The sequence below is a fragment of the Paucihalobacter sp. genome (assembly GCF_036825875.1).
Lineage (GTDB): Bacteria > Bacteroidota > Bacteroidia > Flavobacteriales > Flavobacteriaceae > Paucihalobacter.
In genome coordinates, this window is sequence record NZ_DAISXK010000027.1 from 1 (window position 1) to 42,253 (window position 42,253).

Genomic DNA, 42,253 nt, shown 5'->3' on the forward strand with positions numbered 1-42,253 from the left:
AAACCATATTTAATAGATTTTAAAACAGGTAATTGAATAAAAAGCCAGCACATAAAAGCACCTGCCCAAAAGTGGCGGTTCAGTTGTTAAATCAAGATTTATGCTTCAATCAAAGTTTCTGCTTGGCTGACAGTGAAGTGCTTCGAAATAGCCACCTTCGGGTAGCTACGAAACGTTGGGCAGCATTATGAACAAAGTACTTCTAATATTGATATTGTTCATTGGATTTACATTATTTGGACAGAATGTAAAGATTCAAAATGGTATAGCTTATACTACAAATAAGAATAAGTTGCAGGCTCGTCCTAACTACTATGCATGTAACAATGATAATCAAACATTTAAAATTGGAAGAGCAGAAATAAAGTTTATTGAAGAAAATATTCTTTCAATAGAAAACAAATATAATTCGGGCTTAAGTAGATTTAATTTAAGAATTGAAATTGACAATAATTTGAACATTAAAGAAAGTAGCTATTATACTTGGTATGATTATGTTGATGGTTCAGAAACCACATATGAAATAAAAAAAATAAAACTCATATTAAATAAAAATCCATTTGAAGAACATAATCTCAATGATTTTAAAGGGAAGTTTATACTAAAAATAAAAATGACTTATAAACCTGGAGAATTAATGTCCGCATACGGAACAAAATCAAAAACGGAATATTTTAAATTTAAGGGATTTTTTGAATGTCAATAATAACGCAGCCCAACACCGGTAACCATTGTACAAGACCATAATTTAACAAAACACAAATCCAAATATCCCGTTAGCTATCGGGATTAATACTATTTTACCTTTTAGATTGTTGCGATTGTTATCTTTTTTGGCGTCCTGATATCGGTGGTATTTCTCATATAAAATGTTTTTTTATTTTTATATCGTTGTTTAAATTTGAATATTATCTTAAATAACTACCATTCCAATTATAAGGAAAAACAACATTTATGAATTTCAGACATTTTCTTCTTACCACCGCAATTCTATTCAGTTTATTTATAAATGCACAAAATGATTTTCAAATCGGCGCTAAAGCTGGCGTAAATTATTCTGGGTTTAATGTTAACGGAACAAGTTCATATACTGATGCATTTGGTTTATTGGCAGGCGTGATAGCAGAATATCAACTCTCAAATACCTTTTCAATTCAGCCAGAATTAATTTTCATACAAAAAACAGGCGGTAGAGAAACACCATCAAATTTACCTGGTGGATTAATTAGAGCTGACCTCTCCTATATTGATTTACCAATTAGCGGAAAGTATTACTTTTTTAAAGGCTTTGCCGTAGAGTTTGGACCGCAGTTAGATATCTTAATCAATGATAAAACAACCATTGCCTTTAATAATGACAATTCAGAACCAAATCCAGCCAACATAGAAACCAATGCAATTCAGCTGTCAATAAATTTAGGATTTAGCTATAAAATTGCTCAAAAATATTTAGTGCAGTTTCGTTACTCACATGGTATAACACATATATATAAAGATTTGGACGCAACAAATTCAGTATTTGCCTTGTCTGTTGGTTATTTCTTCTTAAATAAATAAAAATTCAAAATCAATACCTTAATGATGACTCACACAGTCATGTATATAATTATAAACAAGCATATCAAACCAAAATCACACATGAAAAAACTACACTTACTACTGGTAATTTTAATAGGCATCAATCTCAACAACTGTTCATCGGACGACAACGACAATAATTCGCAAGACCCAATTGTAGGTGTTTGGAATGAGGTTAGGGTTGTTGATATTGTAGATAGCGGGACTTTTATTGAGGTGTCCGACGCTTGTGAAGTGCAAAACAGTCAGACCTTTAATTCCAACCAATCTTACGCTTTTAAATTGTACGATAATGAATTTGGAGATTGTGTTTATTTACTGGAAAGCATTCAAGGAAACTGGAGTAGAAATGGCGATTTTTATGATATCAATTATACCTATCGCGATGTCACTACTGGAAACGAATTTGACAGTAATGAATTTGTTGAATACGACCAAAGAGAAATTCTGATTGAAAATGATACTTTAAAAATTAAATACACTTTTAACAGCCCTTACAATCTCACCATTATAGAATATACGAAATAGGAAACAGTTTGTGAAATTTTACTGAATGGGTGGCAAGTTTCCCAACCATAGTTTTACTCTGATGGTTTGGGGCAAAGATTTACATAAGTATGATACACCATTACAAGACCTCAGTAACCAACTGATAGCCAATACTGCCAAGGTTAACCTCTATAAAAGCCGTGTGCAAATTACCATCCGAAAACCGCGATATATTGAAATATTGGAGTTGTAAATAGTGAGAGTCAAGGTTATAAACTTGGCGGAACCAGTATCAATACTATTAAAGGTGTAAAAAACTCTAAATAAACTTAATAATCAACATTTCTACCTTCATTAATCTGTAAAAGATGTAACTGATTTACAACATAACGTAACACTTCACACTTTAAAAATTTACATCTTTCATTCTGTTAAAAAATACAGTTACCTTGAAATTAGAATTTGTATGAATAATTTAAAAAGTTGTATTGATGCTTGCCTGATGTGTGTGGCCACATGCGAAAAATGTGCTTCAGATTGTATTAAAGATGGCAACACTGCCTGTGCTTTACTATGCCGTGACTGTGCCGATATTTGTGCTTTAACAGCCAGATTTGATGCCAGAGATTCGGAATTTAGCCGGGAACTGCATCGCTTATGTGCTATAATTTGCAAGGCTTGCGCCGAAGAATGCGACAAGCATACCGACCATCGCTATAGCTGTAAAGCTTGTGCTGACGCTTGTAAAAACTGCGCGGCCATATGTGAAGAACTATCATAGTTGAAAACCATATGAACTAATATATATAGTCCTTTTCATGAACCATTACACTCAACATATAATATTGACAATCGTCTTCAAAACAATGCATTAATAACACATAAATACAACAGAATGAAAAAGGAAAGCTATGACACGGTTAGCGAGGCCATACTTGAGCTTAAAAAGCTAGGCTATACGCTTGATTTCTCACAATTAAACAACAGTCTTAGAATGGTTACACAATTGGCCACCATAGTACTCACTCCCGATGATTATAAAATTGACCAGTTCTACAGATTTGAAGGCAATACCGATCCTGCCGATGCAATGATTCTTTATGCTATTTCATCAAGAAAAAGTCCTTTGAAAGGACTGGTGGTAAATGGTTATGGTATGTATGAGGATAAAATCACATCGGATATTGTAAATCAATTAAATGCACATCCAAGACCATAAATATGGATATTATTGACAATATCATCAATTACCTAAAAGACGAAAACAAACAGAAAGCTGAACCATCTCCAGGAGATACCTGCCCAAATTGTTGGGGACACCAGCAGTATGATGGTAAGATCAGACAATTACTTAAAGACCGTCAAATAGACATCAATAATCACAAGGACAGTTATATGGTGATTCAGGCGTTTTTAAAAGAAAATATTGATGGTTTTAAGTTAAAAGAAGGTGATGTTCAGGAGTGTCCGACTTGCGTTAGAAAAAATAGTAAGGCTCTAAAAAACGATTAAAAAAAGTGCATATTTAATCTTACGGTAATCTTTCAAATAGTATATCTCAAAAAATTGAGTAACTCAAAAATTTATCAAAGCTGCCAGAAATATCTTACAGTTCTAAAAAAAAATCCGTGTCAATTATTTACATTTGGATTAAAATAACAATACTGTGATTCTTCAAATTTTACTGGTAATAGTCGGATTTACCGCCCTGATTTTTAGCGCTAACTGGATGGTTAACGGCGCTTCGGCTTTGGCTAAAAAATACAAGGTTTCCGATTTGGCCATTGGTTTAACCATAGTTGCCTTTGGTACTTCAGCTCCCGAGTTGGTGGTGAATGTGATTAGTTCGTATAATGGTCATTCCGATTTGGTGCTGGGCAATGTGATTGGCAGTAATAACTTCAACTTATTTATCATACTAGGAATCGCGGGTTTGATCATGCCTATTGCAGTGCAATCATCTACAGCTAAAATGGAAATACCTATCTCGCTTTTAGTGGCTGTTTTATTGTTGTTTTTAATCAACGATTTCAGCTTTAACGAACCAAGCAGTTTGAGCAGAATTGATGGTTTGATATTATTCATCCTATTCTTTGTGTTTTTGTACTACGTTTTTACTCAAATGAAAAATGATCCTGTGATTGAAGTAACTAGTATACAAAAATCGACAGCTAGCATTTGGGGACTGATTGTTTTAGGTTTATCGGGTTTAATAATCGGTGGCCAATTAGTGGTGAGCAATAGTGTAGCCATTGCCGACAGTTTAGGCGTAAGTAAAAAAATAATAGGTTTAACTATTGTAGCGGCAGGAACATCTTTACCAGAATTGGTGACCTCGGTTGTAGCTGCCATGAAGAAAAACAGTGATATCGCCATTGGAAATGTTATTGGTTCTAATATATTTAATATTCTGCTCATCTTGTCAATCAGTAGTTTTATTAATCCTATCACCTACAATTCTAACTTTAATATAGATATCTACATTTTAATTGGCGGGACTATTTTTCTTCTGTTGGCTATGCTCACCGGTCGCAGAAAAAAATTGGATCGCTGGGAAGCTGCTATTTTATTGGGATTTTACGCATTTTATACGGTTTATTTGGTGATGAAAGAACTTTAAGAATTGAGTTTGAAACAACAACTCATTTGACTTTAAAACGGAAATAATTTTGTAAGTGTAGTTATGACATGTGAAAGTATTATTGAAATACCTTGTTAAGAATTAGAATTCTTTTAACTTTGATTTAAGTGGGAATAAGTCAATTAAAACTGAATTGTATATGGAGAAAAGAAACAGAATAATTGTGCTCATTGACTTTTCTGAACATACAGAAAACTTAGTTGATTTTGCTTTTAGAGCTTCCGATATTATCAATGCAAAGGTTGTTTTTCTTCACCAAATTTTAGGATTTGTTCCTTCTTTAGCAGCAAATAATGAAAAGGATAAATTTCACGAAGTTGAAATAAATGAGGCTAGAGAAAAATTAACATCTTTGGCCCAAGAAAGAGTTCATGGAAGCCCATCTATGATTGTGAGTCCTAAACCAGTTAGAACTTTGATTATGGAAATGCAATCTAGTAATTACCTCGATTGGGTAATAGGTGGACTTAAAGAAAGCAGTTTGATTAAGCGTATTTTATTTGGCAGTACACTGGTAACCTTAATAAACAATTCAGCTTTGTTAACTGTGGCCGTGCCAATCCGCCATTTGGTTGAAATTCCTAAGAAGCTGATTATCGCTGTTACCCATAAGTATGAATTAAATAAGCCTCAACTAGAAATTTTGCTGTCAGCTTTTAAAAATCAAATTAAGGCCGTAGAATTTTTAACCATTTTACAAGAAGATGATAATGATGACTTGGCAAATAAGTACTTGTTTGATTTACAACAGCGCTATGCGGCCTACAACACTAGTATTTTGATATTGAAGGGTGCTGATAAAAACATGGCGTTAAAACATCACCTTGAGCAAAACAAACAATACTTTCTGGTTCTTCAAGAAGGCGGCAGATCTTTTCTAGACGAATTGTTTAGAAAATACTTGATAAACGACATTATTCATGCAGGAAATATTCCTTTAATAGTACTATCAAAATGAATGAATTATCACAAATTGCCGAACATCCGTTTTATGAATTTGCCATTATTTTAGCTTTGGCTGCTATTTTTGGAATTGTCGGAAAGTCTTTAAAACAGCCACTTATAGTGATGTTTATTGCCCTAGGGGTTGTGATGGGACCTGCGGTTCTTGATATTGTTAAATCGTTAGACAATATTCGTTTACTTGCTGAAATTGGTATTTCTGTTCTTTTATTTATTGTAGGTCTAAAACTTGATTTAAGAATCATAAAATCAGTTGGCAAAATTGCGCTTCTAACTGGACTGGGTCAAGTATTATTTACGTCATTTTTCGGCTACTTTATTGGGCTTGCGCTAGGCTTTTCAAATTTGCACAGTTTCTATATTGCTGTAGCCTTAACTTTTTCGAGTACTATCATTATTGTAAAACTGCTATCCGATAAAAAAGAAATTGATTCGCTTCACGGTCAAATTGCCATAGGTTTTTTAATTGTACAAGATATTGTGGTGATCATCATGATGATTATTCTTTCAGCGATTCAAAAAGGTGGCGAAACATCTCTTACGGACGATATTGTAAGAACCTTAGTTGCTGGTGCCGGTTTAATTGGGTTTACATTTATCGCGATGAAATGGATACTTCCCAAGTTAACCAAGTATCTTGCAAAAACTCAGGAATTACTGATACTATTTTCAGTGGCATGGGCAGTTGCATTAGCCGCAACTGGCGAGGTTATCGGATTTAGTGGCGAGGTTGGTGCTTTTCTTGCAGGCATGAGTCTTGCTTCATCCGATTTTAAAGAAACTATTAGCAGCCGATTGGTAAGTTTAAGAGACTTTTTGTTACTGTTTTTCTTTGTTAGCTTGGGCGCTGACCTAGATTTATCGGCCATTAGTGGCCAAATAACGCCTGCTTTATATTTTTCGTTCTTTGTTCTTATCGGAAACCCAATTATTGTGTTAATTATCATGGGTAGTATGGGTTACCGAAAAAGGACCTCATTTTTAGCAGGACTTACCGTTGCCCAAATTAGCGAATTCTCACTTATTTTTGCCGGTCTCGGTTTAGCCGTAGGGCATATAAATAAAGATGTAGTTGGACTTATTACATTGGTAGGATTGATTACAATCGGTCTTTCTACTTACCTAATTTTATATTCGCATCAAATTTTCAATTTTCTATCACCTGCACTAAGCATTTTTGAAAGGAAAAAAGTTTTTACTGAAGACGACCATACAAGTTTGGTATCAAAAAAATATGATGTTCTTATATTCGGTTTGGGAAGATTTGGAAATAGACTTGCAGAAATGTTAGATGAACATACGGAAATTAGCTATCTTGGTATTGACTTTGACCCTCGTATCATAAATAATTGGCGTAAAAAAAACAGAGCAATTCTCTATGGGGATATTGATGATCCCGAATTATTAGAGTACGTACCTTATCACGAATCGGACATTATCATATGCACAATTCCAGACCTAGAACTAACCAAACAATTGTATAAGGATTTACAGCTAAACAACTACACTGGCAAAGTGTTTTTAACTGCCTTAACCCAAAACGACTACGAGGAACTGTCTGAAATGGGTATTGATAATTTATTACTTCCACATGCGATGGCCGCATCTCATTTTTTTGAAGTTTATATGACGGATTTAAAAATATCTTATCCATCAAACTGAAACTGTAAATAATAAAACTTGTCTTTTATTATTACTGATTTAATAGTACCCAGAATACAATTGAACCATATTTAAGCTGGTAATTTATTGGGCTTTTATTTGTAAATAGATCTTTCACAAAACTAGTATTCAATAATTTTTGCTGTTCGTTACTTGACAAATATTTAAAGCTTTGAAATATTCTTTTAAGTTTTAATTATATTTGATTGTGATATAAAGGATTTCTGAATAATTTAAAAACAATTATCCTATTGACCAACAGGTTGTTTCTTAAATTCAGAATATAGGTTGTCTTTTCAGAAGACTGGAAGCTTGGGATTTTTTTAGTTATTATTTTGCAGAATCACATCTAACCTAATCATAATGAAACATGCAAAACTCACCGACAAAAGAGATCACTTCTTTTTTCCTGCCTTAGCTATTTTAATTAGTGCCACAGGCTTCGCTGGTTTCTCTTTTACCTATTTCGGACCAATTATAGAGGGCTCGTATCCACCGGCTGGAACAGTACTTCACTTGCATGGCTGGTCCTTTTTTCTATGGTATTTATTGTTTCCTATTCAGGCCATACTAATTGCAAAAAGAAGGCAAATCCTTCATATGACACTGGGAAAACTGAGTGTTATTTTAGTCCTTATAATGACTTTAACTGGCATTCTGGTGCTTACCATTCGCGTTGAAGAATCTATGCGCCAAAGTGGACCAGAAATTTGGTTGCTTTATGGCCCGTTGATACTTTCTAATCTGGTACTTTTTGTAGCCTTTTACGCAGCTAGTATTTATATGGCTCTCAAAAATAGACTTCAAGCACATAAACGATTTATTATTGTCGCTAGCGCCATTGGCCTCGGCGCTGGATTGTTTCGTTTTATCTTTTTTATGAGCGGCTTTAATCCCTGGTCCTTGCCAATGGGTGTGCTTGGCTGCAGTGTGTTTATTATTATTGGTATTCTATACGATTTTGTAACGCAAAAATACCTTCATCCCGCTTATTGGATTGGCCTTATTGCAATGCTTATTGTAGAAATATCTTTATTACCACAAGTTAATGCCGCCTTGGTAGCTTGGATTAATGAAGGTTTGGCTGCCCTTGGCGAGCACTTAATGGTTTTTTATTAACCGGAATCAACAATGGAGCTTAAGAATAAACGATTGCAATACTTCTTCTAATAAAAACCATCTACAAAACAGCAATAATAATTTCTTTTTGCAAACATAGGAGTCATTAACTGCCATAATTCTTAATTCCTTTTAACGGCTTCAAAACAAAACTTATGTAAATCAAACACAAAATTTCGTAATACTTGAGTCGTTAAATGTTTTCATCTTTATTGGCATATAAGACACTTCTCTGTTCATAAGCATACAATGAAGAATTTAAAACATAAATATAGCACTTGCGTGACAGATTCAAAACTTTGTAAACAATGTGATATAGAATACATAAAAAATCATAATCAAGCTTGTGTTTTGTTATGCTTTAGTTGCGCCAACTGTGGTGCAACAGAAGTGAAATCAGAGACCAAAGATTTTATCTACATAAAAGCGCTTCACCCTTTATGGGCTGAAATATAAAAAGTAGTCGGAGAATCTATAGGCTAATCATTATTTTAAATAGATCAAGTCGATAATTTTTAATGAAAAAATATATGTGAATACTATAAGTCATTCTTGAGATTACATAATGCTAGGTTCATTAAAATTATCCAACTTTACTAGGTTGAAAACCAGCATTAATTTTAAATGGAGACAGAATGAAAAATTCACCTAGCTGTATTGAAGCGTGTTTGATGTGTTTAGTAGCTTGCGAGCGTTGCAACATAGAAAGTATTAAGTATGGTCATCAGAAATGTGCAAGACTCTGTCGGGATTGCGCAGATATATGTGCTTTATGTGCAAAATTTGACGCAAGATTCTCAGAATATGGATGGAAACTTCATGAATTGTGTTCTGAAATTTGCATCGCCTGTTCTTTAGAGTGTGCAAAGCACGCATCCACTAATGAGCGTTATCAAGCTTGTGCAGAGGCTTGCGAATTATGCGCTGCCATATGTTATGAGCTTTCATAGATAAACAAAATTCATTTTAAACTAAAAAATGTCATTATGAAAATTAAATCATTTAATGAAGGTCTTAAATTTGATTCAAAGCAAGTTCAAACAAAAGTTATCATAGAAACGCCATTCTCAAAAGAAATTGGAATACTTTTGAAAGCAGGACAACTTATGAAAGAACACAAAGCACCCTATCCGATATTAATTCACCTTTTAGACGGCACTATCGAATTAGGAGTTCAAGGTAAAGTTATGTTGATGAATACAGGTGATATCATTACTCTCGAAGAAGGAATTCTTCACGATTTGGTGGCACAAACCGATAGTAGTATTCGCCTTACCTTGTCAAAACTTGATTCCGTTGATAGACTAAAGGAAGTTGTGGAGCGCGAAGACTAATTTTTGATGAAATTAATTGAAAATCGAAACGATATTAGCATCCTAGTTAATGCCTTTTATTCAAAAATCAGGCATGATGACTTATTGGGGCCTATTTTTAACAGCCATATTAAAGATGATCAATGGCCGGAACACCTCAGTACCCTAACCGATTTTTGGGAGACCAATTTATTTGGTGTCGCTAGATTTAAAGGCAGTCCAACACAAAAACACCTGAATGTTGATAAAAACCTCAATTATACCATAGACCAAAATCATTTTGGCAGATGGATACAACTTTGGTTTGAAACCATCGACGAGCTATACGAAGGCGACATTGCAAATAAGGCAAAATATGCCGCTCGAAAGATGTCTACCGGACAATATTTGGCTATTTGGAGTCGGCGTCCAGAAAACTCAAGTAAAAAATAAGCATGCCAATACACAAATGAGGACATAATTCCAATGTCTTTTTTGCCATAAATGAAATGTGATTTATTTTAACAAGTCGCAAAGTTTTTGTTTATTGTAGGTACGTATTTAAACAAAAACTAAGGAGCCTACATTATGAGTAAAGAAAAAAGTCCATTCCAAAAAATTATAGACGATAGACATTACATTATTGGGTGTTACGAGGAGATGCTTACCCGAATTGGCGAAACTAAGCTGATTCCTATTATACATTACAATTTAAATGATTATTCTGAAATAGAAGCTAATACAATTTCAATTGATAAAGTAATACAAGCCTTAAGTATTTACTTTCAATTAATGACTTTGGTTGAAGAAAATGGTGCCACCCAATACCGGAGAAAAATGGAGAATCAAGAAGATATTACTTCCATTCGCGGCTCTTGGGCAGAGGCATTTAAAAATTGGAAAGAAGAAGGCATTTCAGAAGATGCTATGCTCAATGCCATTTCACAAACTTGCGTAATTCCAGTACTAACTGCACACCCAACCGAAGCCAAAAGAGTTACAGTAATTGAAATTCATCGGGAATTATATTTGCTTTTAGTAGAGCGCGAAATACTGTCTCTTAGCAAATTGGAACTAAATGCGCTTAGAGAAAAAATCATCAATCTTTTAGAACGCTGGTGGCGAACTGGTGAAATTTACTTAGAAAAACCAAGTATTAGAGACGAAAGAGCCAATACCCTTTACTATTTAAGCAAAGTATTCCCAACGGTTTTAGAAAAAAGTGATCAACAATTAAAAGGCTCCTGGATTGAAATGGGTTTAAATCCAGACAAAGTTAAAAATCCGGATTTTTTCCCAAAGATAAATTTTGGTAGTTGGGTTGGTGGCGACCGAGACGGTCATCCTTTTGTGACCCCAAGTATCACAAAAGAGACATTATTGCTCCACAGAGAAAATGCATTGTCACTTATCAAATCGCAATTACTAATTTTAGCCAAGAAACTTTCGGTATCGGCCATCAGTAATCCCGTTGCGTTTTTATTGTCCGAAGCCATTGAAAAAAAATCAAAAGCAATGGGATCAGCCGGTAAGAAAGCGGTTTTAAGAAATCCATACGAACCTTGGCGACAATATGTGAGTCTGGTTTTAGTACAATTGGAGCACACAATTTCAGAAAAAAACACAGACACCAACACACATTACAGATCCAGTAAAGCACTGGCCGATGACCTTAAATTACTGAGGAACATACTTGTTGATAATGGCTTAAAAGGCTTATCAGAGGATTTACTGTTCCAAATTGAACGCACAGTACATTGTTTTGGATTTCATTTGGCAAAATTAGATATCAGACAAAACAGTGCTTTTCACGACAAAGCCATATCACAAATACTAAAAGCTAATGGAGAGAAAGATTTTGATTTCGAAAACTGGAACGAAGAAAAACGTGTAACTTATTTAAATAAAATTTTAGAAGGCCATACACTTATAACAGACATCACAGTTTCTTACGGCGATGAAGCCGACAATGTGTTAGATTGTTTAAGAGTAGTTCGTAATCACATCAATCTTTACGGATCGGATGGGATTGGATCGTTTATTGTGAGCATGACCAGAAACCTCAGCGATTTACTAGTCGTGTATTTTTTAATGCGCGAAACGCAGTTGTTAAATACCAATATTAAGGTGGTGCCATTGTTAGAAACCATAGACGATTTGCACAATGGTCCTGAAATATTAGAAAAGTTTCTTAAACATTCTATAACCAAACAACGTTCATCGCTGGTTTTAAATAAACAGGAAGTTATGCTAGGCTATAGCGACAGCAACAAAGATGGTGGCACAATTGCTAGCAAATGGAATTTATATAAAGCAGAAAAAGAACTCTCCGCAATCGGCAGAAAACACCACACAGAAGTTTACTTTTTTCACGGTGCTGGCGGCACAATAAGCAGAGGTGGCGGTAAGTACCACCGATTTTTAGAGAGTATGCCTTTGCATACCGTCAATAACACCATAAAAATAACCGTTCAAGGTGAAACCATTGCCCAGCTTTTTGGCAATCCGCTAACTGCAACTTACAACCTCAATGCCTTAACTTCGGGCGTTGCCAAGCAAACTATAAATAGCCAAATCAGCAAAAACGATGTAAGCTATCCTTTAGAAACCATGGAGTTTTTATCTCAAAAATCATTTGAGCATTATCGAGATCTAATTCAAACACCTGGATTTATCGACTTTTATGGCAAAGCAACCTGCATTGATGTTTTAGAAAAAAGCAAAATCGGATCGAGACCTGCGCGAAGAACAGGAACTAGAACCTTAAACGACTTGAGAGCAATTCCTTGGGTTTTTAGTTGGAATTTATCCAGAATATCCATCACAGGTTGGTATGGACTTGGTGCCGCACTAAAGCAATTGAAAACAGAAAAACCTGAAGCTTTTAATGCTTTAAAACACTGTATTGAGGACTGGAATTTCTTTAAGTTTTTAATGATACAGACTGAAACTAATTTAATATTATCTAATGTTGAGATGATGCAGCTTTATGCCGAGCTTGACGACCATAAAGAAGAACGTAAAATATTCATGCAGAAGATTTTAACCGATTATCAGGATGGCTTTAACATGATTGAAGAACTTTTTGAGGTGCCTGCCACTGTTAGAAGAGACGGACAATACGATAACTTAGAATGGAGAAATCGCAAATTAGTAATGCTACATAAACTACATATTAAATACCTGAAACTTTGGCGTAGCATAGATGACGAAAATAGCATAGAAAAAGAAAAAATCCTTACCAAATTACTTAGTATTATCAATTCAATTTCGAGTGGTTTGAAAAACACAGGTTAAAATAAAGACGAATTTTAAAATATCTATACGATTAAATTGAACTAATTAGACAACTGATTTATAATAATTTAATCTTTTAAAGACATAACGCCAACCTATATGACGCAAAAAACTTCATCACAAGACGATTCTAATTCTACAAGTGACTTAATACCTAAAGTAACAGGCATTGGCGGTATCTTCTTTTTTTCCGACAATCCAGAAAAAACGAAGGAATGGTACGCCCAAAATTTAGGACTAGAAGTGAACCAATGGGGATCGAGTTTTGAGTTTAGAAACGCCAACCAACCAGAAGAAATTAACTACCTTCAATGGAGTCCGTTTCAGCGTGAAAGCGACTATTTTGCACCTTCTAAAAAAGAATTCATGATTAATTACCGCGTTCAAAATATAGAAGGTTTAGTTAAAAAATTAAAAGACAGTGGTGTCACTATTTTAGATGACATTGAAACTTTTGACTATGGTAAGTTTGTACATATTATGGATGTAGAAGGTAACAAGATAGAATTATGGGAACCTGTTGACAGCGTTTTTACGGCTATGGATATGAAAACTACGAAGTAGATTAAAAAAACCGATATTTTTAAACCTTAAGTTTTCTTAACCTCATCCAATAAAACTTTTTCTTTTTCCATTGGTTCATCAATTGGCAAAGTGAAATAAAACGAAGAACCATTGCCTTCCACACTTTCTACCCAAATGTGTCCGCCATTTCGTTCAAGAAAACTTTTCACTAGTATGAGTCCAATACCAGCACCTTTACTTTCTTCTACCGATTTAGAAAGCGTTATAATTTCGGGTGTAAAAAGTTTATCTTGTATTTCTTTTGTCATGCCTTTGCCAGTATCTTTAATTTCAACAACAATCATATTTTTAGATTTTTTAGCAGATATTGTAATCTTGCCTCCATCATATGAATTTTTAATAGCATTCGACACTATATTTTGCAAAATAGAAATCAACATTTTTCCATCGGCATATACACTGCTATCTTCTTCAATGTTATTATGAAAACTAACGGCATTTATCGAGGCTGTTTCCTTTAAAGATTCGAAAACTTTTTTCACATAATCAATTAGATCAATTTTGGCAGGAACAAAGGCTTCAGCGGCGTATTTTATTCTTGCCCATTCTACCAAATAATCAAGCATATTTAATTCGTTAATAGAGGCCTGATGCAATTCTTCTAACAGCTCTATAACAAATTCGGGTTCTAAAGTGTAGTAATTTAATTTTAAATATTCGGCGCCTTGAATGATGCCCGACAAGGGACTTCTCAAATCGTGTGATAAAATAGCAAGTACCGTCTCCTTATGCTTGTTTAGATCTTCTAGTTCCTTAGCATATTTTTTTATGGCATCCTCCGAAGCCTTTCTGGCAGTGATATCACGTAATATCTTTACAAAACCCATTACTTCATCTTCCTTATTATTTAAAGGAAACACCAATCCATCAGCATAAAAAGTGGTGCTATCTTTGCACAAATGCCATCTAATATCTGTTGATTTTCCGTCGCTTAGAGCCTTTTCAATTTCTATCTTGGGAATACCATTTTTTTTATCCTCTTTGGTGAATATAATTTCAAAGGGCTTCCCAATAATTTCTTCTTTGGTGTACTGGAAAATATTTTCGGCACCAGAATTCCAGCTGTTAATCTTTAATTCTTTGTCAACCGTTAGTATGCAGTAGTCTTTTAAACTATCGATAATTTGGCCGCAGATTTCAGCATCGGGTAAGTATTGTTCTTGAATAAAGCTATTGATGTCTTGTTGATTTATCATGTTCATTGATTCTAAAAGTTGAAAGTAGATTTGTAGACAAAACGAATGTATCCATTTCATTTTAAATTTCGTTGTACAATCTAATCAAATTGTTATACAATTCACATATAACTCTTTTATTTCAATCATGTTAGCTGCGTTAATGTGTAAAAATAACGCCTTTTATGTACTCGAATAATGCATAGATTTAGACCAGTAGCCGCTTTAACACAATGCGATATTTGGCACTGTATTTAAATGCACGATTAAAAACCTATTGTATTGTAGTTCAGTCATCAACCACCTCAATAAATTAGCAGAAGCTACAATCAAACGTAACCCAAAACCATTATTCTATTGTCTATAATACAGTAAAATTGCTGTTGAGATTATATGCATTCGATTCGATTTAACTCGTTTTTTTCAATTGAATGTACCTAAATGTTTAATATGTGAATTCTATAATGTCTTTCTAAGATGATGTAAATCTATCTGTTATAGTTTTTTGACCTTTACAGAATAATAATTAGTGAAAAAAATCACAGTTAAAATAAACCTTAAGATGAAAGACAATCAAACTCAAAATCACAATCGAAATGCTGAAAATAATGCCACAGATCGCAGCATATTAACTGGCATGTTTAGTGACCGTGAAAGCACAGAAAATGCTTACAACACACTACAAGAAAGAGGGTACAAAAAGGATGACATTAATTTAGTAATGTCTGACCAAACCCGTAAGAAATACTTTTCTGGTGATGATGCCATGGAAACCGAAATAGGCACTCAAGCAGCCGAAGGTGCAGGTAAAGGTTCGGCCATCGGCGGTTCAGTTGGTGCAGTTGCAGGCGTTATAGCAGCCATAGGTACTAGTTTGGCAATACCAGGTTTGGGCATTATAATAGCTGGTCCTATAGCAGCAGGCTTAGCAGGTGCAGGTGCAGGTGCCATTACAGGTGGTGTTATTGGTGCATTGGTAGGTTCTGGAATTCCAGAAGCCCGCGCTAAGTTATATGAATCTGGCATTGAAGAAGGACAAATTGTTTTAGGTGTTCGTCCTCGTAACGATGAAGACGCAGAATACCTTGAAAATAATTGGAGAAGCAACAAAGGTCAAGAAATTCAATACTAAAATTTCTTGTATTTATTAAAAACGGGATGACTTTAAAAATCATTCCGTTTAATCGCATAATAAACAACAAATAAACTTAAAAAAACGAAAATGAAAACATTCACACATTTAAAAGAAACAATGATTCAGATAGTAATGGTTACGTTAATGCTATCGATAATATCATGCGGGCCTACGCAAAATCGAGATAATACAGACGTATATAACCAAGGAAACAATCAAGGTAGTAGTGATCGAGTTGACAATACTGGAATGGACAACACCGGAATTGACACCAACAGAATGGGTAGCACCGGAACAGACAACACTGGAATTGATAATATTAGAATTGGTAACGATCGCACTGAAAACACCAGACTAGGTAATGACAGAATGAACGCACAACAGCAATCGGAAGATGCTCAATTTATAATGAGCGCCTCGGAAACAAACCTAAAGCAAATTCAATTGGCTCAATTAGCACAGCAAAATGGTAAAACGTCAGAAGTTAGAGAATTAGGAAAAATGATGGAAGAAGCGCATACAAAATCTCAAAAGGATTTAACGGCACTTGCAGAGCGCAAAAACATACGTGTTACTTCCTCATTAGAAGGAAGTGCTAATGATGAGTACAACGAGTTATTAAACGAATCAATAGATGATTTTGACAAGGCTTACACCGATATGATGATTAGTGCACACGAAAATATAATTAGCGCATTTGAAAAAGCATCAAATGATAGCTCCGATAAGGATATTAAAAATTGGGCTACGACATCATTGCCAGGTTTGCGCAAGCATCTTGATCATTCACTTGAGTCTCGAAAGAAATCTACTAATATGATGTATTTAGAAAAAAATTAAGAAAACATCGATTAATTTAGAAAAAGAACAGCGGTTTGGGTAGATTTCAAACTAGCAAATTTGCTTCTCCAAACTTCTTTTTGTATCTTATAACATACCCAACGGGTGTCAAGTTATAAATATTTTTTTTGGCGTTCGGTTGCAGAAGAATAAATTCTGCAACCGAATGCCTATAAATATTTACCCAAAAGGAATAAAACTTCGCAATCTTGATTTAGTTTAAAATCAAGCTTCTTAAAAATTAAAACATGACAATCTTACAAAAACTAGAAATGTTAGCATCAGAAAAAAACACGCCTTGTGTTACTATTTCGCTTAACACACATAGAACGCATCCTGATAATGCACAAGATGAAGTTCAATTAAAAAATCTTTTAAGTGAAGCCGAAGAAAGAGTGGTAATAGAATTCGGTAAAAGACCAGTATCAGGATTACTAGAGCGACTTTCTGAAATTGAAGATGACATAGACCTTAATTATAATTTAGACAGTTTACATATCTATCTGTCAAATGACACAAAAGAGTTGATAAAATCAGCTTGGCTAGTAAAAAATCCAGGAGTGCATATTTCAAATACATTTAATCTTATTTCTCTAATTAAAAATTACAACAGAAGCGAGGAATATTATATCCTTTTATTATCACAAAGCGGCGTACAACTTTACAATACTATCAACGATATTATTTTAAATGAAGTTAAAAATGAGGATTTCCCATTTTCTGATAACAGACATTATAACACGCATGCCGATAGAGGTAGCGACTCAAAACATCTTGACGATTTAGTGAGAGAATTTTTGAATAAGGTAGACAAGGCTGTGGTGAAAATACACAACGAAACTGGCTTAAAATGTATTGTTATTTGTACCGAGGACAACTTCAGTCGTTTAATGCAAGTTGCAGATAAACCTTCTATTTACTTAGGCCATTCCGCTATTGACTATAATAAAATTGAAGAACATAATATTGTAAAACAGAGTTGGAAATTAGTTCAGGATTTGCAATATAACAAAAGAACAGAGGCTGTTGAAGAAATGAAAGCAGCTATTTCACAAAACGCAGTTTTAACCGATTTACAAGAAATATATCAGGCTGCAATTGATGGACGCGGTGACTTGTTAGTAGTTCACCAAGATTATTCACAAGCCGTTAATATGACCAGCGATAGAACATTTGAACTGACCGATGATGTAACGAAAGCAAACGTAATAGACGACATTACCAGCAAAATTGCCTGGGCAGTATTATCTAAAAATGGAAGCGTATTTTTTACTGCTCAAGAAGAAATACAAGAGCTAGGAGATATTGTGTTAAAAACAAGATACTAATACCAGTTGCTAAGGTGCTGATTAATAGTATCAAGTTTAGCAGTGGCGGAATCCGAAAAGCCAAACGAGTAGGAACAGATTATTGAAACCTATACAATGAAAAAAATTATAATTACAGCCGTTTTGGCATTGTTCTTTTCCTTTTTAAATGCACAGGAGAGAAATGTAAAAGTAGATTTTGAATCAGGATCCTTTTACAACAACCCAAAGATTCCGTATGACGAACCATTTGTTATAACAGGAGAAACTGGTAGTGATATAGAATTCGTCAAAATAAATATTTTTGATGAAGGAAAAAGCGATATTCTGCATTCTTTTGTTTGGAATAGAATTGAAAACAATAATTCAGAAACTTTTAATATTGTAGTTCCCGCTATTCTTAAATCCAATTCAAATTATGATTTCGAAATTATTACCTACAAACTGCTATCACAAACTCAAAAGGAAATGTTGCTTAAGAATGTCGAAGACCGGGTTCGGTTTTTATTAAATAACAACCTTTATTTTGACGGTAAAAATGTAAAAGTTAATAAGCCGAAAGATGTTTACAAAAAACTCGAAACACTCATAAATGAGTCCTTTAAACATCACGAATCTAAAAATTTAATTCCATTACAAGCACCTTCTTCACTTATATTAGAAGAGTTAAAAGTACAAAGCGATTTCAGATTCAGCAGGTTTTTTAAACGATCAACTCGTGTAGAAAGAGATGAAATAGCGAACGAAATGATTGCTGAAAAGGTTGAACATTTAGTCAATTTAATTAGCTCAGAGCTTAAGCCTTTTACTAACACCCAGTTGGTGCAACACCACCGTCAGGCGAACATTAATAATATTGAAACCGATAAACAACCCTTTACACTACCTGTTAACATTGGTATGTATGCATGGGATAAATCGGTTAGCATAGACAACATATCCGAAAACAACATCAATTTCACCCTTGGTGCTGGATTGACGATACCTTTCAGTAATAAAACTAGCTTGGCCTCAAGAAGTAATATGATTGATTCTTTTGGTTTTTCTATCGGTGTGCTTTTCGAACCCGTTGTTGATAGCAGCGGAACCGAATTTGTAACTCCGGGGGTTAATCTTCCAGTTTATACGGGACTTGGATTTCGAATATTTAAAGTATTACGTTTCAACGCAGGCGTCATTGTTTTGGGTGAAAAAGGAAATCAAGACTTCAGTAAACTTTCAGTCATACCAACAGCCGGATTGGCTTTAGAACTTAACTTATGGATGGGAATAAAAAAATAAGAAACATTTTATTTGCAGGACTGATGGCACTTGCTTTAACTGCCTGCATGGTACAATCTCATAGTTATGGAGGTTTATACGTAGAAACTGAAAATTCGGTTAGTGACACAATAAGGGCTGACAAAAAGATAGTTGATTTTGAATCAAAAACTGACTCTCTTAAAAAGATGATGCGCAAATCATCGGATAGTTTATATCAAAAAAGAGTTGAAAAATCGCTCAGTTCTATTTCCGATTCCCTTCAGCAGTTACGTTTTCAAATAACTGAGATTCAAAATAAACAGTCCACCATGGCTGATAGTAGTTATGTATGGAGTGAACAGCAAAAATTTCAACCAAAAGACAGTGTTCAAAAAGTGGAAAGTTTTAAAACACCAGCTCAAATAAAAACAGACAGCTTAAACACACAACAAATACAACGCAAGAAACTTGAAACAATAGATAGTGTAAAACATGACACTTTAAAAAACAGAAAAGAAACGCAGACAGTAAAAAAGACAGATAACCAATCAGTTATCAAGAGCAATCAAATTATAGAAGATAGATACGATAGTATTAATGCTCCAAAAACTCAAAATAGAATGGTTACAAAATCTTCAAACCAGAATTTAGATACCACAAAATTAGATACCACAGATAATGCAACCGAAGGGCAAAAACTAAATCAAGAAGATGCTCTTCGGGCCAATAATAATAACACACATATGTTACAAACCAAAAACGATACAATTGTTCCAATTCGCAGCCAAATGAATGAATTGCGAAATACTGATACCATAAAAACAGATACAATTTTTGTAGCCAGAGAAACCGCAAAATCAACCCTTGCAGAAAATCAACACACCGATTATCGGAACCAACAACAGTTAAGGGCTAAGGACGATCAAATTCAGAGCTTACAAAATCAGTTGAACGCGCAGCAAAATTCAAATACCAGAAGGCCACGACGATCATTTATTTTCAGAGATAGAACGCATCGTCAACCCTATAATAATCAACAATCCGATCAATTAAGCATGCAATTAATTAAGGAACAAAACGATACTATTCAATATCTTAGAAGTCAATTACGAAGTCTTCAATTAGAACCTCAGAAAAGAGATTCTCTCGACTTGAAACAACAAGGCATGAATGTGACACCTTCAAGTTTGGGTATTGACCAACAGCAAACCGCAAATCCAGTAAGGGAATTACAAGACACCTTAAAAATATTCAATGCCCGATTGTTGAGTTTAGAAAATGTTACTTTACAAGCAAAAGACACCTCAGCCCGTACAAAGCAAAATCAAAGAAATACTGCATTTAATAAGAAAATAGACACTACACTTTTAGTCGCATATTATGGCAAAGGAGATATAAATCCTCTTGACGAGGTCAGTATTTTCAACCAAATAAAAGACTCGACTCGCAATAAAAAAATACGGAATATAATGCTTTCGGGATATACTGATAGTTCGGGAAATGCAAGAATAAATAAAGAAATCACCAATAAGCGACTCAACTACTTATCAGAAAATATTACGCCATGGATTTCAAAAGAGAAAATATTCTTTCAAAATTTCGGAGATGTTTTTTCTTCGGATCAAATGATAACCGATGAACGCCGAATAGAAATTAGAATACTCACAGAGTGAAGTCCTTAAAAATAGATTGCAAGCATGTTTGCTGCTATTTAGCAAATTTTAGTGAAGTTTTAGCCTTAGAAAAAAGGTTTTTCAAATTAATATAACCGTATATTTAAGAAAATTAATCGTGACTTTAGACCCAACAGAAGATAAAGAATTAGACGACATCAAAAAAGATGAAAAAGTTAAAAGGGCTTTAAATGAAAATTCAATTGTTGCACAAAAAGAAAATTCAGATACGTTTAAAGAGGAAGCGCCTTTATTAGGTATAACCGCTATTATTTTTTTAAGTTGTGTTGTTGTTTACTTTCTTTTAAGGTGGAACCGCATTCCTATTCCTATCGATTACATTCCCATAGTACAAAAACTTGTACTGGCGATAATGTTCATTTCCATAGTACTGATGGCCAGTAGGCTTACTAAAAAAATATTTGACCGCAAAATAGATAATAAAACCTCCGTATTCAACTTTAACCGTGTTGCCGATTTGTTTGCTGGTCTGCTGATACTTGCCATTATACTATCGCTTCTGTTTGCGAATTGGTATGCTGCTATGGTTTCATTCGGAATTGTATCGCTGATTCTTGGGTTTGCCTTACAAAATTTAATCACAAGTTTTTTTGGATGGCTTTACATTCTTATTCGAAAACCTTACGAAGTTGGTGAACGCATTAAAATTGGCAATGTCTTTGGCGATGTAATCAATGTAAGTTACCTAGATACAACTTTATGGGAATTTAATGGCGATTATTTAACCTCCGATCATCCTAGCGGACGTATTATTCGATTTGCCAATTCAAAAGTGTTTAGTGAATATGTCTACAATTATTCGTGGCCGCTGTTTCCGTTTATTTGGAATGAGCTTAGTTTCTTTATCTCTTACGACAGTGACTTTAAATTTACAAGTGATATGGTTAAACGCATTGTTAAAATCAAAATCGGTGAGGCTTTGGTTAGAAGAGTAAAGCGCTTTAAAAAAATTCTGGCAGACACACCTGTAGATGAGCTAGATGTAAATGAATATCCTTCCGTTATTTTAAAATCACACAACAATACCTGGGTAGAAGTAGTTGTGCGATATTTGGTAGATCCTAAAAATTCAGGTCGAATAAAAAAAGAACTCTTTGAAGGTGTTATGGAAGAACTTAAAAAAAATCCATCAAAAGTTAGATTTCCTAACACTAATAGACCTGTTTAAGTTATCTACAAAATTAACTAATGGTCTTTTAAACACATTTATTTAAAACGAATACGGATTCTAATTAACGACATTTTTATTACCGCCATCATGTTAAATTCCTTGCCCAAATCATATCGATATAATTCTTATAGTCCGATTAATTTTATTCAAAAGTCATCAAAACAGTTTACATAATCTAAGACTGTATTTTATCTTATCAATATGTAAAGTATGATATTATTCATGATGATTGTGTAAGGATTTGATTGATTATCAACTGTATTTTTGTATTTCAACATAAACTCAACAGAAATATATTCTCACATGTTACCCACGCAATAGTAATAAATACTTTAATATGTCTAAAGGCAATGAAGCTAAAGGTTCATGGAACGAAGGCAAAAGACCAGAAATGGGCGAAGAATGGCTGTACATCAATAATCCACTTGAACATGTGCAAAAGACTAATGGCTTAGTAGATGAAAAAGCCAAAGGTACTGAGCGAACAGAACAATCGGTACAAAAAGACAATAAGTCATTAAGTGCCGAGCGTAAGTCAAAAGTAGATAAAGCAACAGAGCCTAAAAATGGGGTCATGAGTTGGTCTGTTTACGAGGATAGCCTTGAAGCAAAATCAAAACAACATAAAAACAATTAATAATAATTTCTTAATCTATAAAACTATAAAAAAATGGAAAATGACAAAACAGTTGATGTATTAAACTCACTCATCACGATTAATAATGATAGAATTGAGGGCTATGAAACCGCTTCTGAAGCTACTGAAGAACAGGATTTAAAAACCTTATTTGCAAGATTTATTTCGACAAGTCAGAAATGCAAACAAGAATTAGTAGGTGAAGTTCGAAAATTAGGTGGTGAAGTAGCCGAAGGCACTAAAACTTCAGGAAAATTCTTTCGTGCTTGGATGGATGTTAAAGCTGCGCTAACTGGTAGAGACCGAAAAGCGATTTTAAACTCATGCAAGTATGGAGAAGACCAAGCTCAGGAAACCTATGAAGACGCCCTAGAAAATGATTTAGACCATTTAAACGCCTCACATCGCACGATGATTAGTGGCCAAAAATCGCTATTGAATGCCGATCACAATCATGTAAAAGATTTGCGTGACGCTTTGGTGGATGCATAAGAGGTTTTGATTAGGCTTCAAAGTCAAATCAAATAAGTTTAAAATAATTTATTAATTATTAAAAATAAAAACAATGAAAGATCAAAAATCAGGTTCAACAACTGCGTCACAAAACGGAAAACAGTCAAAAGATAAATCAAAAAATGTCTCCATGGAATCATCTCAACTTATGGAATTATTTGAAGACCAATTAAAAGACATTTATTGGGCTGAAAAGGCATTAACTAAGGCAATTCCTAAGATGATTAAAAACGCATCATCCTCTAAGTTAGAAAAAGCCTTAACTGAACACTTGGAAGAAACCAAGGAGCAAATAGAACGCTTAGAAAAAGTTTTTAAAAGTATTGATATAAAACCTGCTGCTAAAAAGTGTGATGCTATGGAAGGTTTGATTAAAGAAGCAGAAGGCATCATGGAAGAATGTGAAGAAGGTCCGATGTCCGATGCTGGTATTATCTTAGCCGCTCAAAAAGTAGAACATTACGAAATTGCTTCGTACGGGACACTGCGACAATTTGCGGAAAAATTGGGTTTAAATGAAGTAGAAAAACTTCTTGAAAAAACACTTAAGGAAGAAAAAGCAGCAGATCAAAAACTGTCAAAATTGGCAGAACATAAAATTAATGTTAAAGCAACTAAAGAAAAGGCCTAATTTATTAAACGATGAATAAAATTTTCAAAGGATTAATTGCTGGTTATACTGCAAAAAAATTAGGCGGCGGTTGTTTGGGAACTATTGTAGTTTTCTTAATCGTATGGTGGCTATTAGGATTATTTTGATACACTTTTAAGCGAGAAATATTTAGAAGCTATCTCATCATCATGAGGTAGCTTTTTTTTAGCTGAATCTAGCACTGGCTGCATAAAAATAGTTTGTGTCCAACTTCAATATTTTGAAAATCAATCAATAATGTTTGCTATTATTTCTTAAACCAACCTTTAATGGTTTCAATCCATTTGAAACTATCGGATTTAGTGTTAGTATCACTAGAAATATCGTCGCTAATGAGCATTGCAATAGGTTTTAAATCATCAAATTCTTCGCACACCACCTTGAGAATAGCGGCAAATGGAAGAAACAACACCATACCCGCGACACCCCATACAGATGCCCCTATTAATAAACTCAGAATTGCAGCTAAGGCATTAACATTTAAACTACTACCTACTATTTTTGGATTTAAGAAATTACTTTCAATAATTTGAATTGCCCAAAATAAAATGATGACAGCTATGGGGATCCACAACGAATCTGAAGTCATAAAAGCATAAAGCACCGGAATAATGGCACCTATAGTGGTACCAACAAACGGAATAATGGATAAAACTGCTGCTAAAAATCCAAAGAAAAATGGACTGTCAATTCCAATAATTAACAGACCTAAACTATTGGCACATCCTAAAATTAAAATTAACAAAAACATACCGGAAAGATATTGTTTACCAACACTCTGAATATTTTTGAGCATTCTGAAAATTTTAATTTTATTCTTGTCATCGCCAAATGCAACAATTGCTTTTGTTAATCCTACTCGATAAATTAAAAATAAAAATGTAAAAATAATAGTCGAAATTAAACCAGTAAGAAATGAAGCTGTGCCACTAAAAGTATTTTGTATTAAAGTTCCTGAAGATTCTTTCAGGTAATCTTTACCTTCTTCTACTAATTCGTCTCTTTGTAATTCATCTACAAAATTCACATTGCGATTAACAAACACCACAGCATCTGATAATGTATTCATTATTTTTCCTGTAAAATCCTGAAATTTGTGAGAGAGGCTCATTATTTCAGTAGAAAACAAAGTGATACTTCCGCCTATTAAGGCAAATAATACGAGCAAGGTAATAAAGGCAGAAAACAGTTTATTTAATCCCCATTTTTCTAAACGTTTAACTACTGGATACAATATAAACGAAAGTAATAGCGCGAGACTTAAAGGTATAAGTACTGTTTTGGCAACTACCATAACAGCAAATAAACCAAATATGAATGCCAATACGAAAAATAAATTTTGGAAAGACAATTTCATAAGCTTCTTAATATAACGTTATTTGTTAAAAAAATACAATTCGTATTTCGTTAGTGACTTTTAAATATAATGAAAAGACTCTTCTGTTGCAGATTTTTCTTGGGAAGTTACTAGATTACCTTTGTTTTCTATTTAACTGATTTAGGCTAATACTAAGTTTTACAGTAAATTCTAATGTTTACACACATTGTAAATCGAACAACGATTGTAAGGACCATTTAAAATACAAAGCTCAAAATTGAAACTTTAGCTTTGGAAGCTGTTGTGAAATTAAAAAATAAAAAATGTCGTTATAAAGAAGTACGATAATAAATATGAGCGTCCGTTTGCAATTGTATTATTACAAGGAATTTACCAACCTTTTTTGATCAGAATTGTATCTTACTAATAATTGTGATTTACTTTAAAAAAACTAATCATTCTTTTACAATTGGTATCCCAATAATAGGCCATTTGAGGTTTGACTTTGATAATAGAAATATTTGGATCATTCTTGCCATCTGCAAACCAATTTTGGGCTACTGGTTCCCATAACTCTTCGGCTTTTTCTTGATCGATTATTATTTCGGCTTGACCATTAACTATAAAAAAACTATTACTATCAGAATGCGAAAAAATTAATTGAACATGATTACCCTTTTTGATAGCACTATTTTTTTCGCTATCTACATCACTCAAAAACCAAATATTCCCTTGATCGCATACGTGCAATGCCTGCATTGGGCTGCAACTGGAGCCATCGTCAGCTTTTAGGTCTATACAAAATAGACAGATTTTGTTGTTCTCAACTAATTCTTTTAGCTTGTTAACACTAGCCTTGTGCGTAAAATTTTCCATAATTCTCATTTATCTTCAAATATTTAATTCAATCTCTATTTTTTAATACTATGTCGAATTTAGTTTTAAAATTCAGAGCTGTCGTGCTAATTAACCATTTCGTTTTTAATCAAATGGGACAATCAGTCAAACTAGTTTTATTTAAAACTAATTGTAGATTTTTAGCACTACTGGTCTATTTAATTTTCGGTGTAAAAGTCGGAAGGAATTAGGGTAAACATCTCATATAATTCATGATTTCTCTTACATATTTCGCAGATAATGTCAATAATAGCATATGGTTTATTGTAATATTTATTTGTTGCCGGCGATTAAAAAAAATTTTTGGGACAACTTCACAAAAAATGATGAAATATCCCGAAAAGCAAGAATAATTTCTAATAAAAACCTTAAATATTAAAAATCATTTGATTAACTTTATAAAAGCAGATTATTGCACTACTTTCCAACAGCAAAATCATCTAAGTAAAGTTTTGGTTGGGTATCTTTATAACAAACCAACGGGCATCATTGCATTGAAAATTACCTACCATTAACTTCTTTAAAACAAATAGATTTAAGTAATCAAAAGACTTATTCAAATAATTTAACAGAATTAATCTAAAAAGACATGTCTACAAGAAAAACACTATCACAAGTTATGAATGAACTAAACGAAGAAGGTTATGACACGAACATTCCAATGGACAAAATAAAATTATTAAATCCATCGGAATGGGAAATCGATGATTTTCATCGCTTCGAAGGTCAAACTAATCCGGGAGACAATAGTATTCTTTACGCAATCAGTAAAAAGGATGGAAGTAGTAAAATTATGTTAATCAATGCTTACGGAACAGAATCAAATAGTGATATAAATGATTTCATTGAAGAGATGGATCCAACTAAAAAGAAACACGACGATAGAGAATAATTAAATAGATGATTTATAGCATTTCAATATCGACATAGTATCAAAAATATAAATAACTAAGACTTCAAAATATGAAAAATTATAAAAAATTAGGCTTCGATAGTAAACAAGCTAAAGACCTTGTAGAATCTTTAAACACCCTAATAGCAAATTACCATGTGCATTACCAAAAACTAAGAAATTATCATTGGAACGTTGAAGGACATTCGTTTTTTGAGCTGCATGAGTTTTTTGAATTAGAATACAATTCAGTTAAACTACAGATAGATGAAATTGCCGAACGTATACGCGTATTCGGAAAAAAACCAGTAAGTACTTTAAAAGAATATTTAGAAATGTCGACCATTGAGGAGACCGATAATTCTTTAAACTCTTCAGAGATGTCGGCAGAAATTTTAAAAGATTTTGAAACATTAATTTCGCTTTGTATTGATGCCCACGAAAAAATTGCTAAAGAAGGTGATTTAGCAACCTCTGATTTATTGATTGCTTATATAAAAAGAACAGAAAAAAGCCATTGGATGCTAAGTTCATTTATGAAATAGAGTTAACAAAAAAATTAACCAACTTGAAGCTCGAAACACTAATTCAAGTTTTAAACAAACAACAACTAAACATTAATAAAAATGAAATCCATCAATTTTTTTGCAATCGCAGCCGCGGTTGCTTTAATGATTTCGTGTACTGAAACCTTTAACTTTCCCATATCCGAGGTAACTCCCGCAGCAGACATCACTGCTGAAATAAAAAAAGAGTCAGAGCCTAACTATTTGGTAACTCTTGAGGCCAATAATCTTGCAGCGCCCGAAAGACTTGAACCGCCCATGAAAATTTATGTTATTTGGGCGGTTTCAAAAGCTGGTGTTGTAAGAAATGTTGGGCACTTTACGCAAGATAACGCCGTGAAATCAACCTATAAAGCATCGTTTCCCTATCAGCCTGTAGAAATATTTATAACTGCTGAAAATCAAGAAGGTAATTGCTTACCTACCGGTGTGGAAATATCAAGAGTTAAGTTTATAAAATTAAATTAAAAAAATTGGTACTCTAAAGTTAGAAGTCGAATCAGAAGTTTTATACAAAATCAAATAATTAACGAATTTTCAGCTAAAATAAATGAATTAAAAGCTAAAAAGAATCCGCTAAACAGGATGTTAAGGCAAAATACAAAGAAGCTCTGAAAGATTTAAAATCTCAAAAATTTGAATTAAAAGCGAAATACAATGATTTACAAAACGCATCAGTAGACCCCTGGAAAGATTCTAAAGAGGGTTTCTCCGATACATCCAATTCTTTTAAGAAAGGTTTTGAAAAAATTAAGTCTGAATTTTAATATTTAAAACAACCAATACCACCTCAAGTTCTACAGTTGTCATTACTATCTTCTGAAGCAGAAAAAGAATGTTTGCGTTTTTTGGACACCAACTGGACAAATACATATAGAAATCGGCGGATAAACCAGACACTAATGTTTATCTTCGGATAATTAAAGCATTCAAGCATGAAAAAACTAATCTTCTTTTGGAAGGAATTAACAGCAACCTTTTGGTTTTTACCAGTGCTTATCCTTGCCTTTTCAATATTTTTATCGATTGGTTTGGTATCCTTAGATAGCGCTGTAAGCATTTCACATAAAGGTTGGATTCGCTTTTTTTTAGTAAACAGTTCCGATTCGGCACGCAGTATTTTATCAACAATTTCTGGAGCCATGATTGGCGTAGCAGGTACTGTGTTTTCCGTTACCCTAGTAGCATTGACTTTGGCCTCATCGCAATTCGGACCGCGGCTTATCAAAAATTTTATGTACGTTAAGTTAAATCAAGTAGTACTTGGTTCTTACGTATCTACCTACTTGTATTGCTTGCTAGTTTTAAATGCTATTCGGGACAATGACGGTTATACTTTTATCCCATCAATCTCAATATTAGTTGCGATTTTAGCCGCAATGCTCAACATCATTTTGCTTATAATATTTATCCATCAAATTGCGGTGAGCATACAAGCTGATAGGGTTGTTTCTGATATTTCAGATTTTATTTCAAAACAGGTTGAAACGCTCTTCCCAGAAAAAATTGGAAATGACTCCAAGGAAGATTTAAAAATTGATTTGGCTGCAACAATTTCAGGATATCGAAATTGTAGTCCTGTTAAATCTGACAAAAGCGGCTATCTTCAGTACATAGACAATAAAGTACTTATAAAGACTGTAGCGAAACACGATTCTTTATTGGTGATGAGCAAACGTCCAGGTGATTTCTTGGTAAAAGATGGCGAGATTGGTATATTATATTCAAATGAAAAATGGCAGCAAGATGCATCAGATCAATTATTAGATCAATTTGTGATTGGCAAAACAAAAACAGCGCAACAGGATTTAGAATTTTCAATTCATCAAATGGTTGACATCGCTGCAAGAGCTTTATCTCCTGGCGTTAATGATCCTTATACTGCCATGACATGTATTGACCATCTTACAGCTGCGATGTGTTATTTGGCAGAAGCCGAATTTCCATCTAAATTCCGTTTTGATGATGACGAACAGCTACGTGTTGTAGCCGATAATACAGATTTTGAAGGACTTCTAGATGCGGCCTTCCATCAAATAAGACAATTTTCAGCAGGAAGTACCGCTGTGATAATAAGACTTATGGAAGCACAAATAATCATATTAAAATTCACAAAAACAGAAAGCCATAATAAAGCTGTTATAAAACACGCCGAAATGATTTTAACGGTTGGTAAACAATCTATAAAGGAGCAAAACGACCTTGAGGATCTTGAAAAAAGAGCTGATAAGATTTTAAAAAACTGAACTTCTTATTAATTTACATGCAAAATGCACACTGCATTGATATTTAGGTGCAATTAATAGGAGTAAACTCTAGAATTAAATATTGTTTAGCCAAATTATATTAATCTCTGTTTATCTAAAGGCATGATGGACATATTTGAAATTTTACACTGAATTTTTGCAACAGATTATTTATATTTGAGAGTATTACAGTGTCAATTTTTTAATTTGGATTTTAGGGTTGTTACCGCATTTACTCATCCAATTGTATTCAAATTAAAACCAACCAAGCATGAGAACACTTAAACCTTTAATAGTTATATTATTAATTTGTGCTTGCACGAGTGCAAAAAAACTTCCACAGGAACAGTATTATGCTTTTAAATATTATTTCGTACAAGAACAGCGAAATGATAGTGTTTTGTTCTATTTAAAAAACCCTATCAAATGCCCAATAAACATACAATTGGCAAAAGACAATTTAAATTCTGATTTACATTCCTATTTTGGACAAATCAATTTACAGGCAATGCAAGATACTATTATACGAATTAACTATCCGAAATTTAATTTATCCAGTAAATCAAAATACATCGTTAGATATGGCGACGCTAACCAAAAAATTAAAAAAAATGTCATTGCCTTTCCATTTCCTCAAGGAAAAACCTATAAGGTTATGCAGGGCTATAATGGTAAGTTTTCACATAATACACTTTACAGCAAATACGCAATAGATTTTAATTTACAGGTAGGTGACACCATCGCTAGTGCTGACAAAGGTTATGTGGTAGGCGTAATAGAGGATTATAAAGAATATGACACCAGCAAAGCATGGCGTGACAATGACAAAAGTAATTATATAACACTCTATCATCCTCATAGTGGACTTTTCACACAATATGTACATTTAAATTATAAAGGTGCTTTAGTAGAACTTGGTGATTTTATAGAAACAGGACAGCCAATTGGTATAAGCGGTATGACTGGATTTACCACAAAACCGCATTTGCATTTTAATGTAAAGTATCCAACTTCAGAACATGGATTGATTTCCACAGAAATCACATTCGAAAACGATTTATCAGGAAATGATTTAAAAAAAGGTGATTTTGTAAAAAACCTTTAAACCAATAACCACTTTTTTTGAATTGAACTTTTTTCTTAAAACCATTTAGCCGCGACCTCTGCCCATTCTATTGTCTCTCATCTCGATCATTTTGGTTTGAATGGTAGCTCTGTAATCTTTCTTATTGATTTCTTTTCCCTTGTCTGGCGCTTCAATCTTAAGCTTGGTTTGTGGATTTAAAATTATCTTTGAACAAAGCATTGTGGTATTTCCTGCACTAACTTCAAGTATAAGTCCTGGAAGTCCCCAATATTCACCAGGGCCATGGCTTACAGGTATTTGTGGTGTATACCATGCCTCAACTTCGGTGGTTGCTATTTCAGGCGTTTCGGTTTCATCATCAGTTTCTGAGGCGTTGGAGTAGCTGTTGTCTCTTAAATCACTCCACGAAAAATCGTACCAAGTTAGCTCCGCAGTTGGAATAGTTGCTGTAGCCTTAAAACACATATAATTGCCAATTTGTTTGGTTTCGGTGCCCATATTCCATTTGATAGATTGTAACTCGTCTTTCACCAAAAAATACTTTCCATAAAATTCTTGACTTTGAACAAGTGAATTGTTTTTAATATTTTTATATTGATTCCCAGGTGCAAAATTCTTGCCCCACGAATCGGTAGCGCCCGAAATAGCATCAAGCTTTGCTTCCTCTTTGTAAAATGAAGCTTCCTTATTAAAATTTAAAGTATAAGTTTTTTCTAATCGGTTTTTTAAACGTTCTTCTACTTGTTTTTTCTGAATTTCAGTCATGTTTGCTCCCCAATTACCTAGTTCTAGTCTAGATTTAGATAAATAAATTGCCTGACCTTGAAAATCCTGAGCATTAATTTTCAATGGACTTATTCCTATAAATAAGCATAAACTGAATAATATTGATTTCATTGGTATTTGGTATTGATTAGCAGTATTTATACAATTACAAAAAGATATTTTACAATATTTATTGAATAAATTTACATAAAAAGAAAACTTAAATAGCTTTTTACCAAAACATTAACACAGATGTTTTTTTTGAAAAGAACTAGAAGTTCAGAGCACTTGACTAAATACTTTTTATGAGATTATAAACTGAAGTTATCTTTTTTAATTACCCAGCTATATTAAAACTGCAAAGCGAACGACTTAAATATTTCAACAGACAAGAGGTACACCGCTAAATATTTTTGTATATTTCATCAGTCATATGTTCGTAAACTCGTTGTTTGTTATTTCACCACCTATGCTGTATTCAAATCTTTTTATTCAATGTCTTTTATTCAAAAATAAGACGATTTATGTGACGTTATTACTAGGTTTGTTAGGCATTGGTCATTTATATTCTCAATCCTACGAAGGCTTCTCAAAACAAGATATCGAGGTTATTCACAAACAATGGAGTATTGACAATTGGGATGATGGCGGCGAATTGTCGCGTTATACCTTTTTAAATATGACCGAGTTTTGGACGCATGCTGTGATTAAGAAAAAAGGAAAAGAATATGACTTTACAAAAAATTACCGTCCAGAGATTTCTGATTTCAAAACCACATCAGAAAAAGGCTCCTTATCACTTCAGAAATACCTCTACACAGCACCAGTAGACGGTATGATAATAGTGCGCAATAATGCTATAATATTTGAAGCCTATCCAAGAATGTTTCCGGAAGAGAAACACGTTTATATGTCCGTTACAAAAATTGTTATTTCTACCCTTATTGCCATTTTAGAAGATCGTAAACAACTAGACGCATCAAAATCTATAAACTTTTATTTACCAGAATTAGAAGGCACTGGCTGGGAACAAGTGCCGATAATAGATATTTTAGATATGGCATCGGGAATCGACTGCTTAGAAACTGTTGAAGGCGCCTACGAAAATCCCGAAAACTGCATTTACCAATATGAAGCTACTTTAGGATTTTTAAAACCAACGGAAACAACACCTATTAGCACTTGGGAACACATAAAATCCTTAAAAGCACAAAAAGAAACGGGAAAGGTTATTGAATATTCATCTGTAAATACTTTTGTGCTTGCCGAACTAATTGAACGCATTACCAATAAAACTTTAGCGCAAAATATTGAAGAGGAAATTTGGCAAAAAATGGGTGCAGAAGCCGATGCTTTAATGGCACAAACCAAAGGTGTTGGTATTGCACATGCCGGTTTGAGTTCTACATTAAGGGACCTTGCAAGATTTGGCACCTTATTTTTACCAGCGGAATCTGCCAAAGATACTAGTGTTATTTCAAACGACTATCTTAACAAAATTCAAAACGAAGGTCGTCCTGAAATATATTCCGAAAGTTGGTCGCCCGAAACAAGACGCCAGCAAGATGGGCCAAGTCACAATAGTTATCAATGGGATTTGGTAATGCAAGATGGCGATTTTTACAAGGAAGGATTTGGTGGACAAGGTCTTTACATTTCACCATCAAGAAATTTAGTGATTGCTTTTTTTGGCACAGCAGACCAAAATGGAAAAACTCACGAATTACCAACAATTGCTCGTCAGTTAGCTAAGTCTGGATTGTTTGATTAAAATATTTAAAAAGAATTGGCAAGGTCTTACTATCATTAATTCTAAAAAAATTTAACCACTTAAGCGAGCATCGGATTTATCGGAGGTGATTGCAATAAATAAATAAGTAATTCAATTCAGAATATCTACATTTGCCTTAAAATTTTTCTATGGAAGTTTCCTTAACCACGCCAGCTTTACTATTTCCTGCCATTTCATTGCTACTGTTAGCTTACACCAATCGATTCTTAACTATTGCCGGACTTATTAGAAGTTTACATAAACAATATAAAGAACAACCTGACTCAAATATTAAAGCGCAAATTGCCAATTTAAGAAAACGTGTCAATCTTATAAAAAATATGCAATTATCGGGTATTGCTTCACTCCTACTTTGCGTAATTAGCATGTTTGCCATTTACGAAAACTGGCAAGTAACTGGAAGTATTATTTTTGGTATATCGTTGGTATTATTAATGTTGTCGCTCATTCTCTCTATTTTTGAAATTCAAATTAGTGTAAGAGCCTTAAATATACATTTAAGGGATATCGAAAAAGATTAGTGATATTAAAGTCTTTGTTATTATTCATTTTAGAAAGTTGTTGTACCTTTATTAAAAATTACCAACAATGAATTATTTTATGACTATTGCTCAAATTGCAGTGGCTGCCTCGGTGGCTTTTGTTTGGATTTTTAGAATTCACAACGTTATTAAAGAGTTCAACCAATTTGGGTTGAATGATGTTACGAGAAGCTTTGTCGGTTTTGCTAAAACAGTACTTGCAACTTTATTAATCGCAGGTATTTGGTATCCATCCTTAACACTCATATCTGCTGTACTTATGGGATTATTTATGGTAGCCGCGCAGTATTTTCATTTTAAAGCAGGTAATCCATTTAAACAGCGCATACCGTCATTAATTCTTTTACTTCTGTGTGTATACATTGCCGTAAGCGCCGCTAACCTCATATAAATATGTCGCTTTACACAGTTTGTGTGCTTCTATCGAGTGTGTCATTTTTGGGTTATGGTGTTTCCTATTTTACGGGACCACATATGAAGAGTGAATTTAAACGCTTTCAATTAGAAAAATTAGGACTGCTAACCGTTGTTTTAGAATTATTAGGTGCCTTTGGTTTAATGGTAGGTTTTTTCTTTTATAAACCACTATTAATTATTTCAGCTGGTGGTTTAGCCTTGTTGATGTTATTGGGATTAATTGTGAGATTAAGACTAAAAGACAGTTTATGGATATCCTTACCTGCTTTGTTTTTTATGGTTTTAAACGGCTATATTTTATGGGGTGCTTTACAATAATTTATCTATTTAAAAATTATTGGTATATTTAAGAACTGCATTCAGTTAACACATCATTAATATTATTTTATTAATTTTTATGTTTAAAGATTTCGAGTTAAGTAGAGCATTTGAAAAAATAATGGATAAACTCTACGGTTGGGGTGAAGACATCATTTTAAAAACCCCCAACTTTTTATTGGCCATTGTTATATTTGTGATCTTTTGGTACATTGGTAAATATCTGTCTCATTTCATTAAAAGGGTCTTATTAAAAAAGGTGGGACAAGAATCCATCAAAGCCATTTTAGCGCGTACTGTCTTTATTGTAACCATACTGATTGGTTTTTTTACTGCTTTAGCCATTCTAGATTTAGATAAGGTACTTACCTCGGTGCTTGCTGGTGCTGGGGTGGTTGGTCTTGCTATTGGTTTGGCATTACAAGGCACACTTCACAATACATTTTCAGGATTTATTTTATCGTTTTTGCCCAATATTCAAATTGGCGATTGGATTGTAACCAACAATCATGAAGGAAGGGTAATTGACATCAACCTACGAAGCGTTACCATTATGGAGGGTGATAACAACGCTGTTATGATTCCTAACTCTAAAATTATTGATTCGCCATTTAAGAATTTCACTGGAACCAAACGCTCTAGAATTACCATAAGCTGCGGCGTAGGCTACGAAAGTGATTTGGAAGTTGTAAAACTAGTGACCACTAATGCTATTGAACATATATTTAAGCAAAATAGAAACGAAAAAATAGAGTTTTTTTACACCGAATTTGGCGATAGCTCAATAAATTACATCATCAGATTTTGGACAGATGTCAAAGACCGAAGAGATATCCTAGAGGCACAAAGCGCAGGAATTATGGCTATCAAAGCAGCTTACAATACTCATAATATCAATATTCCGTTCCCAATTAGAACATTGGACTTTGGGAAAAATAAGTTTAGGTCAGAAACCATTTCGATTAGGAATATGAAATAATCTTATTGTTATTTGAAGGCTGAAAAATATTCTCATATATGTTTTGTGACCAATGGTAAAAATAAGTACCTTCGGTAAAATTAAGGTATGGTTTTAAGGTTGATGGTTTTTATCCATAGCGAACCCATATTTAATTTCAAATATTACCAACAACCAACTTCACATCAATCAATGCCATAAGCCAATCCATCGGGCCACTTTAGCATTATGAAAAACAATAAATTAATGAGTTATTTATTTGATAAATTTCTCTCCTCTCACACCAAAGAACGTCTGGAAAGGATAATTTTGGTTTTGGCCATTGTATCTTTTTTAATTCACTTATTGCTCATTTATTTTGTGCAAATTGGTTTTTTATCGGTTGGTAGTGAAGTAGCTCTTTTTAAAAATCCTATTGCGGCTATTTATACACCGTTCTCATTTATTTTGATATACGAGGTGTATTTGTTAGTGTTTTATATGCCGAGATCTGTTACAACCTATGTAAGCAAGCAATATGAAATTATCACCCTCATTGTTATAAGACGTTTATTTAAAGATTTCTCCGACTTAGAATTGACCAGAGATTGGCTTGAGATTAAAGGCGATTTACAGTTTACCTACGATATTGTTTTAGCCATTCTTATTTTCTTCATTATATTTTTATTTAAAAAGAACATACTAAAACAATCTCTAACCGAAAAAGATAAAAATTTAAGCAAGCTCAATTTCGAATATTTTATCAATTTAAAAAAGTTGATTGCTGTAACCTTAGTACCTGTAATTGTGATTATTGCCTCATATTCTCTCATAGGTTGGATTAGTGAAATAGCTTGGAGCGATAATTTAAACTTAGGGTCTTTCGTTAAAATCAACAATATATTCTTTGAGGAATTTTTCACCATTTTAATTATTGTTGATGTATTACTCTTGCTTATTTCATTCTTTTACACCAATAGTTTTCATAAAGTCATTAGAAATTCGGGGTTTATTATTTCAACCATTTTGTTGCGCTTATCATTCTCAACAGACGGCTTGTTAAATAACATTCTTATTCTGTCATCTATAGTTTTTGGATTGCTTATCCTGTTGATTCACAATAAATATGAATCGATTGAGGTCAACGAAGAATAGGTGAAAACATTTAAAATCAACAGGACTTTTAAAAGCACTATTTGTTGCCGTTCAATTATTTTTAATTGAAAATTTGTGATGTAATTCTGAAAAAAGTAGTGCTTCTAAACATGATGCCAACATAAGTTGAATACTTAAAACTATCATTTACAAAAAATCAACAAAATCGATTATATTTGATTGAGCTTCTGACTTTAAATTTAGTTTTTCTGCATTATGATTAGAACACTCTCTACCTTGTTGTTGATTGCACAATCTTTTCTTTTATGCGCGCAGGAAAAAACTGTTCCTAAATCATCATCATTAACTATTAATGAAACATACGTTGACAGCATATTTATCCAAATTCAAAAATTAAAAACAAATTCTGAAAAGAAAATAGTTTACAGCCAACTTTACAATACATATGTAATGCGTTCTGAGCAAGAAGCTATCGCTGTTTTTGAATATGCTAAAACAAAAGATACTACGGTTCATCATAAAATGATGATTTTATATAATTTGGGTAATATTTTTGTCGCAAAAGGAAAACAAGATGAAGCATTAATTTTTCTGAAATCCGGTAAAGATTTAAGTAAAAAATTAAAAGATCTTGAAGGTGAGTTTAATTTCCATATTTCATTAGCAACTACTTATATTAACCTAAACAACCTAGATTTGGCCTTGCACCATCTTAATATTGCAGAAGCCATGTATATTGACGCAAATCAAAAAGACAATTTATGGAAGGTATATCTTTACAAAGGTATGATACAAGATAAGTTAGGAGATATTAATGAAGCTGCTGTTTATTATAAAAAAATGTGGAATGCTGCAGAGCATCTAGATAATAACTCACAAAAAAGATATATACTCTATTCGTTAGCTGATTTTTTTACATATAATATTGATTTATTTCCCATTGAGACCGTACAATTTACTGATTTATGGCTACAACATTATTACCAATCGCGTCAAGACGTTACCAGAACACTACCAACAGGGCATGTGGATGTGCATTTTAGGTTTAAAAATGATCTTAATCCTGAATATACTAAATCTCTCGAGCGCACGCTCTTTATTGCAGACAGTCTCAATTCTCCCGAAACTTTGGTTTATACAGCCAATACATTAGCAGAAATTAATCAAAAACAAGGCAAGCCACAAACGGCCATCAATTATTTACAACAGGTAGAAAAAAAGCTCATCACACTTAAAGATCCTCACGCACAATTAACACTGTATAACTTGTTAGCAAAAAACACAGAACTAGCCGGTGATTACAAACTGGCACTACATTACAAAACCTTAGAAGGAGACCAAAGAGACCGGATACGCTCTGAACAAATGGTAAAAAACATTGCTGAACAAAAAGTGCTATTTGAGACTGAAAAAAAAGAAAAGGAAAACGAACTCTTAGCTATTGAAAATGCATTAATCAATCAACAAAAAAATAATCAACTTAAAATTTTTGTGCTTGGTTTATTTTTTTTGACGAGTATAGGAATGCTGTTGTTTTTTCAAAACCGGCAACGAAAAAAAGCCAATACCAAACTCACCATTTTAAACAAAGAGCTCGACAAGGCAAATAAAGTTAAAACACGATTTTTCTCTATTTTAAACCACGACCTGCGCAGTCCGGTGGCTAATCTTATTTCCTTTTTAAACCTTCAAAAAAACAGCCCCGAACTTCTAGATGAAGCAACAAAAAAGCGTATGGACGAAAAAACAATCCATACCGCAGAAAATCTACTCCAATCCATGGAAGATATGTTGCTATGGAGCAAAGGGCAAATGGAGCATTTTGCACCACAATTTAGAAAAGTGGCTGTGAGCATTTTATTTATTGATAATCAAAAAGTGTTTTCCGGGTACAATAGAATTGAAATTAAATACATTATTGATGAAAACATGGAAATCGTCACTGACGAAAACTACCTAAAAACGATTTTGCGTAACCTCACTAGCAATGCCATAAATGCCATTAAAAGTGTTGAAAATCCAAAAATAATCTGGAAAGCATGGCAAAAAAATTCAAATAATTTCATTTCCATTACCGATAATGGCCAAGGGGCATCCAAAGAAAAATTGCAAGCTTTATTTGATGAAAATACCGTAGTGGGTATTCAATCTGGATTGGGTTTGCATCTCATAAGAGATTGGGCAAAACAAATTAACTGCATAATTGATGTGGAATCACAACCGGGAATAGGAACAACATTTATTTTAAAACTTTAAAATTCTATTGTAAACTTGGAATTGATCTGGTTTGTTTATGGTTATAACAAAATACTCATCTTGTTGGTTTATAACAAGTATGAATGCATCGATCCAGAGAAAGCGTAATTGAAATCATTTAAAATCATTTCAGTTTGGATGTAGTCATCACTCTGTTAAATTTCAACTAATATTGTTTAACTTTCGCAATACTATCGTTAAACATTTTGTATCTTTGAAGTATAAATTATTCATCATGGCAAAAAAGAAAAATATTACGGAAAGCAACCTCATCGACTTTTACATGGATTATGTGTTAGAGCATGGTAAAGCACCTCATTCAGTTTATAAATTTGCGAAAGATAACAACTTTGAAGAAGCTAGTTTCTACGCTCATTTTGGCACATTTAAAGCCCTAGAACAAAAGATTTTTACAGCTTTTTTACACAATGCTTTAAACCTATTAGCTCAAAACGAAGAATACCAATCTTTCGACGCTAGAAATAAATTGTTGAGCTTTTATTATACCTTCTTTGAAATTTTAACAGCTAATAGAAGTTACGTTCTTTTCGCTTTAGGTGAAGGCAATAAGCCAATTAATTCATCAAAGGCTTTAACTAAATTAAAGTCAGAATTTTCAGATTATATCAAAAGTCTTGAAATTGAAACCTTCAACATTGAGCAGGAACAAATCGAAAAAATACAACAGCGTACCATAGTTGAAACCGCTTGGCTTCAGTTGTTGTATACCATGAAATTTTGGATGGATGACACATCGGCTGGATTTGAAAAAACAGATATTTTCATTGAAAAATCACTCAAAACTAGTTTTGACGTTATTAATACACAGCCCCTAAAAAGTGTGATTGACTTTGGAAAATTCCTTTTCAAAGAAAGAATGCAAATGAACTAAATTAAATAAGACCTATTGAAAACCTTAAATAGTATACCCACATCTAAAATTCAACGCGCCTCCAAAATGGTTCAAACCGGAGCTAAAGTTGGCGTGAATTACCTTAAATATTACGGTGACAAAATCACCAAAACCGAAGCAGAAGCAAAGGACCGACTAAACAACAATAATGCAGAAGATATTTACGATGGTCTCAAGCAACTTAAAGGAAGTGCTCTCAAGGTTGCTCAAATGCTCAGCATGGAAAAAAGCATTTTGCCGCAGGCTTATGTTGAGAAATTTTCTTTAGCACAATTTTCGGTTCCACCATTGTCGCCTCCTTTGGTGATTAAAACTTTTAAAAACTACTTCGGAAAACACCCTAATGAGTTGTTTGATAAATTCGACTCAACCTCAGTAAATGCGGCTAGTATTGGCCAAGTGCATTTAGCTGAAAAGGATGGGAAAAAACTTGCTGTGAAAATTCAATATCCCGGCGTAGCTAAAAGTATAGCTTCAGATTTGGCTATGGTGAAACCAATCGCCATTAAAATGTTCAATATTAGAGGTAAAGATTCTGATAAATATTTTAAAGAAGTTGAAGACAAACTTGTTGAAGAAACAGATTATATTTTAGAGGTTCAACAGAGTAAAGAAGTAGCTTTGGCCTGCAACCATATTCCAAATTTGCGTTTTCCGCAGTATTACGAAGCATATTCATCAGACCGAATTATCACTATGGATTATATGCAAGGTGAACATTTGTCGGAGTTTGTAAAACACAACACCAGTCAAGAAATGTCTAACCAACTCGGTCAGGCTTTATGGGATTTCTACATGTACCAGATTCACGTTTTGAAAAAAGTGCACGCCGACCCGCATCCTGGAAACTTTTTAATTTCTGCGGAAGGTGAATTGATTGCCCTCGATTTTGGTTGTATGAAAATTATCCCAGACGATTTTTACATACCTTATTTTGAATTGGCCAGAAAGGAAAGTATTGAAAATAAAGACTTTTTCATGGAAAAACTGTATCAACTTGAAATCTTAAGAGCAGACGACAGCCCCGAAGAGATTAAGTTCTTCTCTGTCCTATTCCATGATTTGTTGAGTTTATTCACACAGCCATTTCACAGTGAAATCTTTGATTTTTCCGATAATACATTCTTTGATAAAATTGGTGAATTGAGCGAACGCTATACAAAAAGTACCGAATTAAGAAAAATGAATGGCAATCGTGGTTCTAAGCATTTTATTTATATGAACCGCACGTTTTTCGGACTTTATAACTTGATGTTCGATTTGAAAGCGCAAAACGTTCAAATCAATAACTTCCACAAATTAAATGAGGCAGTTTAACAGTCGAGACATTGATGAGTTGCATCATTTATACCGAATCAACCTTATTAACAGTTGTTCTGGTTATAAATCTGCCAACCTTATAGGCACTAAATCCAAAGACGGTTTTAGCAATGTAGCAGTTTTTAGCTCGGTAACACATTTGGGTTCGAATCCTGGTTTGCTTGGGTTTTTCTTAAGACCAACGACAGTAATGCGCCATACTTACGATAATATAAAAGCTACTGGTTGTTTTACGATTAATCACATTCATAAAGATATATTAGAAGATGCACACCACACCTCAGCTAAATATGCAAGGGAAGTATCAGAATTTGACGTAACTTCACTCAATAAAATTTACCGTGATGATTTTTACGCACCATTCGTAGATGGTTGCCCAATACAATTGTCAATGGAGTTTGTTGAAGAACATTCAATCCCTGCTAATAATACAGTTTTAGTAATCGGTAAAATTAGTCAGTTATTTGTAAAAGAAGACTTACTACATAAAGATGGCTTTATAGATTTATCAAAAGCAAAGGTTGCTACAATTAATGGTTTAGATGCTTATGCGGTTCCTGATTCCCATTTGAGATTAGAATACCAAAGACCAAAGCCAGGCTTCGCCCGACGAGAAGAATAAAAGTTTGTTAGATGCAAAAGGCTCAAAAACACACTTCAATTAAATTAATTTATGAGAGTTTTAGTAACAGGAGCAACAGGATACATCGGCAAAAGAATTATTCCTCTTTTGTTACAAGAAGGTCATATGGTCATTTGCCCTGTTAGAGATATACCCAGAGTACAGCAACTTTTTAAAGACCAAGAAGATGTTGAGTTGGTTGAAGCAGATTTCCTCAAAGCCGAAACCCTAAACAATCTGCCAAAAGATATTGATGC

The 42,253-nt window shown here is 33.5% G+C and carries 45 protein-coding genes; 41 read left to right on the forward strand and 4 right to left on the reverse strand.

From position 1 onward, the window contains the following. The first annotated feature begins 32 nt into the window (after positions 1–32). The 16 genes from V7Z48_RS08955 (at position 33) to V7Z48_RS09030 (ending at position 13,605) form a co-directional block, all read left to right on the forward strand. The gene (locus tag V7Z48_RS08955) at positions 33–191 is read left to right on the forward strand and encodes a hypothetical protein (RefSeq protein WP_334113071.1); all 159 of its coding nucleotides are present in this window, start codon (positions 33–35) and stop codon (positions 189–191) included. Beyond that, positions 188–706, forward strand: a complete 519-nt coding sequence (locus V7Z48_RS08960; protein WP_334113072.1) for a hypothetical protein — start codon at positions 188–190, stop codon at positions 704–706. Before V7Z48_RS08955 ends, V7Z48_RS08960 begins: the two co-directional genes overlap by 4 nt. Positions 707–954: 248 nt before the next feature. Then, positions 955–1,557, forward strand: coding sequence for a porin family protein (locus V7Z48_RS08965; protein ID WP_334113073.1), 603 nt, complete (start codon positions 955–957; stop codon positions 1,555–1,557). Between the two features lie 81 nt (positions 1,558–1,638). Further along, a complete protein-coding gene (locus V7Z48_RS08970) occupies positions 1,639–2,106 on the forward strand; it encodes a lipocalin family protein (RefSeq protein ID WP_334113074.1) in 468 nt (155 codons plus the stop codon). A gap of 25 nt (positions 2,107–2,131) precedes the next feature. Beyond that, on the forward strand, positions 2,132–2,320 hold the full coding sequence (locus tag V7Z48_RS08975) for a hypothetical protein (RefSeq protein WP_334113075.1): 189 nt from the start codon (positions 2,132–2,134) through the stop codon (positions 2,318–2,320). A 213-nt stretch (positions 2,321–2,533) separates the two neighbouring features. Further along, entirely contained in the window at positions 2,534–2,848 is a 315-nt protein-coding gene (locus tag V7Z48_RS08980) for a four-helix bundle copper-binding protein (RefSeq protein WP_334113076.1), read from the forward strand. A gap of 114 nt (positions 2,849–2,962) precedes the next feature. Next, the gene (locus tag V7Z48_RS08985) at positions 2,963–3,286 is read left to right on the forward strand and encodes a phosphoribosylpyrophosphate synthetase (protein ID WP_334113077.1); all 324 of its coding nucleotides are present in this window, start codon (positions 2,963–2,965) and stop codon (positions 3,284–3,286) included. Between the two features lie 2 nt (positions 3,287–3,288). Then, complete coding sequence (locus V7Z48_RS08990) at positions 3,289–3,579, forward strand: hypothetical protein (RefSeq protein ID WP_334113078.1); 291 nt, start codon at positions 3,289–3,291, stop codon at positions 3,577–3,579. A 154-nt stretch (positions 3,580–3,733) separates the two neighbouring features. Continuing rightward, complete coding sequence (locus V7Z48_RS08995) at positions 3,734–4,687, forward strand: calcium/sodium antiporter (protein WP_334113079.1); 954 nt, start codon at positions 3,734–3,736, stop codon at positions 4,685–4,687. Between the two features lie 160 nt (positions 4,688–4,847). Beyond that, positions 4,848–5,666, forward strand: coding sequence for a universal stress protein (locus tag V7Z48_RS09000; protein WP_334113080.1), 819 nt, complete (start codon positions 4,848–4,850; stop codon positions 5,664–5,666). Then, complete coding sequence (locus V7Z48_RS09005) at positions 5,663–7,333, forward strand: cation:proton antiporter (RefSeq protein ID WP_334113081.1); 1,671 nt, start codon at positions 5,663–5,665, stop codon at positions 7,331–7,333. Before V7Z48_RS09000 ends, V7Z48_RS09005 begins: the two co-directional genes overlap by 4 nt. Positions 7,334–7,696: 363 nt before the next feature. Continuing rightward, positions 7,697–8,452 (forward strand): hypothetical protein, encoded by a 756-nt coding sequence (locus tag V7Z48_RS09010; protein WP_334113082.1) that lies wholly within the window; start codon positions 7,697–7,699, stop codon positions 8,450–8,452. A gap of 986 nt (positions 8,453–9,438) precedes the next feature. Next, positions 9,439–9,786 carry a cupin domain-containing protein gene (locus V7Z48_RS09015; protein ID WP_334113083.1) on the forward strand — a complete coding sequence of 116 codons (348 nt, stop codon included), beginning with the start codon at positions 9,439–9,441 and terminating at the stop codon, positions 9,784–9,786. A 6-nt stretch (positions 9,787–9,792) separates the two neighbouring features. Further along, complete coding sequence (locus tag V7Z48_RS09020; protein WP_334113084.1) at positions 9,793–10,197, forward strand: group III truncated hemoglobin; 405 nt, start codon at positions 9,793–9,795, stop codon at positions 10,195–10,197. Between the two features lie 135 nt (positions 10,198–10,332). Continuing rightward, the gene (locus V7Z48_RS09025; RefSeq protein ID WP_334113085.1) at positions 10,333–13,041 is read left to right on the forward strand and encodes a phosphoenolpyruvate carboxylase; all 2,709 of its coding nucleotides are present in this window, start codon (positions 10,333–10,335) and stop codon (positions 13,039–13,041) included. 99 nt (positions 13,042–13,140) lie between these two features. Then, a complete protein-coding gene (locus tag V7Z48_RS09030; RefSeq protein WP_334113086.1) occupies positions 13,141–13,605 on the forward strand; it encodes a VOC family protein in 465 nt (154 codons plus the stop codon). 26 nt (positions 13,606–13,631) lie between these two features. Here V7Z48_RS09030 and V7Z48_RS09035 read toward each other — a convergent pair whose 3' ends face one another. Next, positions 13,632–14,822: a PAS domain-containing sensor histidine kinase gene (locus tag V7Z48_RS09035; RefSeq protein WP_334113087.1), complete on the reverse strand. Its 1,191-nt coding sequence runs from the start codon at positions 14,820–14,822 to the stop codon at positions 13,632–13,634. 541 nt (positions 14,823–15,363) lie between these two features. On the opposite strand from V7Z48_RS09035, the gene V7Z48_RS09040 reads away from it, so the two are divergent. The 9 genes from V7Z48_RS09040 to V7Z48_RS09080 all read left to right on the forward strand — a co-directional run bounded on the left by V7Z48_RS09040 (position 15,364) and on the right by V7Z48_RS09080 (position 23,971). After that, on the forward strand, positions 15,364–15,933 hold the full coding sequence (locus tag V7Z48_RS09040; protein ID WP_334113088.1) for a hypothetical protein: 570 nt from the start codon (positions 15,364–15,366) through the stop codon (positions 15,931–15,933). Between the two features lie 90 nt (positions 15,934–16,023). After that, on the forward strand, positions 16,024–16,776 hold the full coding sequence (locus tag V7Z48_RS09045) for a DUF4142 domain-containing protein (protein ID WP_334113089.1): 753 nt from the start codon (positions 16,024–16,026) through the stop codon (positions 16,774–16,776). Positions 16,777–17,024: 248 nt separating this feature from the next. Further along, positions 17,025–18,104, forward strand: coding sequence for a baeRF3 domain-containing protein (locus V7Z48_RS09050; RefSeq protein WP_334113090.1), 1,080 nt, complete (start codon positions 17,025–17,027; stop codon positions 18,102–18,104). A 96-nt stretch (positions 18,105–18,200) separates the two neighbouring features. After that, entirely contained in the window at positions 18,201–19,364 is a 1,164-nt protein-coding gene (locus V7Z48_RS09055; RefSeq protein ID WP_334113091.1) for a hypothetical protein, read from the forward strand. Beyond that, positions 19,343–20,998, forward strand: coding sequence for a hypothetical protein (locus V7Z48_RS09060; RefSeq protein WP_334113092.1), 1,656 nt, complete (start codon positions 19,343–19,345; stop codon positions 20,996–20,998). The genes V7Z48_RS09055 and V7Z48_RS09060 overlap by 22 nt, the downstream gene beginning before the upstream one ends. Before the next feature lie 118 nt (positions 20,999–21,116). Further along, positions 21,117–22,187, forward strand: coding sequence for a mechanosensitive ion channel family protein (locus V7Z48_RS09065; protein ID WP_334113093.1), 1,071 nt, complete (start codon positions 21,117–21,119; stop codon positions 22,185–22,187). 340 nt (positions 22,188–22,527) lie between these two features. Further along, a complete protein-coding gene (locus V7Z48_RS09070) occupies positions 22,528–22,827 on the forward strand; it encodes a hypothetical protein (protein WP_334113095.1) in 300 nt (99 codons plus the stop codon). 33 nt (positions 22,828–22,860) lie between these two features. Continuing rightward, the gene (locus V7Z48_RS09075; protein WP_334113096.1) at positions 22,861–23,319 is read left to right on the forward strand and encodes a ferritin-like domain-containing protein; all 459 of its coding nucleotides are present in this window, start codon (positions 22,861–22,863) and stop codon (positions 23,317–23,319) included. Positions 23,320–23,392: 73 nt separating this feature from the next. After that, a complete protein-coding gene (locus tag V7Z48_RS09080) occupies positions 23,393–23,971 on the forward strand; it encodes a YciE/YciF ferroxidase family protein (protein ID WP_334113097.1) in 579 nt (192 codons plus the stop codon). A 268-nt stretch (positions 23,972–24,239) separates the two neighbouring features. Here V7Z48_RS09080 and V7Z48_RS09085 read toward each other — a convergent pair whose 3' ends face one another. Together V7Z48_RS09085 and V7Z48_RS09090 are read right to left on the reverse strand one after the other, a co-directional pair. Then, entirely contained in the window at positions 24,240–25,316 is a 1,077-nt protein-coding gene (locus tag V7Z48_RS09085; protein ID WP_334113098.1) for an AI-2E family transporter, read from the reverse strand. Positions 25,317–25,733: 417 nt separating this feature from the next. Beyond that, positions 25,734–26,186 carry a pyridoxamine 5'-phosphate oxidase family protein gene (locus V7Z48_RS09090; RefSeq protein ID WP_334113099.1) on the reverse strand — a complete coding sequence of 151 codons (453 nt, stop codon included), beginning with the start codon at positions 26,184–26,186 and terminating at the stop codon, positions 25,734–25,736. 610 nt (positions 26,187–26,796) lie between these two features. Between V7Z48_RS09090 and V7Z48_RS09095 the strand changes: the two genes are divergently transcribed. The 5 genes from V7Z48_RS09095 (at position 26,797) to V7Z48_RS09115 (ending at position 31,016) form a co-directional block, all read left to right on the forward strand. After that, the gene (locus V7Z48_RS09095) at positions 26,797–27,099 is read left to right on the forward strand and encodes a phosphoribosylpyrophosphate synthetase (RefSeq protein ID WP_334113100.1); all 303 of its coding nucleotides are present in this window, start codon (positions 26,797–26,799) and stop codon (positions 27,097–27,099) included. Positions 27,100–27,170: 71 nt separating this feature from the next. Beyond that, positions 27,171–27,644, forward strand: a complete 474-nt coding sequence (locus V7Z48_RS09100) for a Dps family protein (RefSeq protein ID WP_334113101.1) — start codon at positions 27,171–27,173, stop codon at positions 27,642–27,644. Positions 27,645–27,725: 81 nt separating this feature from the next. Beyond that, the gene (locus V7Z48_RS09105; protein ID WP_334113102.1) at positions 27,726–28,133 is read left to right on the forward strand and encodes a hypothetical protein; all 408 of its coding nucleotides are present in this window, start codon (positions 27,726–27,728) and stop codon (positions 28,131–28,133) included. 467 nt (positions 28,134–28,600) lie between these two features. Next, the gene (locus V7Z48_RS09110; protein WP_334113103.1) at positions 28,601–29,911 is read left to right on the forward strand and encodes a DUF2254 domain-containing protein; all 1,311 of its coding nucleotides are present in this window, start codon (positions 28,601–28,603) and stop codon (positions 29,909–29,911) included. Between the two features lie 271 nt (positions 29,912–30,182). Beyond that, positions 30,183–31,016 carry a M23 family metallopeptidase gene (locus V7Z48_RS09115; protein WP_334113104.1) on the forward strand — a complete coding sequence of 278 codons (834 nt, stop codon included), beginning with the start codon at positions 30,183–30,185 and terminating at the stop codon, positions 31,014–31,016. 45 nt (positions 31,017–31,061) lie between these two features. On the opposite strand, the gene V7Z48_RS09120 is transcribed toward V7Z48_RS09115, so the two are convergent. Continuing rightward, positions 31,062–31,895 (reverse strand): GLPGLI family protein, encoded by an 834-nt coding sequence (locus tag V7Z48_RS09120; RefSeq protein WP_334113105.1) that lies wholly within the window; start codon positions 31,893–31,895, stop codon positions 31,062–31,064. Positions 31,896–32,289: 394 nt separating this feature from the next. Between V7Z48_RS09120 and V7Z48_RS09125 the strand changes: the two genes are divergently transcribed. The 11 genes from V7Z48_RS09125 to V7Z48_RS09175 form a co-directional block, all read left to right on the forward strand. Then, complete coding sequence (locus V7Z48_RS09125; RefSeq protein WP_334113106.1) at positions 32,290–33,534, forward strand: serine hydrolase domain-containing protein; 1,245 nt, start codon at positions 32,290–32,292, stop codon at positions 33,532–33,534. Positions 33,535–33,683: 149 nt separating this feature from the next. Beyond that, positions 33,684–34,076 carry a DUF2721 domain-containing protein gene (locus tag V7Z48_RS09130; RefSeq protein ID WP_334113107.1) on the forward strand — a complete coding sequence of 131 codons (393 nt, stop codon included), beginning with the start codon at positions 33,684–33,686 and terminating at the stop codon, positions 34,074–34,076. Positions 34,077–34,143: 67 nt separating this feature from the next. Then, positions 34,144–34,488, forward strand: a complete 345-nt coding sequence (locus V7Z48_RS09135; protein WP_334113108.1) for a DoxX family protein — start codon at positions 34,144–34,146, stop codon at positions 34,486–34,488. 2 nt (positions 34,489–34,490) lie between these two features. Continuing rightward, a complete protein-coding gene (locus tag V7Z48_RS09140; protein WP_334113109.1) occupies positions 34,491–34,832 on the forward strand; it encodes a DoxX family protein in 342 nt (113 codons plus the stop codon). A gap of 79 nt (positions 34,833–34,911) precedes the next feature. After that, the gene (locus V7Z48_RS09145; RefSeq protein ID WP_334113110.1) at positions 34,912–35,811 is read left to right on the forward strand and encodes a mechanosensitive ion channel family protein; all 900 of its coding nucleotides are present in this window, start codon (positions 34,912–34,914) and stop codon (positions 35,809–35,811) included. A gap of 225 nt (positions 35,812–36,036) precedes the next feature. After that, complete coding sequence (locus V7Z48_RS09150) at positions 36,037–36,924, forward strand: hypothetical protein (protein WP_334113112.1); 888 nt, start codon at positions 36,037–36,039, stop codon at positions 36,922–36,924. Between the two features lie 216 nt (positions 36,925–37,140). Continuing rightward, positions 37,141–39,141: a HAMP domain-containing sensor histidine kinase gene (locus V7Z48_RS09155; RefSeq protein ID WP_334113113.1), complete on the forward strand. Its 2,001-nt coding sequence runs from the start codon at positions 37,141–37,143 to the stop codon at positions 39,139–39,141. Positions 39,142–39,376: 235 nt separating this feature from the next. Further along, a complete protein-coding gene (locus V7Z48_RS09160; RefSeq protein WP_334113114.1) occupies positions 39,377–40,033 on the forward strand; it encodes a TetR family transcriptional regulator C-terminal domain-containing protein in 657 nt (218 codons plus the stop codon). A gap of 15 nt (positions 40,034–40,048) precedes the next feature. Next, positions 40,049–41,371, forward strand: coding sequence for an ABC1 kinase family protein (locus tag V7Z48_RS09165; RefSeq protein ID WP_334113115.1), 1,323 nt, complete (start codon positions 40,049–40,051; stop codon positions 41,369–41,371). Beyond that, positions 41,358–41,996, forward strand: coding sequence for a flavin reductase family protein (locus tag V7Z48_RS09170; protein WP_334113117.1), 639 nt, complete (start codon positions 41,358–41,360; stop codon positions 41,994–41,996). Before V7Z48_RS09165 ends, V7Z48_RS09170 begins: the two co-directional genes overlap by 14 nt. A gap of 51 nt (positions 41,997–42,047) precedes the next feature. Continuing rightward, a partial coding sequence (locus V7Z48_RS09175) for an SDR family oxidoreductase (protein WP_334113119.1) occupies positions 42,048–42,253 on the forward strand: 206 nt, incomplete at its 3' end.

Bases quoted from the DNA above. Each gene is read 5' to 3' on its own strand.
- V7Z48_RS09055 (WP_334113091.1), top strand. From the start codon at position 18,201: ATGAAAAAAATTATAATTACAGCCGTTTTGGCATTGTTCTTTTCCTTT.
- V7Z48_RS09090 (WP_334113099.1), bottom strand. From the start codon at position 26,186: ATGGAAAATTTTACGCACAAGGCTAGTGTTAACAAGCTAAAAGAATTA.
- V7Z48_RS09025 (WP_334113085.1), top strand. From the start codon at position 10,333: ATGAGTAAAGAAAAAAGTCCATTCCAAAAAATTATAGACGATAGACAT.
- V7Z48_RS08985 (WP_334113077.1), top strand. From the start codon at position 2,963: ATGAAAAAGGAAAGCTATGACACGGTTAGCGAGGCCATACTTGAGCTT.
- V7Z48_RS09115 (WP_334113104.1), top strand. From the start codon at position 30,183: ATGAGAACACTTAAACCTTTAATAGTTATATTATTAATTTGTGCTTGC.
- V7Z48_RS09030 (WP_334113086.1), top strand. From the start codon at position 13,141: ATGACGCAAAAAACTTCATCACAAGACGATTCTAATTCTACAAGTGAC.
- V7Z48_RS09010 (WP_334113082.1), top strand. From the start codon at position 7,697: ATGAAACATGCAAAACTCACCGACAAAAGAGATCACTTCTTTTTTCCT.
- V7Z48_RS09150 (WP_334113112.1), top strand. From the start codon at position 36,037: ATGAGTTATTTATTTGATAAATTTCTCTCCTCTCACACCAAAGAACGT.
- V7Z48_RS09100 (WP_334113101.1), top strand. From the start codon at position 27,171: ATGAAAAATTATAAAAAATTAGGCTTCGATAGTAAACAAGCTAAAGAC.
- V7Z48_RS08965 (WP_334113073.1), top strand. From the start codon at position 955: ATGAATTTCAGACATTTTCTTCTTACCACCGCAATTCTATTCAGTTTA.
- V7Z48_RS09035 (WP_334113087.1), bottom strand. From the start codon at position 14,822: ATGATAAATCAACAAGACATCAATAGCTTTATTCAAGAACAATACTTA.
- V7Z48_RS09145 (WP_334113110.1), top strand. From the start codon at position 34,912: ATGTTTAAAGATTTCGAGTTAAGTAGAGCATTTGAAAAAATAATGGAT.
- V7Z48_RS09060 (WP_334113092.1), top strand. From the start codon at position 19,343: ATGGATGGGAATAAAAAAATAAGAAACATTTTATTTGCAGGACTGATG.
- V7Z48_RS09130 (WP_334113107.1), top strand. From the start codon at position 33,684: ATGGAAGTTTCCTTAACCACGCCAGCTTTACTATTTCCTGCCATTTCA.
- V7Z48_RS08970 (WP_334113074.1), top strand. From the start codon at position 1,639: ATGAAAAAACTACACTTACTACTGGTAATTTTAATAGGCATCAATCTC.
- V7Z48_RS09140 (WP_334113109.1), top strand. From the start codon at position 34,491: ATGTCGCTTTACACAGTTTGTGTGCTTCTATCGAGTGTGTCATTTTTG.
- V7Z48_RS09155 (WP_334113113.1), top strand. From the start codon at position 37,141: ATGATTAGAACACTCTCTACCTTGTTGTTGATTGCACAATCTTTTCTT.
- V7Z48_RS09000 (WP_334113080.1), top strand. From the start codon at position 4,848: ATGGAGAAAAGAAACAGAATAATTGTGCTCATTGACTTTTCTGAACAT.
- V7Z48_RS09070 (WP_334113095.1), top strand. From the start codon at position 22,528: ATGTCTAAAGGCAATGAAGCTAAAGGTTCATGGAACGAAGGCAAAAGA.
- V7Z48_RS09135 (WP_334113108.1), top strand. From the start codon at position 34,144: ATGAATTATTTTATGACTATTGCTCAAATTGCAGTGGCTGCCTCGGTG.
- V7Z48_RS09040 (WP_334113088.1), top strand. From the start codon at position 15,364: ATGAAAGACAATCAAACTCAAAATCACAATCGAAATGCTGAAAATAAT.
- V7Z48_RS09080 (WP_334113097.1), top strand. From the start codon at position 23,393: ATGAAAGATCAAAAATCAGGTTCAACAACTGCGTCACAAAACGGAAAA.
- V7Z48_RS09075 (WP_334113096.1), top strand. From the start codon at position 22,861: ATGGAAAATGACAAAACAGTTGATGTATTAAACTCACTCATCACGATT.
- V7Z48_RS09160 (WP_334113114.1), top strand. From the start codon at position 39,377: ATGGCAAAAAAGAAAAATATTACGGAAAGCAACCTCATCGACTTTTAC.
- V7Z48_RS09105 (WP_334113102.1), top strand. From the start codon at position 27,726: ATGAAATCCATCAATTTTTTTGCAATCGCAGCCGCGGTTGCTTTAATG.
- V7Z48_RS09110 (WP_334113103.1), top strand. From the start codon at position 28,601: ATGAAAAAACTAATCTTCTTTTGGAAGGAATTAACAGCAACCTTTTGG.
- V7Z48_RS08975 (WP_334113075.1), top strand. From the start codon at position 2,132: ATGGGTGGCAAGTTTCCCAACCATAGTTTTACTCTGATGGTTTGGGGC.
- V7Z48_RS09045 (WP_334113089.1), top strand. From the start codon at position 16,024: ATGAAAACATTCACACATTTAAAAGAAACAATGATTCAGATAGTAATG.
- V7Z48_RS09120 (WP_334113105.1), bottom strand. From the start codon at position 31,895: ATGAAATCAATATTATTCAGTTTATGCTTATTTATAGGAATAAGTCCA.
- V7Z48_RS09020 (WP_334113084.1), top strand. From the start codon at position 9,793: ATGAAATTAATTGAAAATCGAAACGATATTAGCATCCTAGTTAATGCC.
- V7Z48_RS08960 (WP_334113072.1), top strand. From the start codon at position 188: ATGAACAAAGTACTTCTAATATTGATATTGTTCATTGGATTTACATTA.
- V7Z48_RS09005 (WP_334113081.1), top strand. From the start codon at position 5,663: ATGAATGAATTATCACAAATTGCCGAACATCCGTTTTATGAATTTGCC.
- V7Z48_RS08980 (WP_334113076.1), top strand. From the start codon at position 2,534: ATGAATAATTTAAAAAGTTGTATTGATGCTTGCCTGATGTGTGTGGCC.
- V7Z48_RS08990 (WP_334113078.1), top strand. From the start codon at position 3,289: ATGGATATTATTGACAATATCATCAATTACCTAAAAGACGAAAACAAA.
- V7Z48_RS09170 (WP_334113117.1), top strand. From the start codon at position 41,358: ATGAGGCAGTTTAACAGTCGAGACATTGATGAGTTGCATCATTTATAC.
- V7Z48_RS09050 (WP_334113090.1), top strand. From the start codon at position 17,025: ATGACAATCTTACAAAAACTAGAAATGTTAGCATCAGAAAAAAACACG.
- V7Z48_RS09015 (WP_334113083.1), top strand. From the start codon at position 9,439: ATGAAAATTAAATCATTTAATGAAGGTCTTAAATTTGATTCAAAGCAA.
- V7Z48_RS09095 (WP_334113100.1), top strand. From the start codon at position 26,797: ATGTCTACAAGAAAAACACTATCACAAGTTATGAATGAACTAAACGAA.